The 57,671-nt window shown below is 61.1% G+C and carries 52 protein-coding genes, 1 tRNA gene and 1 riboswitch (2 of these 54 running past the window's edge); of the genes, 23 read left to right on the top strand and 30 right to left on the bottom strand.

All coding sequences use genetic code 11. The features are described from left to right. On the bottom strand, positions 1–623 hold the start of the coding sequence (locus BM267_RS10750) for an NADPH-dependent 2,4-dienoyl-CoA reductase (protein WP_074779951.1). The gene continues 1,408 nt to the left of window position 1, outside the view; the window shows 623 of its 2,031 coding nt (coding positions 1–623); the start codon lies at positions 621–623; its stop codon lies off the left edge, out of view. 157 nt (positions 624–780) lie between these two features. Between BM267_RS10750 and BM267_RS10755 the strand changes: the two genes are divergently transcribed. Continuing rightward, positions 781–1,809, top strand: coding sequence for an AraC family transcriptional regulator (locus BM267_RS10755; RefSeq protein ID WP_074779953.1), 1,029 nt, complete (start codon positions 781–783; stop codon positions 1,807–1,809). 327 nt (positions 1,810–2,136) lie between these two features. On the opposite strand, the gene BM267_RS10760 is transcribed toward BM267_RS10755, so the two are convergent. From BM267_RS10760 to btuB, 12 genes are read right to left on the bottom strand one after another with little or no spacing between them, the layout of a single operon-like run. Continuing rightward, positions 2,137–2,862, bottom strand: a complete 726-nt coding sequence (locus tag BM267_RS10760) for an adenosylcobinamide-GDP ribazoletransferase (protein WP_074779955.1) — start codon at positions 2,860–2,862, stop codon at positions 2,137–2,139. Continuing rightward, positions 2,850–3,425 (bottom strand): alpha-ribazole phosphatase family protein, encoded by a 576-nt coding sequence (gene cobC / locus BM267_RS10765; RefSeq protein ID WP_407920276.1) that lies wholly within the window; start codon positions 3,423–3,425, stop codon positions 2,850–2,852. The genes BM267_RS10760 and cobC overlap by 13 nt, the downstream gene beginning before the upstream one ends. Further along, positions 3,422–4,477, bottom strand: coding sequence for a nicotinate-nucleotide--dimethylbenzimidazole phosphoribosyltransferase (cobT, locus tag BM267_RS10770; protein ID WP_074780129.1), 1,056 nt, complete (start codon positions 4,475–4,477; stop codon positions 3,422–3,424). Before cobT ends, cobC begins: the two co-directional genes overlap by 4 nt. 18 nt (positions 4,478–4,495) lie before the next feature. After that, positions 4,496–5,011 carry a bifunctional adenosylcobinamide kinase/adenosylcobinamide-phosphate guanylyltransferase gene (gene cobU / locus BM267_RS10775; RefSeq protein ID WP_074779957.1) on the bottom strand — a complete coding sequence of 172 codons (516 nt, stop codon included), beginning with the start codon at positions 5,009–5,011 and terminating at the stop codon, positions 4,496–4,498. Then, the gene (locus tag BM267_RS10780) at positions 5,008–6,465 is read right to left on the bottom strand and encodes a cobyric acid synthase (RefSeq protein ID WP_074779960.1); all 1,458 of its coding nucleotides are present in this window, start codon (positions 6,463–6,465) and stop codon (positions 5,008–5,010) included. The genes cobU and BM267_RS10780 overlap by 4 nt, the downstream gene beginning before the upstream one ends. After that, positions 6,462–7,484 (bottom strand): threonine-phosphate decarboxylase CobD, encoded by a 1,023-nt coding sequence (gene cobD / locus BM267_RS10785; RefSeq protein ID WP_074779962.1) that lies wholly within the window; start codon positions 7,482–7,484, stop codon positions 6,462–6,464. The genes BM267_RS10780 and cobD overlap by 4 nt, the downstream gene beginning before the upstream one ends. After that, positions 7,477–8,385, bottom strand: a complete 909-nt coding sequence (gene cbiB, locus BM267_RS10790; RefSeq protein WP_074779964.1) for an adenosylcobinamide-phosphate synthase CbiB — start codon at positions 8,383–8,385, stop codon at positions 7,477–7,479. The genes cobD and cbiB overlap by 8 nt, the downstream gene beginning before the upstream one ends. Positions 8,386–8,406: 21 nt before the next feature. Further along, a complete protein-coding gene (bluB, locus tag BM267_RS10795; RefSeq protein ID WP_036992425.1) occupies positions 8,407–9,060 on the bottom strand; it encodes a 5,6-dimethylbenzimidazole synthase in 654 nt (217 codons plus the stop codon). Next, the gene (locus BM267_RS10800; protein WP_036992426.1) at positions 9,057–10,349 is read right to left on the bottom strand and encodes a cobyrinate a,c-diamide synthase; all 1,293 of its coding nucleotides are present in this window, start codon (positions 10,347–10,349) and stop codon (positions 9,057–9,059) included. The genes bluB and BM267_RS10800 overlap by 4 nt, the downstream gene beginning before the upstream one ends. Further along, positions 10,346–10,957, bottom strand: a complete 612-nt coding sequence (gene cobO, locus BM267_RS10805) for a cob(I)yrinic acid a,c-diamide adenosyltransferase (RefSeq protein WP_074779966.1) — start codon at positions 10,955–10,957, stop codon at positions 10,346–10,348. The genes BM267_RS10800 and cobO overlap by 4 nt, the downstream gene beginning before the upstream one ends. Further along, positions 10,954–11,529: a hypothetical protein gene (locus tag BM267_RS10810; RefSeq protein WP_074779968.1), complete on the bottom strand. Its 576-nt coding sequence runs from the start codon at positions 11,527–11,529 to the stop codon at positions 10,954–10,956. The genes cobO and BM267_RS10810 overlap by 4 nt, the downstream gene beginning before the upstream one ends. A 31-nt stretch (positions 11,530–11,560) precedes the next feature. Next, on the bottom strand, positions 11,561–13,375 hold the full coding sequence (gene btuB / locus BM267_RS10815) for a TonB-dependent vitamin B12 receptor (RefSeq protein ID WP_036992429.1): 1,815 nt from the start codon (positions 13,373–13,375) through the stop codon (positions 11,561–11,563). Positions 13,376–13,494: 119 nt separating this feature from the next. Continuing rightward, a riboswitch (cobalamin riboswitch) is annotated at positions 13,495–13,734 on the bottom strand. 215 nt (positions 13,735–13,949) lie between these two features. Here btuB and BM267_RS10820 point away from each other — a divergent pair. Together BM267_RS10820 and BM267_RS10825 are read left to right on the top strand one after the other, a co-directional pair. Next, positions 13,950–14,195, top strand: a complete 246-nt coding sequence (locus BM267_RS10820; protein ID WP_074779970.1) for a heavy-metal-associated domain-containing protein — start codon at positions 13,950–13,952, stop codon at positions 14,193–14,195. Between the two features lie 30 nt (positions 14,196–14,225). Next, positions 14,226–14,672 carry a DUF411 domain-containing protein gene (locus tag BM267_RS10825; protein ID WP_036992431.1) on the top strand — a complete coding sequence of 149 codons (447 nt, stop codon included), beginning with the start codon at positions 14,226–14,228 and terminating at the stop codon, positions 14,670–14,672. Positions 14,673–14,745: 73 nt separating this feature from the next. On the opposite strand, the gene BM267_RS10830 is transcribed toward BM267_RS10825, so the two are convergent. Continuing rightward, positions 14,746–14,822, bottom strand: a tRNA-Asp gene (locus BM267_RS10830). Positions 14,823–14,988: 166 nt separating this feature from the next. On the opposite strand from BM267_RS10830, the gene BM267_RS10835 reads away from it, so the two are divergent. Genes BM267_RS10835 through chrA form a run of 3 tightly spaced genes read left to right on the top strand, consistent with a single transcriptional unit; the run spans position 14,989 to position 16,987 of the window. After that, on the top strand, positions 14,989–15,165 hold the full coding sequence (locus BM267_RS10835) for a DUF2897 family protein (RefSeq protein WP_074779972.1): 177 nt from the start codon (positions 14,989–14,991) through the stop codon (positions 15,163–15,165). 52 nt (positions 15,166–15,217) lie between these two features. Beyond that, entirely contained in the window at positions 15,218–15,748 is a 531-nt protein-coding gene (locus BM267_RS10840; protein WP_036992435.1) for a DUF2058 domain-containing protein, read from the top strand. A 30-nt stretch (positions 15,749–15,778) separates the two neighbouring features. Next, entirely contained in the window at positions 15,779–16,987 is a 1,209-nt protein-coding gene (gene chrA / locus BM267_RS10845) for a chromate efflux transporter (protein ID WP_074779974.1), read from the top strand. A gap of 14 nt (positions 16,988–17,001) precedes the next feature. Here chrA and rloA3 read toward each other — a convergent pair whose 3' ends face one another. Next, the gene (rloA3, locus tag BM267_RS10850) at positions 17,002–17,694 is read right to left on the bottom strand and encodes a retropepsin-like aspartic peptidase RloA3 (protein ID WP_074779976.1); all 693 of its coding nucleotides are present in this window, start codon (positions 17,692–17,694) and stop codon (positions 17,002–17,004) included. A gap of 328 nt (positions 17,695–18,022) precedes the next feature. On the opposite strand from rloA3, the gene BM267_RS10855 reads away from it, so the two are divergent. Both BM267_RS10855 and BM267_RS10860 read left to right on the top strand, forming a co-directional pair. After that, positions 18,023–19,633: a methyl-accepting chemotaxis protein gene (locus BM267_RS10855; RefSeq protein ID WP_051611300.1), complete on the top strand. Its 1,611-nt coding sequence runs from the start codon at positions 18,023–18,025 to the stop codon at positions 19,631–19,633. A gap of 163 nt (positions 19,634–19,796) precedes the next feature. Further along, positions 19,797–21,116 carry a Na+/H+ antiporter family protein gene (locus tag BM267_RS10860; protein ID WP_074779978.1) on the top strand — a complete coding sequence of 440 codons (1,320 nt, stop codon included), beginning with the start codon at positions 19,797–19,799 and terminating at the stop codon, positions 21,114–21,116. Positions 21,117–21,275: 159 nt separating this feature from the next. On the opposite strand, the gene BM267_RS10865 is transcribed toward BM267_RS10860, so the two are convergent. From BM267_RS10865 to BM267_RS10880, 4 genes are read right to left on the bottom strand one after another with little or no spacing between them, the layout of a single operon-like run. Continuing rightward, positions 21,276–22,583 carry a sensor histidine kinase gene (locus BM267_RS10865; protein WP_074779980.1) on the bottom strand — a complete coding sequence of 436 codons (1,308 nt, stop codon included), beginning with the start codon at positions 22,581–22,583 and terminating at the stop codon, positions 21,276–21,278. After that, positions 22,580–23,251: a response regulator transcription factor gene (locus BM267_RS10870; RefSeq protein WP_036992444.1), complete on the bottom strand. Its 672-nt coding sequence runs from the start codon at positions 23,249–23,251 to the stop codon at positions 22,580–22,582. The genes BM267_RS10865 and BM267_RS10870 overlap by 4 nt, the downstream gene beginning before the upstream one ends. Then, a complete protein-coding gene (locus BM267_RS10875; RefSeq protein ID WP_074779982.1) occupies positions 23,251–23,583 on the bottom strand; it encodes a PepSY domain-containing protein in 333 nt (110 codons plus the stop codon). The genes BM267_RS10870 and BM267_RS10875 overlap by 1 nt, the downstream gene beginning before the upstream one ends. After that, on the bottom strand, positions 23,576–23,884 hold the full coding sequence (locus BM267_RS10880; protein ID WP_036992445.1) for a PepSY domain-containing protein: 309 nt from the start codon (positions 23,882–23,884) through the stop codon (positions 23,576–23,578). The genes BM267_RS10875 and BM267_RS10880 overlap by 8 nt, the downstream gene beginning before the upstream one ends. A 102-nt stretch (positions 23,885–23,986) precedes the next feature. On the opposite strand from BM267_RS10880, the gene BM267_RS10885 reads away from it, so the two are divergent. Continuing rightward, complete coding sequence (locus tag BM267_RS10885; protein WP_074779984.1) at positions 23,987–25,066, top strand: patatin-like phospholipase domain-containing protein; 1,080 nt, start codon at positions 23,987–23,989, stop codon at positions 25,064–25,066. 101 nt (positions 25,067–25,167) lie between these two features. Here BM267_RS10885 and BM267_RS10890 read toward each other — a convergent pair whose 3' ends face one another. The 5 genes from BM267_RS10890 to BM267_RS10910 all read right to left on the bottom strand — a co-directional run bounded on the left by BM267_RS10890 (position 25,168) and on the right by BM267_RS10910 (position 28,791). Next, positions 25,168–25,668 (bottom strand): C40 family peptidase, encoded by a 501-nt coding sequence (locus tag BM267_RS10890; RefSeq protein WP_036992447.1) that lies wholly within the window; start codon positions 25,666–25,668, stop codon positions 25,168–25,170. A gap of 91 nt (positions 25,669–25,759) precedes the next feature. Next, positions 25,760–26,434, bottom strand: a complete 675-nt coding sequence (locus BM267_RS10895) for a DNA-3-methyladenine glycosylase I (RefSeq protein ID WP_074779986.1) — start codon at positions 26,432–26,434, stop codon at positions 25,760–25,762. 12 nt (positions 26,435–26,446) lie between these two features. Next, positions 26,447–27,271: a tRNA 2-thiocytidine(32) synthetase TtcA gene (ttcA, locus tag BM267_RS10900; RefSeq protein WP_074779988.1), complete on the bottom strand. Its 825-nt coding sequence runs from the start codon at positions 27,269–27,271 to the stop codon at positions 26,447–26,449. Between the two features lie 155 nt (positions 27,272–27,426). Then, positions 27,427–28,026: a Yip1 family protein gene (locus BM267_RS10905; protein ID WP_036992452.1), complete on the bottom strand. Its 600-nt coding sequence runs from the start codon at positions 28,024–28,026 to the stop codon at positions 27,427–27,429. 141 nt (positions 28,027–28,167) lie between these two features. Beyond that, positions 28,168–28,791, bottom strand: a complete 624-nt coding sequence (locus tag BM267_RS10910; RefSeq protein ID WP_074779990.1) for a DNA-J related domain-containing protein — start codon at positions 28,789–28,791, stop codon at positions 28,168–28,170. A gap of 109 nt (positions 28,792–28,900) precedes the next feature. On the opposite strand from BM267_RS10910, the gene BM267_RS10915 reads away from it, so the two are divergent. Continuing rightward, complete coding sequence (locus BM267_RS10915) at positions 28,901–30,802, top strand: choice-of-anchor I family protein (RefSeq protein WP_036992455.1); 1,902 nt, start codon at positions 28,901–28,903, stop codon at positions 30,800–30,802. Between the two features lie 6 nt (positions 30,803–30,808). On the opposite strand, the gene BM267_RS10920 is transcribed toward BM267_RS10915, so the two are convergent. Next, complete coding sequence (locus tag BM267_RS10920; protein WP_063608031.1) at positions 30,809–32,089, bottom strand: MFS transporter; 1,281 nt, start codon at positions 32,087–32,089, stop codon at positions 30,809–30,811. A gap of 136 nt (positions 32,090–32,225) precedes the next feature. Here BM267_RS10920 and BM267_RS10925 point away from each other — a divergent pair, with 136 nt between their 5' ends. Next, the gene (locus tag BM267_RS10925) at positions 32,226–32,693 is read left to right on the top strand and encodes a flavodoxin family protein (RefSeq protein WP_036992457.1); all 468 of its coding nucleotides are present in this window, start codon (positions 32,226–32,228) and stop codon (positions 32,691–32,693) included. A gap of 3 nt (positions 32,694–32,696) precedes the next feature. Then, the gene (locus BM267_RS10930; protein WP_036992458.1) at positions 32,697–33,188 is read left to right on the top strand and encodes a SprT family zinc-dependent metalloprotease; all 492 of its coding nucleotides are present in this window, start codon (positions 32,697–32,699) and stop codon (positions 33,186–33,188) included. A 6-nt stretch (positions 33,189–33,194) separates the two neighbouring features. Here the strand turns inward: BM267_RS10930 and BM267_RS10935 are convergent, their stop codons facing one another. Next, entirely contained in the window at positions 33,195–33,986 is a 792-nt protein-coding gene (locus BM267_RS10935; RefSeq protein ID WP_235818271.1) for a spermidine synthase, read from the bottom strand. A 214-nt stretch (positions 33,987–34,200) separates the two neighbouring features. Here BM267_RS10935 and BM267_RS10940 point away from each other — a divergent pair, with 214 nt between their 5' ends. After that, positions 34,201–36,033, top strand: coding sequence for an ABC transporter ATP-binding protein (locus BM267_RS10940; protein ID WP_036992459.1), 1,833 nt, complete (start codon positions 34,201–34,203; stop codon positions 36,031–36,033). Between the two features lie 188 nt (positions 36,034–36,221). Here the strand turns inward: BM267_RS10940 and acnA are convergent, their stop codons facing one another. Beyond that, positions 36,222–38,963, bottom strand: coding sequence for an aconitate hydratase AcnA (acnA, locus tag BM267_RS10945; RefSeq protein ID WP_036992461.1), 2,742 nt, complete (start codon positions 38,961–38,963; stop codon positions 36,222–36,224). 181 nt (positions 38,964–39,144) lie between these two features. On the opposite strand from acnA, the gene glmS reads away from it, so the two are divergent. Next, on the top strand, positions 39,145–40,971 hold the full coding sequence (gene glmS, locus BM267_RS10950; RefSeq protein WP_036992462.1) for a glutamine--fructose-6-phosphate transaminase (isomerizing): 1,827 nt from the start codon (positions 39,145–39,147) through the stop codon (positions 40,969–40,971). A 61-nt stretch (positions 40,972–41,032) separates the two neighbouring features. Here the strand turns inward: glmS and BM267_RS10955 are convergent, their stop codons facing one another. Continuing rightward, a complete protein-coding gene (locus BM267_RS10955; RefSeq protein WP_074779992.1) occupies positions 41,033–43,216 on the bottom strand; it encodes a heavy metal translocating P-type ATPase in 2,184 nt (727 codons plus the stop codon). Positions 43,217–43,297: 81 nt separating this feature from the next. On the opposite strand from BM267_RS10955, the gene cadR reads away from it, so the two are divergent. Continuing rightward, positions 43,298–43,702: a Cd(II)/Pb(II)-responsive transcriptional regulator gene (gene cadR / locus BM267_RS10960; protein ID WP_456236213.1), complete on the top strand. Its 405-nt coding sequence runs from the start codon at positions 43,298–43,300 to the stop codon at positions 43,700–43,702. Between the two features lie 6 nt (positions 43,703–43,708). Here cadR and BM267_RS10965 read toward each other — a convergent pair whose 3' ends face one another. After that, positions 43,709–45,763: an acyltransferase family protein gene (locus BM267_RS10965; RefSeq protein WP_074779994.1), complete on the bottom strand. Its 2,055-nt coding sequence runs from the start codon at positions 45,761–45,763 to the stop codon at positions 43,709–43,711. 3 nt (positions 45,764–45,766) lie between these two features. After that, positions 45,767–46,753 carry an ATP-grasp fold amidoligase family protein gene (locus tag BM267_RS10970; RefSeq protein WP_074779996.1) on the bottom strand — a complete coding sequence of 329 codons (987 nt, stop codon included), beginning with the start codon at positions 46,751–46,753 and terminating at the stop codon, positions 45,767–45,769. A gap of 225 nt (positions 46,754–46,978) precedes the next feature. Here BM267_RS10970 and BM267_RS16805 point away from each other — a divergent pair, with 225 nt between their 5' ends. From BM267_RS16805 to BM267_RS11010, 8 genes are all read left to right on the top strand, one after another. Beyond that, on the top strand, positions 46,979–48,091 hold the full coding sequence (locus BM267_RS16805) for a protein kinase domain-containing protein (RefSeq protein WP_074779998.1): 1,113 nt from the start codon (positions 46,979–46,981) through the stop codon (positions 48,089–48,091). Between the two features lie 212 nt (positions 48,092–48,303). Continuing rightward, positions 48,304–50,529 carry a polysaccharide biosynthesis tyrosine autokinase gene (locus BM267_RS10980; RefSeq protein ID WP_074780001.1) on the top strand — a complete coding sequence of 742 codons (2,226 nt, stop codon included), beginning with the start codon at positions 48,304–48,306 and terminating at the stop codon, positions 50,527–50,529. 55 nt (positions 50,530–50,584) lie between these two features. Continuing rightward, positions 50,585–51,907, top strand: coding sequence for a UDP-glucose dehydrogenase family protein (locus BM267_RS10985; RefSeq protein WP_074780003.1), 1,323 nt, complete (start codon positions 50,585–50,587; stop codon positions 51,905–51,907). 1 nt (position 51,908) lies between these two features. Then, positions 51,909–53,120: a glycosyltransferase family 4 protein gene (locus BM267_RS10990; protein ID WP_074780005.1), complete on the top strand. Its 1,212-nt coding sequence runs from the start codon at positions 51,909–51,911 to the stop codon at positions 53,118–53,120. Between the two features lie 55 nt (positions 53,121–53,175). Then, positions 53,176–54,486, top strand: coding sequence for an O-antigen ligase family protein (locus BM267_RS10995; RefSeq protein ID WP_074780007.1), 1,311 nt, complete (start codon positions 53,176–53,178; stop codon positions 54,484–54,486). Then, the gene (locus tag BM267_RS11000) at positions 54,461–55,462 is read left to right on the top strand and encodes a glycosyltransferase family 4 protein (RefSeq protein WP_036992474.1); all 1,002 of its coding nucleotides are present in this window, start codon (positions 54,461–54,463) and stop codon (positions 55,460–55,462) included. Before BM267_RS10995 ends, BM267_RS11000 begins: the two co-directional genes overlap by 26 nt. Positions 55,463–55,499: 37 nt before the next feature. Continuing rightward, entirely contained in the window at positions 55,500–56,645 is a 1,146-nt protein-coding gene (locus tag BM267_RS11005) for a glycosyltransferase family 4 protein (protein ID WP_074780009.1), read from the top strand. A 2-nt stretch (positions 56,646–56,647) separates the two neighbouring features. Next, positions 56,648–57,671, top strand: the 5' portion of a protein-coding gene (locus BM267_RS11010) for a mannose-1-phosphate guanylyltransferase/mannose-6-phosphate isomerase (RefSeq protein ID WP_074780011.1). 428 nt of this gene lie beyond the right edge of the window; only the first 1,024 of its 1,452 coding nucleotides appear in the window; its start codon is at positions 56,648–56,650; the stop codon falls past the right edge of the window.

Genomic DNA, 57,671 nt, shown 5'->3' on the forward strand with positions numbered 1-57,671 from the left:
TCCCTCACCCGGCGGACGATTTCCAGCGGCAGGCGCATGCGGTTCTCGTAGCTGCCGCCCCAGCGGTCGGTACGCTGATTGACCCGCTCCACCAGGAACTGGTTGATGAAGTAGCCTTCCGAGCCCATGATCTCCACGCCGTCATAACCGGCAACCTGCGCCAGCGCAGCGCAGTTGACGAAATCGCTGATCTGCTTCTCGATGCCCGCCTCATCCAGCTCCTGCGGGGTGAAGGGGTTGATCGGGGAACGCACCGCACTGGCCGAGACCTGCTCCGGGGTAAAGGCGTAACGCCCGGCGTGCAGAATCTGCAAGCAGATCTTGCCGCCCGCCTCGTGTACCGCCTGGGTCACCACCTTGTGCTGCTCGGCTTCCTCGGGCGTGGTCAGCTTGGCTGCGCCCTTGCCGACACTGCCTTCGGTGTTGGGGCCGAAGCCGCCGGTGACGATCAACCCAACACCGCCGCGGGCTCGCTCGGCGAAGAAGGCCGCCATGCGCTCGAAGCCCTGGGGGCGCTCTTCCAGTCCAGTGTGCATGGAGCCCATCAGTACCCGGTTGCGCAAGGTAGTAAAGCCCAGGTCCAGCGGGGCCAGCATATGGGGATAAAGAGTCTGTGCGGTCATGCTCGTGCTCCAAAGATCATCATCAGGCTGCCGGTTCGTCGTCCGGCTTTGGTATGGCGCTGACAATAGGCCGGGTGTCGCTAGCGCTCAATCACCTCAAATGACATTTTCATAACCCTGGGTTACATTCTGCTCTTTCTTGCAAAATGACACAGCCATGAAACTTGGTGATCTCTCGGTCGGATATCTGTACAGCCTGCAGGCTGCCCTGCGCAGTCTCGGGCATGATCCCGAACCACTGCTGCAACGCTACCGCATCGGCCCAGCGCAGCTGGCTCAGGCTGGCGTGCGGATCAGCATTCCCCGGTTCATGCGCCTGGGGCATGCCGCCATCGCTCTCAGCGGCCGGGCCGATTTCGGCCTGCTGATGGGCTTGCACAGTCAACCCAGCCACCTCGGCCTGCCGGGGGTTACCGCCCAATGCGCACCGACGCTGGGCCAGGCATTCGATATCCTGGTTCGTTTCGAGCGACTGGTCAGCCAGAACTACCGAGGGCATTCAAGCTTCCAGCCGCCGGCCACGCGCTTTTATTCGATCAGTCCCTATAACGCCTTCAACCTGTTCGTGGTGGACTCGGCGCTGGCCTCACGTCTGCAACTGGCGCGGCAACTGACCGCCGGCGCCGCCCGGCTGCGCGAAGTGCATATAGAGTTTCCCGCCCCGGACTACGCCGAGCGGTACGAGGCGCTGTTCGGCTGCCCGGTGCTGTTCGAACAGCATCACAACCAGTTGCTGTGGGAGCCGGCCAGCCTGGAACTGCAGCCGGTGCAACATGCAGCGACGACCCATGAACAGTTACTGACACTATGCGATCAGCAGCTGCGGGAGCTGACGCGGCACCGCCGCTTGCGGGAACGAGTAGAAGAAATAGTATCGCCGCAGCTGCACAGTCGCCTGCCCACCCTGGATGAAGTGGCTGGGCTGCTTGGGCTGCCCGGCTGGACATTACGCCGCCGGCTACGGATCGAGGACAATACGCGGTTTCAGGACATCATCGATGACATCAGACGGGATCTGGCGCTCAGCTATATCCGTGATACGGAAACAGCACTGGGAGAAGTGTCATTCCTGTTGGGGTTTTCATCACCCGCGGCATTCCAGCGGGCGTTCAAGCGTTGGACCGGTGTGGCCCCGGGGCAGTATCGCCGGCAAAGCCGGGATGTGGTGATCAGGCAGAGTAATTAAGCCGGGCCTGGGTTGAGTAGTACTGGGTCTTGAGCGGGTTTTGTGGGAGCGGGGCTTTCCCGCGAAGGGGATGCCGCTTGGTGAAATGCTTGCAGGCTGATAGCAAGCCTTCGCGGCCAGGGCCGCTCCCACAGTTTGCGCTCAGGCTGCCTACATTTCCTCGGCGTCTTCCACGTCGTGGTCCCAATCCTGCGCACGTTGTTCCAGCAGTTCTTCTTCGTATTCGTTCATCTTGTTATTCCTCCGTTTCCCTGTTGCAGGGGGTGAAATCACATAATCACCTTATGGCTCCTGCATTACAGTCAGATGAACGCTGCCGGAAAAAGTTCAGAGTACGGCGCAACTCACCAGCACCGCGGTTTCCACCAGCTCGACCAGAGCACCGGCGGTATCGCCGGTGGTGCCACCAAGACGTTCACACAGATAATGACGCACCACCAGCAATACCAGCAGCGCCACTGCCAGCGCCAGCAGTCCCGGCCAGCCGAACAGCAGCATCGCCAGGGCGTGTACACCGAGCATCAGCGGCAGGCTCTGGCGCGGCATATGCCGCGCCAGCACGTCACCCAGCCCACCCGCCCGCGCATAGGGCGTGCTGAACAGCAGCAATGGCAATATCCAGCGCCCCAACCAGGGCGCCAGCAACAGCACGCCCCAGTGACCGGCTTCCAGTAGCGCCACCAGCGCGGTGAGCTTGAGCAACAATACCAGCACCAGGCTGATCACGCCGATGGGGCCGCAGGTCGGGTCTTTCATGATGGCCAGGGTGCGCTCGCGATCACCATAGCCGCCGACCCAGGCGTCGGCCGTATCGGCCAGGCCATCCAGGTGCAGCCCGCCGCTGAGCCAGACCCAAAGGGTCAGCAGCAGCGCCGCCTGCAGCCCCGTCGACACACCGTTCAACAGCCCGTGGCCCAGCAGCAGCACCGCCCCGATCAGCAGTCCCACCCATGGATACCAGAGCAGCGAGCGACCGCTTTCCTCAGCCGTGGGCATGCGCGGCAAGCGAACCGGTAGCCGGGTCAGGAACTGCAGCGCAATCAGCAAGGGCATTCGTGCAGTTCCCCGGCTTCTCTGACCTGCAGGCGTAACCGCTGGCCATGTCCGACCTCGACCTGCAACAACCCTTCCCGCGCCAGACCGCGGGCCCTGGCTGCCAGCAGGCGCATCACTCCACCGTGGGTCACCAGCAGCAGATGCTCCCCGGCGCGACGCTGATACAGCTCGCCGATAGCGTTCAATACCCGCTGCTCGAAACTTGCCAGTTGTTCGCCTCCCGGCGGGGTGAACTGATAGGGATCGGTCCAGAAGCGCCCCAGATCGTCGGCATGTTCGACCATCAGCTCACTGGCGTGGCGCCCCTCCCAGTCGCCGAAGTGCAGCTCGCGCAAGTCCTCCAGCAACACCAGCGGCGCGCGGCATTGCTGCGCCAGCTCGAAGGCAAAGTCGGCGCAGCGACGCAGTGGTGAGCTGATGATTGCATCCCAGGGTGCCGGCTGCGCCGTGGCATCCCGCATCTGTTGCCAGCCAACCGGCGTCAGCAAGTCGTCCAGGCTGCCGCGAAAGCCGCCGCCAAGCTCGGTCTCACCATGGCGCAGCAGGTCCAGGGTCATCATGCCGCAGGCTCCGCAGCCACCGCCGCCTCCGCAAAGGTAGCCATGTCACTGTGCAGGGCGCAGGCCACGCGCAGCAGCGACACGCTGGCCGCCGCACCGGTGCCTTCGCCCAGCCGCATACCCAGGTCCAGCAGGGGTTCCGCCTGCAGCGCCGCCAGCACAGCGGCGTGCCCCGGCTCTGCACTGCGATGGCCAAACAGCATCCAGTCGCGGCACGCCGGATTGAGACGGGTCGCGCATAGCGCCGCGGTGGAACAGATATAACCGTCCACCAGCATGGGAATGCCCTGCTGGGCGGCGGCCAGGTAAGCGCCGGCAATGGCAGCGATTTCCAGGCCGCCAAGCCGCTCCAGCACATCCAGCGCGGTATGACATTGCGGCCCATGCAGACCCACGGCTTGCTCGATGACCGCCGTCTTGTGCCGGAGCCCTTCGGCATCCAGACCGGTGCCGGGGCCAACCAGCAGCGCGACCGGTTGATCCAGCAGCAGGCTGGCCATGGCGCAGGCCGGGGTGGTGTTGCCGATACCCATTTCCCCGGCGATGAACAGTTGTGCGCCCTGCCCGGCCGCGTCAAGCACCGCCTGGCGCCCGGCAAGCAACGCCTGCCGGCATAGCGCACCGGTCATTGCCGGCTCCCGCAGCAGGTTGGCACTGCCGGGTGCCAGATTCAGATGATGCACGCCGGGCAAGGGATCCAGAGGTACGGCCAACCCCAGGTCCCGCAGATCCAGGGTGGCGCCGAGTTGCCGGGCCATGACATTGATCGCCGCGCCACCGTTGGCGAAATTGCGCAACATCTGGCCGGTCACCGCCTGCGGCACCGTCGATACGCCTTCCACCGCTACGCCATGATCGCCGGCAAACACGCTGATCCACACCCGCTCCAGCTGCGGGCGAGCATTACCCTGCCAACCGGCCAGGCGAATGGCCAACTGCTCCAGGCGGCCGAGGGCGCCCTGCGGTTTGGTCAGTTGTGTCTGGCGCTGCTGCGCCTGCTCCAGCGCCAGGCGGTCGGCCTGCGCCACTGCGTCCTGCCACCACTCTGTCATGTAGTCCTCGTTCAATTTCTACGCTCCCTTGAGCAGCAGCGGCAGCCCAGCCACGCAGAACTGCACCCGGTCACTGCGACTGGCCAAGGCCTGGTGCAGCCAGCCGGCCTCATCCACATAACGGCGGCTCAGCTCGCCCATGGGCACCACACCAAGGCCGGTTTCGTTGCTGACCAGAATGATACGCCCCGGCAGATCATCAAGTACGTCCAGCAGCGCCTGCCGCTCCCGCTCCAGGCACTGTGCATCTTCGTGCAGCAGCAGGTTGGTCAGCCACAAGGTCAGGCAGTCCACCAGCAGACAACGGTCCGCAGCGGCCTGCTCTCCCAGCACCCTGGCCAGGGCCAGGGGTTCCTCGATCAGTTGCCAGTCGGCTGGCCGTCGTGCGCGATGGTGGGCGATGCGCAGGCGCATCTCATCGTCCAGCGGCTGGCTGGTAGCGATGTAGGTCACCGCCAGGCCGGCGTCCTGGGCCAGTTGCTCGGCCAGCCGACTTTTGCCGGACCTGGCACCACCAAGTATCAGTTCAATCAATTAGTTATCCCACATAGCGCAAGTAATTTATCAGTATCAAGGTGCGCATTGATCAGGTCGGCAAGGCGGTCGATATCCCGTTCGCGCAGCGCCACATAATCCAGCTCGCGGACTCCGGTCATGCCCGCCCAGCCAAGCAGTGCGGCGCTCGCTTCCGGCGCTTCGAACAATCCATGCAGGTAAGTCCCGGCGATCTGCCCATCGGCACTCAGCACGCCCTCCAGACTACCATCATCCAGCTGGATCAACGGCGCGTCCAAGGCCGGCCCAGTACTGACCCCAGCATGAATCTCATAGCCCCGCACCCGCGCGCCGCTTGCCAGCAGTTGGCCCTCGACCCGGGTCAGGCGTTTTTCATTGGTCAGCCGGGTCGCGAAATCCAGCAAGCCCAGCCCATCACTGCGACCAGCCGGCCCCTCCAGCCCGAGCGGATCACTGATCTCCCGACCGAGCATCTGCAAGCCGCCACAGATGCCCAGCAGCTTGCCGCCATAGCGCAGATGCCGGTGGATTGTCGCATCCCAGCCCTGGGCACGCACGTATGCCAGATCGGCGCGTACGCTTTTCGAGCCAGGCAGGATAATCAGATCCGCCGGCGGCAATGGCTGGCCCGGCGCAGCGAAACGCAGATCGACTTGCGGATGCAGGCGCAGCGGATCGAAATCGGTGTGGTTGCTGATGCGTGGCAGCACCGGTATCACTACCCGCAATTGCTCCGCTGCGCTATCCACCTGGCGCGAATCCAGGCCATCCTCCGCCTCCAGATGCAGGTCATGCAAATAGGGCAGCACACCCAGCACCGGTACGCCGGTGCGCTGCTCCAGCCATTCCAGTCCCGGCTGCAGCAAGGCCAGGTCCCCCCGAAAGCGGTTGATGACGAATCCCTTTACCCGCGCCCGCTCGCTGGCAGACAGCAACTCCAGGGTGCCAACCAGATGGGCGAATACGCCGCCACGGTCGATATCGGCGATCAGCAGCACCGGGCAATCCACCGCCTCGGCAAAACCCATGTTGGCAATATCGCCCTGGCGCAGGTTGATTTCCGCCGGCGAGCCGGCGCCCTCTACCATCACCACCTGAAAGTCGCGACTCAAACGCGTGTGGGAATTCATTACCGCCTGCATGGCGGTCGGCTTGTAGGCGTGGTAGGTGACGGCATTCATGTTGCCTACGGGGTGACCATGGATGATCACCTGCGAACCGGTATCGGTATTGGGTTTGAGCAGCACTGGATTCATGTCGGTATGCGGCTCGAGACCAGCAGCGGCTGCCTGCACCGCCTGGGCACGACCGATCTCACCACCATCAACGGTCACTGCTGCATTCAGCGCCATGTTCTGCGGCTTGAAGGGGGCGACCCGCACACCCCGGCGCCGCAACCAGCGACACAATGCGGTGACCAGCGTGCTTTTGCCGGCATCGGAGGTGGTGCCCTGAATCATCAAGGTGCTCATGCTCTGTTGCTCCCCATCGTTCGCATCACGTCATTGAATGCCTGCTCCAGCCGCTGCCATTGCGCTGCATTGGCGGGCAGGCCGATGCGCAGCCCGGCAGGTTGCCGATACCAGCGCAGCAGTATGCCGCGCTCGGCCATCTGTCGGTACACCCCGGCCACATCGGCATCGGTCACCCACTGGAACAACTCGCAGCCCCCCGTCGGGGGCAATCCGCAGCGGGTCAACAGTTCCTGCAAGCGCACCGCGTCATCCTGCAAGCGCAGCCGCCAGGCCTGCTGCAGTGAATGATCCGCCAGGACCGAACGTCCCACAGCCCGCGCGGGCCCGCTTACAGCCCAAGGCCCTAACAACGCCCCTAGCGCGGACAACAGTGACGGCTCAGCCAGCACAAAGCCAAGGCGGATTCCCGCCAGGCCAAAGAACTTGCCCACCGAACGCAACACGATCAACCCCGCCCTGTCGGCACAATCCGCCAGGCTGCAGGTGGGTTGCGCATCGGCAAAGGCTTCGTCAACCACCAACCAGCCTCCCCTTGCTGCCAGCCGGGCGTGCCAGTCGAGCAGCGTGGACCGGTCCAGCACGCGGCCGGTAGGGTTGTCCGGGTTGACCAGCACCACCACATTGAATGTCGGCGCGGCCGGGTAATCTTCCAGCAGCACAGACAACTGCTGCGCGGTCAGCGACTGCACCTGATGACCCTGGCTCTGCCAGGCATGCTGGTGCTCGGCATAACAGGGACCGATGATCGCTACCCGACAGGGTGCCCGCAGCCGGGGCAAGGCCTGGATCGCGGCCTGGGAGCCGGCTACCGGCAGTACCGCCGATGCACCGTAGCAATCACTGGCGGCAGCTTCCAAGCCATCATCCGGCTCGGGCAGGCGCATCCAGGCGCTGGCCGGAATGGCGGGCAGCGGCCACGGCCAGGGAGCCAGCCCGGTTGACAGGTCCAGCCACTGCTGCGGCGGAATGCCGAACCGGGTGGCGGCTTCCAGCAAACGGCCGCCGTGCTCAAGCATGCCACGCCGCCCCGAAGGCCAAGGCCACCACCAGCCACAACCAGACGCCCCCTCGCACCAGGCGCAGTGCACGGTCAATATCGTCTGCGACTGCTGGCCGACCGGCGCCCAACAGCGGACGCTCATGCAGCTCGCCGTGATAGATCGCCGCCCCGCCCAACCGCACATTCAGCGCGCCCGCCCCAGCCGCCATGACCGGACCGGCGTTTGGGCTATCCCACTGCGGCGCCTGCCGACGCCAGCAGGACCAGGCCTGGCGCGTGTTGCCCAAGAGCGCATAGGTCAAGGCCACCAGGCGCGCCGGCAGCCAGTTGAGCAGGTCATCGAGGCGCGCGGCGGCCCAGCCAAATCGATGGAAGCGGTCATTGCGGTACCCCCACATGGCATCCAGGGTATTGGCCAGGCGATACAGCACCACACCCGGTGCGCCCAGTACCGCGAACCAGAACAGCGCGGCGAATACCGCATCGCTGCCATTCTCCAGTACCGATTCGGTGGTGGCAGCAGCGACAGCAGTGGCATCCAGCTCGGCCGTCTGCCGGCTGACCATATAGCTCACCCGATGGCGCGCCTGCGGCAGATCGCCTACCCGCAATGCCTGGGCCACGGGCTGGGCATGCTCGCCGAGACTGCGCAGACCGATGGCCAGATACAGCAGCAGCACCGAGAACAGCCAGCCAATCTGCGGCAGGCTGGCCAACGCCCAGGCCAACAGCGTCAGCGGCGCTACCATCAGCAGCCAGGCGAGCAGCCCGCGCCATTGACGCCGCTCGCCACGGTTCATCTCCCGCTCGAGCGCATCAGCTATTCGCCCGAAGGCCATCAGCGGATGCGCTCGTCGCGGCTCACCCAGCAACCGATCCAGCAGCACCGCCAGCGCCATCAACAGTCCTGTCACCATCGCGGCCTATGGCACTGCTGTTCACCCATCCTGCTGCCCCCAGCCATCGGTGAACAGCAATTGCGCCAGCGGCTGTTCCTCGCCCCAACCCTGCTCAACCAGCATCGGGCGCGGATAGAACTCGGCCACCGGACCAAGACAGAGAATGGCCACAGGGCGTGCCCCTTGCGGCAGTTGCAGCAACTCGCCCAGCGCCTGTGGGTCGAATAATGATACCCAGCCCATGCCCAGCCCCTCGGCGCGGGCTGCCAGCCAGAGGTTCTGGATGGCGCAGGCAACCGATGCCAGATCCATTTCCGGCAGCGTACGGCGGCCAAACACATGCCGCTCGCGCCCGTCCGGCAGCGCCGCCACCAACAGCTCGGCGCAATCGAGGATACCTTCGACCTTGAGCTGCATGAACTCGTCGCCACGCTCACCCAGCGCCTCGGCGGTGAGCAGCCGTTCCTGCTCCACCAGTTGCGCGATGTCCCGGCGCAGCGCCGGCCGGGTAATCCGGATGAACCGCCAGGGCTGCATCAGCCCGACGCTCGGCGCCTGATGGGCGGCCTGCAGCAAGCGACCGAGCAGTTCCGGGGCCACCTCACCACCGGTGAAATGGCGCATGTCCCGGCGCTCGCGGATGGCGCGGTACACTCCGGCCCGCTCCTCATCGGAAAAATCATGCCCGCTCATGGACGAAACAGCTCTGCGGCGGCCACCGGATTGCCCGGCAGGTAGAAATGGATATAGGAGGCCGTCAGCCGGCCGATACGCCATACCCGTTCGGCGGTGCGCCGGTAGTTCGGGCACTCACCCTGGGTCAGCGGTTCCAGCTCGCACTCCAGCACAGAGCGATGGTAGGTATGGCCACGCAGGGTGCCTTCGGGTAAAGCAATCTCCTGCAATGCCAGGGCAGCGAGCCGACCTTGCATCTGCGCCGTGGCGGGTAGCAACCCCAGCAACTCGCCACGCGCACCTTCGGCATCCGCCAGTGAATTGCATAGATAGAGCATGCCGCCGCACTCGGCGTGAATCGGTTTGCCCGCATCATGGTGAGCGCGGATGGCGGCCAGCATCGACTGGTTACCCGACAAGGCCTCCAGGTGCAGTTCCGGATAGCCTCCCGGCAGATACAGGCTGTCCACCTCCGGCAGTTGGCTGTCAGTCAATGGCGAGAAGAACGTCAGCTCTGCACCCAGACTGCGCAACAGATCCAGGTTGGCCTGATAGATGAAAGCAAAAGCCGTATCCCGGGCCACGCCGATCCGCACCCCGGCCAGCAGCGGCGCGACCGGCGGCTGCAATGCAGCAGCGAAGCTCACGGGTTCTGGCAGGCGAGTGTCGGCGCTCTGCTCCAGCGCATCGGCGGCTGCGTCCAGTCGCGCATCGAGATCCGCCAGCTCTTGCGCCTGCACCAGCCCCAGATGTCGGCTCGGCAACTCCACGGCGGCATCCCTGGGCAACGCGCCGAACCAGCCCATCCCCTCGCCCAGACTGTCACGCAGGATCTCACCATGCCGGGCGCTGCCAATGCGGTTGGCCAGCACCCCGGCAAATGGCAGGTCCGGCTGGAATGTCGCCAACCCATGGGCCAGCGCGCCGAAGGTCTGGGCCATAGCCGCCCCGTCGATCACCGCCATGATCGGCACGCCGAAGCGGCGCGACAGATCCGCCGCCGAGGGCGTGCCATCGAACAGCCCCATGACACCCTCGATCAGGATCAGGTCTGATTCCTGCGCCGCCTGCCATAACAGCCGGCGGCTCTCCTCTTCCCCGACCATCCACAGGTCCAGTTGATACACCGGTCGGCCGCTCGCCCGCTGCAGGATCATCGGATCGAGAAAGTCCGGCCCGCACTTGAATACCCTGACCCGCTTACCATTGCGGCTGTGCAGCCGCGCCAGAGCGGCAGTGACCGTCGTCTTGCCCTGCCCCGAGGCAGGCGCGGCGATCAGCAATGCCGGACATTGTGCACTCATCAGAACTCCACTCCCTTCTGTGCCTTGATACCCGCCTTGAAGGCGTGCTTGACCACACCCATCTCGGTCACGGTATCGGCTGCCTCGATCAGTCCAGGCGGTGCACCACGCCCCGTCACCACCACATGCTGGTGGCTCGGGCGGGCGGCGATATCGGCCAGCACCTGATCCAGCTGCACATAGCCGTATTTGAGCGCGATATTCAGTTCATCGAGAACCACCAGCGCCACACTCTCATCGCGCATCAGTTCCACCGCTACCGCCCAGGCCGCCTGCGCCTTGACGATATCGTCCTGGCGATCCTGGGTTTCCCAGGTGAAACCGGCACCCATCACGTGATAACGCACCTGCTCCGGGAAACGCCGGAAGAAATGCTCCTCTCCGGTACTGGCAGCACCCTTGATGAACTGGACGATGCCTATCTGCATGTCATGGCCCAGGGCGCGCGCCGCCATGCCGAAGGCAGAACTGCTCTTGCCCTTGCCGTTGCCGGTCAGCACCAGCAGCAGCCCACGCTCCTCGCGGGCCTGGGCAATCTTCTCATCGACCACCGCCTTCTTGCGCTGCATGCGCTGGCGGTGGCGCTCATCCCGTTCGCTGGATTCGCTCATGCCTTGCGGCCCTCGGCGACCCGCTGGCGGGCCAACAGCTGCCAGCCAATGTAGAGCACCGCAGCGATGGCCACATAGAAGGCCAGCGAGCCGAGGTACTTGGGATAGTAGTTCGCCAGACGCTCGACGGTGCCGAGCAGAGTCGGGTCGGGATAACGCCCCGAGAACCAGTAGAAGCCGCCACTGGAGAAGGTCTGGCAGACCAGCGCACTGGCAGCCATGACTCCGGCCAGCACCAGCAGACTGATCGGCTGCTCACGATGCCAGCCAGCGTACAGCCGACCGCCCAGCCACAGCGAGCCATAGGCAGGCAGCAGCATCCAGTAGGCCAGCGTCATGCAGTGATGCCCTGCGCTGTTCCAGCCGACGGTCATCACATCCATGAACACCGCCTGCAGAAACAGCAACGGAAAGGCCCAGCGCGGACGCAACAGCACACCGGCCAGGAAGAACGCCGCCCAGGATGCGCCGGGCAGATTGACCGTGCTGAAATGGCTGCCCCGGGTGATGGCCATCAACAGCACCAGAACAATACCCACGGCCAACTGACCGCGCTTGGATAGTGCCAACATATGTCATTCTCCTGTGGATGTGGTCTTACTGTTACAAGGGTTGATAACGCACCGTCAGATAGCCGGCGCGCCCCGGCTGCTGATAGCTCGCAGCGGTCTCGTAGTCGGTATCGAACAGATTGCTGATGCGCGCCTGCAGCCGCCAGGCATGGCTGAACCAGTACTCGGCGCGCAGATCGACGGTGTTGTAGCCGTGCAGCTCGTTGCTGTTGGCGGCGTTATCCCAGCGTCGGCCTTCGGCATGCAGACCGGCGCCGACGCCAATGCGGCCGAAACGGCGGTCGATATCCAGGTTGAACATCTGCTCGGCCCGGCGGGCCAGCAGATCGCCCTGCCCCGGGCGAGAGCTGCGGTTGGCGGGGTCCTGCAAGGTCAGGTTGCTGCTCCAGTCCCAGCCCAGCCAGTGGCTGGCAATCTCGAACTCCACTCCCTTGATCACCGCCTTGTCTATGTTCTCCGACAGATAGATGCCACCACCGAGACTCACGCTGGAAATCAGATCTTCCACTTCATTGCGGAACAGGTTGACCGCCCAGTTACCCCAATCGTGCTCGCCCCGCAATCCGGTTTCGATATTGCGCGAGGTTTCTTCCTTGATATCCGGGTTACCGAAGCCGGGGTAGTACAGCTGGTTGAAAGTGGGGGCCTTGAATGCGGTGCCGTAACTGGCCACCCATTGCAGATTGTCAGTCAGGCTCAGGCCGTAGGCGATGCTGCCGGTGTTGTAGCGACCGAACTGTTCATTATCATCATGACGCAGGCTCAGCTGCCATTCATGCACACCACGCTGCCCCAGGTACTGGGCGTAGTAGCCCTTGTTGGTGCGGCGGTTCTCGCTGTAGTTCGTACTGCTGCTGACTTCATCGGTCAGGTGGTCGAAACCCAGGGTCAGCAGGTGGCCAGGCGCAAGATCGATATCGTTCTGCCAACCCAGGCTGTCGCGCCGGGTATCGAAACGGCTGTTGAAAGTGCTGCCATTGAAGGTGTCATTCTGGTCTTCGCTGCGCGCCGCCTGCAGTGTCACCCGCCAGGGTTCGAGCGGTGAGAAGCGGGCATTGAGCCCGTGGGTTTTCAGCTTCGAGTCGTTGTTGGCCTTGTAGCCCGAGTCGAAGTCGCTATGGGAATGGGATTCCAGCGCATGGCCTTCCAGCTCCAGGCCATTGTCGAAACGATAGCCGGCGCGCAGGTTGCCGGAGAGTTCGCGGTAACCATCGTTATCCGGATCACCACGGCCAGGCCGGGCATCGATGCCACGAGTGGACAGACTGGTCACCGCTGCGCTGTACCAGCCTTGTCCAATGCCGCCGGAGACACCGGCGCTGCCCCCATGGTGGTTCCGGCTGCCGGCAGTGAGCGACATCCAAGGTTTGGGATCACCACCGGTACCGCGCTTGGTAAAGACCTGGATCACGCCGCCGATGGCTTCGGAGCCATACAGGCTGGAACGCGGCCCACGCACGATCTCGATACGTTCGATCTGCTCGATGGGCAGATTGTGCAACGCGGCGCTCCCACTGGTAACCGAGCCAATACGCACCCCGTCGATCAGCACCAGCACGTGGTCACTGCTGCTGCCACGAATGCCAAAGGTACTGGACTTGCCCGCGCCGCCATTGTTGACGATGCTCAGCGCCGGAGTACGGCGCAGCAGATCCAGCATATCGGTCGGCTGCAGGCGCTGGATGGCGCGCTGGTCCAGTCGTGTTACCGCGCCCAGATTGGCACCCAGGGACTGCCCGGTGCGGGTGGCGGTAACGACCTGATTGTCCAGGGAAAGGGATTCGGCATGGGAAAAAGCGGCCGTGGCCATCAGGGCCATCGCCAGGGAGGTGCGTGCAAACTTCATCTGTGCTCCGTCGCCGTACTCACCCGTACGGCATGGCTGGTTATGCAGTCGGCGAACGGAGTTGGGGAGACGGTTTCAGACCCAGCATGAAAACGCTACACCCGCAGAGCCCGCCGCACTGCTGTGATATGCGACAGGCCGGTCTCCGGGCTCATGAGCGGATGAATATCCGATGATTCGACCTTCCCGTGCAGGCACAGTGGTCGTGCTGAATCATCTGTCAGATAGTACCTTGAGGTAATCCGACTCTCATTTACCGTTGCGGGGGCAGCGCCGGGATAGTCTGGAACAGACGCACCGGCTTCCCTGTTTAACCTGCCGGGCAATACCGGGCAGGAACCTGAAGCGGGTGGAAGACTAAGAGGTTTTCACAGGTAAGTAAAGGCGCCCCCGCCAGCGCCCGAATTCACGCGCCAGCGGGAGAGTCAACCGATGGGGCCGTGGAGATTCCACTCATTCGGTAGAAGGCAAAGCGTAGGCATTTTAGACGCTCAAAAAAAGTCGGGAGCCGGGTTGACCTTGCCATCGTGTCAGGGTTGAAAATTCGAGCATGTCACGCACAAGGAGCGCCATCATGAGTTCTCTTCAATTCAATGTTCAGCAAATGACCTGCAACAATTGTGTTAAACATGTCACCGAAGCGCTGATGGCTGTCGCCGGCGTGACTGACGTCCAGGTCAGCCTCGAGGATAGCAAGGTCACGGTTGCCGGAAGTGCCGACAGTGCAGCGCTGATCAGCGCATTGGACGCAGCCGGCTACCCTGCTGCGGCGGCTGGCGCGCATGCTGGCCACACCACCTGCTGCGGCGGCTGCAGCTGATCAACGATAAATACCAACGAGGAATATGGAATGCGCACCAGACTACGTCTCATAGCTCTTACTGCCCTGCTGATCGGCGGCTTTGCCCAGGCCGCCGACAGTCTGACCATTGACGTGCACCGTGACGCCAACTGCGGTTGCTGCAAGGACTGGATCAAACACATGGAAAGCAATGGCTTCAGCGTCAACGACCATGTCGAAGCCAACATGGCGACGGTGAAACAGGAACTGGGCGTACCACCGCAACTCGGCTCCTGCCATACCGCCGTGATCAATGGTCAGTTCATCGAAGGCCATGTGCCCGCTGCCCAGGTACTGGCGCTGAAGGAACGGCCCGATCTGCTGGGCATTGCCGTGCCCGGCATGCCGATGGGTTCGCCCGGCATGGAATACGGCGACCGCCAGGATCCTTATCAGGTGGTCGGACTGACCAAGGAAGGCGAACTCGAAGTCGTCGCCGAATACCCCGGCAACTGAGTCAGCCCCTGGCGGCTCCGGCCGCCAGAAACGAAAAAAGCCTTTGACCATCACTGATCAAAGGCTTTGTATATGGCGCAGCGGACGGGACTCGAACCCGCGACCCCCGGCGTGACAGGCCGGTATTCTAACCAACTGAACTACCGCTGCGCATCTGTCCGACACCGACACTCATGTGCCTGTCATCGAAGCAGGCGCGCATTCTAATATTTCGTCAGATTAAGTCAAGCCTCGCCTTCAACCATATCGCTTTTATTTGCCATACGCTCATCCATTAACCATCCTGAGAGCAGACCTTCCAACAAAGGAGCTCGACATGTCTGGCATCGGCTGGCTTTTCATTATCATCATTCTTGCTACTGTCATCGGCGGGCTGTATATGTTGCGCAAGACCGCCAACAAGATGCCGATCGGCGATGAGCAGATGAAGCGCATCAAAGCCCGGCAAGCTGAACTCGAAGCGCAAGAGAGGCGGGAGAAGCAACAGGACTGATGCTAGAATGCGTCACTCTCATTTTTAGCCGCGTAACAGGTAGTTCCACAGTATGGTCAATTCACTGCAAGCCCAGTTGCTCAAGGCCGGACTGGTCGACGAAAAGAAACTCAAGCAGGCCCAACGCGCCAAGAAGAAGGCCGCCAAGAACACTCCGGAAAAGGTACATGACACCGCAGCCGCGGTGGAGAAGGCACGTGCCGACAAGGCCGAGCGCGATCGCCAGCTGAACCTGCAACGCCAGGAGGAGACCGCCCGTCGCGAGCGCGAAGCCCAGGCCAAGCAATTGATCGAGCAGGCCAAACTGGACCGCAGCGGCGGGGAAACCGCGTACCAGTTCGTGGCCAAGAACAAGATCAAGAAGATCTACGTCACCGAGGAGCAGTTCGGCAAGCTCAGCCGCGGCAAGCTGGGTATCGTACGGCTCTCCGGGCATTTCGAAATCATCCCGCTGGACGTCGCGGAGAAAGTCGCCGAACGTGCGCCCCACTGGCCAGTAATCATTGCCAAGGTGGAAGCCGAACAGGCTGCAGAAGATGATCCCTATGCCGATTTCAAAGTACCTGACGATCTCATGTGGTAAGCCCTCCCAACCAGACCGGACAGAAATGGCATGACCCAGGCTGCGCCCGCACGCTCTTCCGACACTGATCGCAGCCCTTGGTCGGTATTTCTGATATTTCTGCGTCTGGGCCTGACCTCCTTCGGCGGCCCCGTGGCCCATCTGGGTTACTTTCGCGAGGAGTTCGTTGTACGCCGTCGCTGGCTTGCCGAACGCAGCTACGCCGACCTGGTCGCTCTCTGCCAGTTCCTACCCGGCCCGGCCAGCAGCCAGGTGGGCCTGGCGCTGGGCTTGTCCCGCGCCGGTTACCGCGGTGCGCTGGCGGCGTGGGCCGGCTTCACCCTGCCCTCGGCTCTGGTACTGATACTGTTTGCCAGTTCGCTGGCCTACCAGAACAGCCTGAATGCCGGCATGCTGGAGGGGCTGAAAGTCGTGGCCGTAGCGGTCGTCGCTCAAGCCGTCTGGGGCATGGCCCGCACTCTGTGCCCCGACCGCTTGCGCATCACGCTGATGGCCAGCAGCGCCATTGCGGCGCTCCTGCTGCCCTTCATCTGGAGCCAGCCGCTGATTCTATTGATTGCCGGTTTGCTCGGTCTCTTGCTCGTCAGCCCCGACACAGATGAACAGCAGGATGAATTGCCAGTCCATATCACGCGTCGAACCGGCTCGATGGCCTTGGCGCTGTTTTTCCTTCTCCTGCTTGGCTTGCCCCTGCTGGTCACACTGATCCCCAGCCAGATGCTGGCATTGGTGGACAGCTTCTATCGAGCAGGCTCACTGGTGTTCGGTGGTGGGCATGTAGTGTTGCCACTGCTGGAGGCGGAAACGGTGCAACCCGGCTGGGTGGATATCGATACCTTTCTGGCGGGCTATGGCGCAACCCAGGCCGTGCCCGGTCCGCTGTTTACCTTCTCCGCCTTCCTCGGCACGGCGATGGATTTCGGCCCGCCCGGCTGGGTCACTGGGCTGATCTGCCTGCTGGCGATCTTCCTGCCATCGTTTCTGCTGGTGATCGGTGCGCTGCCGTTCTGGGCGCAGCTGCGTCACAGCCCCCGCACCCGGGCGGCGCTGGCGGGTATCAATGCTGCGGTGGTGGGCCTGCTGCTGGCGGCGCTGTATCAGCCGGTGTGGACCAGCGCCATTACTACGCCGCAGAGCTTCGCCCTGGCGCTGGCTGCGCTCGTTGCATTGGTATTCTGGAAACTGCCGCCGTGGCTGGTAGTTCTCGCCACGGCGGTGCTGGGCTGGCTGTCAGCTTGAGATGGCCTGACGGCTCACTCACCGCCTTCCTGCTCGTCGTCTTCTTCTTCCGCTTCTGACGGCTGGTCGATCTGGCTGTCATCCACCAGATTGGCGTCTTCCTTCATCTGCTGCTGCCGGTCGCGCTCGTCTTCGCTGGCCGCATCCGGGCAGTCCAGTGGCAGCATGAAGGTATCGGATACGTCGATCAGACCGATGTGTTCGATGGTACGTCGACCAAGCAGAACCGGGTAGGTCATATCGCTGCGATCGCGCAAGGAGAACTGCTCCTCGTAGACCCGGTTACCAATGCACATGCGCATCTTCACCACCGGCCGATAGTCCTCGCCACCGGCGCCGCGCACGGTCATCTGTCTATATACCGGACGCTCGAAATGCAGGGTGACCTTGTTTCCAGTATCAGCATCCACCACCGGTACGTCGTAACGCACCCACCGCTTGCCCTTGCGGGTGAAGCGTTCCATGTTCACCGCATGCATGGACGAAGTCAGCGCGCCGGAATCCACTTTGACCTTGACGACGGCTTCCTCGGGCAGGATCAACCCCTTCTCGACCCAGCCGACCACTACTTTGCCGGCGATATCTTCGGTCAGAACGGCCTCTTCCGGCGGGTCGATGGCTTCTTTGGCATCCGCAATCACACCATTGGATACCACGGCTGTGCTCAATAGGGCTGCGAGGGACAAGCTCTTGATAGATAACTGCATAAAATATCCTTTGGGAAACAAACAGATAGACCGGGGCGTAGGCGAAAAGTGCCATCCCTGCCGAACAGCGGCGGCAATTTAGCACGCCGTAGCAACCACCGGAAGCTCCACAATGGCGCGGAGTTGCAGCTGGATCGCCGTACAGAGAGATTCAGCTGACGAATAGTGGCCTATCGACACTGGCCAGCAAGTGAAAAGTACTTCAGTATCCGCCAATCCGACCGATAAAGCAGAAGGTAGTCTGGCTCAGCCAGGCCGCAGTTACCAGAAAACAGATGCCGGAGAGGGAAGAATGGACCTGTTGCGCAGAATAAGAATTAACCAACGGATGTGGCTCATCCTGATTGTCTCGCTCGCCAGCTTGCTGGTGCTTACTTTCATTTCACTCGACCATCTGCGCAAGGAAATCCATTCCGCTCAGATCACCAAAGCCACCCACCTGGTGGAAACCGCACATGGGCTGCTGGCCCATTACCACGCCCGGGAACTCAGTGGCGAACTCACCGGCGAGCAGGCGCGGCAGCAGGCACTCGAAACCCTGCGCGGCTTGCGCTACGACGGCAACGAGTATTTCTGGGTCAATGGCATGGACTATGTCATGCGCATGCACCCCTTCGCACCGGAAACCGAAGGTGTCGACCTCAGCACCCTGGGTCGCGACGGCTCCGTCAGCGTCATCCAGGAGATGGTCAAGCTGGCACGCAATCAGGGTACCGGCTACTACGAATATGACTGGGTCAAACCGGGCGGCACCGTTGGCGAGGGTACGCCGGTCCGCCGCCTGGCCGCGTTCACCCATTTCAAGCCGTGGGATTACATGATCGGCACCGGCATCCTGCTGACCGAAATGGAGAGCCGGTTCCGTACCCAGGTCATCTGGGCGCTGTCGGTGGTAGCGGTGATCCTACTGATCATGATTGCCAGCCTGTATGTCATCGGCCGCAGCATCACCCGGCCGCTGGATCATGTGGTGCGAGCCATGAGTGAGATCGCCGATGGCGACGGTGACCTGACACGCACGCTGGACGCCAGAGGGCAGGATGAGCTGGCCCTGCTGGCCCGGCACTTCAATACCTTCACCGGCAATCTGCGCAAGCTGATTCAGCAACTGGGCGACGGCGCCAACCAGATGATCAGTGCCAGCCAGCAACTGGACCAGATCAGCCATGCCAGTCTCGCCGGCATGACCCGCCAATCCGAACGCATGGAACTCATGGCCACAGCGGTCAATGAGATTACCTACGGCGTACAGGACGTGGCGCAGAATGCCAACGCCGCCGCGCAGGAAGTGGAGAACGCCAACGAGGGCGCTGATTTCGGCCGGGGGCAGGTGGAGAAGACCATCGCGCAGATTCAGCACCTGTCTACCAGCGTGAATACCGCAGTGGACCACATGGCTACGCTGTCTGCCGATGCCCGGGAGATTGCCACGGTACTGGATGTGATCCGCGCCATTGCTGAGCAGACCAACCTGCTGGCGCTCAACGCCGCCATCGAGGCCGCCCGCGCCGGCGAAATGGGCCGCGGTTTCGCCGTGGTGGCGGATGAGGTGCGCAACCTGGCCCAGCGCACCCAGAAGTCCACCGAGGAAATCCACGGCATGATCACCCGCCTGCAGACCAATACCGAATCGGTGGTCAGCGTGATCAACGAAAGCAGCCGCTATTCCGAGCTCAGCGTCGAGCAGGTCAATGCCGCAGGACAGGCGCTGGAACAGATCGCCACCTCGATGCAGCATCTGGTCAGCCTGAATGCGTCCATTGCCAGCGCAACCACCCAGCAGTCCACTGTGGTGGAAGATGTGAACCGCAACGTGACCGAGGCAGCGGAGCTGGCTCGGGAAACCACCGACGGCGCCCAGCAGACGGCCCAGGCCAGTCAGCATCTGGCGCGCATCGGTCAGCAGATCAGCGGGTTGATCGGGCGCTTCAGAATCTGAGGCAACAGTGCCTAGTCGCAACGGCGTCCATGGACGCCGGTTTGCGGTGCACCGGCCAGGTATTGACCCGAAACAATTTCATCTGGAACTTTTGACAGCACCAGAACCATGCGGCAGAGTACGCGCCCTCCCTTGCAATTGATCTTTCGAACAGGACGTAACCATGAACGCAGTGGTCGTTGCGGTAGCAGTAATGCTCATCCTGAGTCTGTGCCGTGTACACGTAGTCGTGGCGCTGATTATCGGCGCCGTTACCGGTGGCCTGCTGGGCGGCTTGAGTCTGGATGCCACTCTGCAGGCATTTCAGAATGGCCTAGGTAAAGGTGCCAACGTAGCCCTGAGCTATGCCTTGCTCGGCGCCTTCGCCGTGGCGATCGCCAAATCCGGCACCGCACACGCTTTGGCGGACCGCGCCCTGCTCATGATCAACGGCCAGCGCGAAGGTGGTACCGGGAAACTGCGTATCATTCTCCTGTTCATGCTGCTGGTGGTAGCCCTGGCCTCGCAGAATATCCTGCCGATCCATATCGCCTTCATTCCTCTGCTGGTCCCGCCGCTGCTGTTCGTCATGAACAAGCTGAAACTGGATCGCCGCCTGGTCGCCTGCGTGCTCACCTTCGGCCTGATCACTCCCTATATGTTCCTGCCGGTGGGTTTTGGTGGAATCTTTCTGAACGACATCCTGCTGGCCAATGTCCGGGATGGCGGTCTGGACGTGGCCGGTATCAGTGTCATGCAGGCCATGGCCCTGCCCGCGCTGGGCATGCTGTGCGGTCTGGCCGTAGCTTTCTTCAGCTATCGCAAGCGCCGGGATTACGCCCCCGCAGCGATAGGTACCGGGGAAACACCGGAGAAGGTTAACTATACGCCCAAGACCCTGCTGGTGGCGCTGGTGGCAGTGATTGCCGCCTTCTCCATACAACTGTGGCTGGATTCGATGATCATGGGCGCGCTGGCCGGTTTCGTGGTGTTCTCCGCCTCCGGAGTGGTGCGCTGGCGCGAAGCTGATGACCTGTTCACCGAAGGCATGAAAATGATGGCCATGATCGGCTTCATCATGATTGCCGCCAACGGCTTTGCCTCGGTCATGCAGGCTACCGGCGATATCGAGGCCATGGTCACCAGTTCCGCCGCTGCCATCGGCGACAACAAACCGCTGGCGGCCCTGCTGATGCTGCTGGTCGGGTTGCTGATCACCCTGGGTATTGGCTCGTCGTTCTCCACCATCCCGATCATCGCCGCCATCTACGTGCCGCTGGCGCTGCAACTGGGCTTCAGCCCGCTGGCCATCGTCTCGCTGGTCGGTACCGCTGCCGCCCTGGGGGATGCCGGCTCGCCCGCCTCCGACTCCACACTCGGACCCACCGCCGGCCTAAACATGGACGGCCAGCACAATCACATCTGGGATACCGTGGTGCCGACCTTCCTGCATTACAACTTGCCGCTGATCGCCTTCGGCTGGGCCGCGGCGATGGTGCTCTGACCCGGCAAGATTCTCCCAGCCATACGCGGCCAAGGCCGCTCCCACCAAAAGCCGCTGCTTGCCACGCCGCTGCAGCGCGCAAACCTTGACCGCGGTGGCGGCGACTTGCAGGGCCGATGATGGCCCTGCCGGCCGGCATGGCATTCGCCTGCCGCCGGCTTACCTCCGTGGTCCCGGCAGGCTTACCTGCACGACCAGCCCACCCGACTCGCTGTCCAGCAGTTCCAGCTCACCGCCGTACACTTCCACCAGATCCCCGACGATCGCCAACCCCAGGCCATGGCCGGTGACGCTTTCATCCAGCCGGGTGCCCCGCCGCAATACCCGCTCCCGGTTCGCGGGATCGATACCCGGACCATCGTCCTCTACCCGCAGCAGCAATGCCTCGGCACTCAGCTCCCAATCCACACGCACCTGGCTACGGGCCCACTTGCAGGCGTTATCCAGCAGGTTACCCAACAGCTCCAACATGTCTTCGCGCTCGAAAGGCCATTCCGGTCCCGGATGCACGGGACTGTCGATGGTCACCCGCTCGCCATGGATCTGCCGCAACGAGTCAATCAACCAGGGCAGGTCCTGAGCAGGATGGAAGCGGGTACCGGCCTGGCTTTCCGGCGCCAGCCGCGAACGCTGCAGTGCGCGCTCCAGCTGCCGACGGATGTCCTCCAGCTGCGCGGTGATGGCCTGCTTGTTGTTGGCTGGCAGCTCCGCCTGACGCACCAGGCTCTCGGTAACCGCCAGCGGGGTCTTCAGTGCATGGCCGAGATCACCGACACCCTTGCGTGAACGCTGGATGATCTGATCTACCTGGGCACCCAGATGATTGATTTCGTGGACCAGCGGCAACAGCTCCTGAGGTACATCATCGCTGAGTTCCAGACGCTGGCCAGTGCGCCACTCTGCCAGTTCCCGGCGGGCGCGAAGCAGCGGTAGCAGCGCCCGGCGCAGCAGGCCCTGCTGAATCAGCAGGGCGATTACCACTGCCAGCCCACCGAGACCCCAGATCCACCACCTGGCCCGGCTGAAGGCTTCCAGCAGCGGCTCGTAATCCATGGCCACACTGATGGTCACTGTCTCACCGAGCTTGTTGAAACGCCCCGAGTGCACCAGCAACTGCTGGCCTGCCGGCCCGGGGACCAGGGTATTCTGCAACCCCTCTGCGTCCAGCGGCAAACGCTGGTCCCACAGCGAGCGGGAGCGCCAGCGCTCCGTGGTCTGCAATACGAAATAGCGACCCGAGAATGGCCGCTGGTAATCCGGACTGACTCGCTGCAAGTCGAGATACAAGCCGCTCGGTCCCGGAGTAAGTGCTGCCAGCAGCGCATCGGTTTCCCGCTGCAGGTCAGTACTGAGGTAATCACGCAGAGCGCGGTCGAACAACCACACGCTGCCCTGCCCCACCAGCATCACCGTGAGCAACAGGACCAGCAGCAAGCCACCGCCCAGCTGACGGCCGATGGACCTCAAACCTGTCGCCCCACCAGTACATACCCCTGACCGCGGCGGGTCTCGATGGTCTGCTTGCCCAACTTGCGACGCAGGTGATTGATCAGCACTTCGATCACATTGGAGTCCCGCTCGGCTTCATAATCGTACAGGTGCTCGGCCAACCGCGCCTTGGATACCAGCTGACCGGCGTGCAGCATGAAACAGCGCAGCAAGCGGAATTCACTGGCCGACAGCTGCACGGCTTCCAGGCCGGGGCCGGAGACCTGCTGGGTGGTTTCATCCAGACTCAGGCCGGCCGCGTGCAACTGGTTCTGGGGCTCACGCCCATGGCTACGCCGCAACAATCCCTGGATGCGCAGCAGCAGCTCTTCCGGATGGAAAGGTTTGGTCAGGTAATCATCAGCACCAGCACGCAGCCCCTCGACCCGCTCGGTCCAGCTACCCCGGGCGGTGAGCACCAGCACCGGCAAGCTCAGCCCCTGACCGCGCCAGGCCTGCAGTACCTCCAGACCACCGCGGCCGGGCAGGCCCAGGTCGAGAATGCACAGGTCGTAGGGCTCCTGTTCACCGAGCAGCTGCACATCCCGACCATCGGCTCGCCAATCGACCGCATAACCGGCTTGGCGCAGGCTGGTACAGAGCGTGTCGGCCAGCGCCACATTGTCTTCAGCCAGCAACAGCCGCATCAATCATCCTCGTCCACATCGAGCAGCACACCGGTCACGGCGTCGTACTCCAATTCCAGCACCCGGCGATCCCGGGTGACTATTTCCATCTCGTAGATGTAACGCCCATCATCATGCTCGAGTTCAGCCTCGAGAAAACGCCCCGGATAGCGCTCCAGGGCGTCGGCGATCAAGGTCTGCAATGGCAGTATCACCCCACGCTCGGCCAGGTCCAACGCTTCATCATGATCGATATCATCGGCTGCGGCCGGCGAGGTCCATCCGAGCAGCAGACCAAAACACAGCCAGCCGCACAAGGCGGCCGGCTTCAGTGCCAGAAATCGATCAGTCATCTTGTTCGGTTTTGAGGACTTCACCGGTGCTGGCGTCAATATCGATGTCCCAGTCGGTGCCGTCATCGGCGCGGATATCCAGCTTGTAGATATAGCGGCCATATTCATGTTCCAGGTCACGGTCGGTAATCTGACCGGCCTTGACGGACAGAGCCTTTTCTTCCAGGCTGTCCAGCGCTTTGATTTTGCCTTCCTCTACCAGTTTCGCTGCTTCGGCCGAACTCACATCATCATCGGCGAATACCGCAGCCGAACCCAGGCCCAGAAAAGCTGCGCAAGACAGTGCAATAAGTTTTTTCATATCATGTCGCTCCGTTGTTTGAACACAATTGAATAGTAGACCGACAAACTGAACTGAACCTTAAAAATGGCCGAGTCGCACTCGGCCAATGCAGGGATTCGCATGACCGCCATTCATATTTCCGCGCCAGCCCTCACCCTGCGAGCCGGTGAACGAGCGTTGCAGCATATTCGTAACAATGGCCTGCAGCCAACTGACGTGCATTTGATTCCCGGCGCAGCGGGGGGCCCCAAAGCGCTGGGCATTCAGGGTCTGGACATGGCCATCTTCGGCGATTGGCTGCCCCGGACACCGCAGCCACGCAGCCTGGTTGGTGCTTCCATCGGCAGTTGGCGATTCGCCAGCGTATGCCTTCCTGACCCGGTCGCCGGCCTGCGCCGCCTGGGCGAGCTGTACACGGCCCAGCGCTTCCCCAAGGGCATCACCGTGGCCGAGATCAGCCGTCGCTGCGCGCACATGCTGGACCAGTTGCTGGACGATCAGGACCAGAGCATTCTCGACAATCCCCATTACCACCTGAATATCGTCGCCGTGAAAAGCCTGCGGCTCCTGCAGCATGATCACCCGTCACGCCTGGGGCTGGGGCTGGGCGGCGTCATTGGCGCCAACCTGCTCGGCCGTCGCCATCTGCGACGCTGGTTCGAGCGCGTCATCCTGCACGACCAACGCCTGCACCCGCCGCTGCCCGAGCTGCAGGACTTCATTACCAGTTACGTATCACTCAACTGCGATAATCTGCGCCCCGCCCTGCTCGCCTCCGGCTCGATCCCCATGGTCATGGAGGCCGTGCGCGATATTCCCGGCGCCAGCCAGGGTGTCTACCGTGACGGCGGCTTGCTGGATTACCACCTGGACCTGCCCTGGCGCGCGCCAGGCGTGGTGCTGTATCCCCATTTTCTGGATCGGGTGGTACCGGGCTGGTTCGACAAGGCGCTGCCCTGGCGGCGAGCCAATGCCGAGCAGATCGGTGACGTACTGCTGGTAGCCCCATCGCCCACCTACCTGGCCCGCCTACCCTATGGCAAACTCCCGGACCGCCGGGACTATCGCCGCTTCGTAGGTGATGACGCAGGACGCGAAAACTACTGGCGCCAGGCAATGGCCAACAGCCAGCGCCTGGGCGATGAGTTTCTCGAACTGGTGGAAAAGGACCGGCTTATCGAGCGAATCCAGCCGCTGTAACGGTTGCTGTCACCATGAGGGCGAAAGGTTGGTTCTGGCTATCGACATCCGAGGCCGGAGCGGGCAGCCCTCCCGCAGACTTCAGGGATATACCTCTCGCCTCAATCCAGCACCCGACGGGCACTGGCATAGGCACGCTGCCAATAGCTGGCATCCAGCTCATCCACCCGCACCCGGCCACCGGTGCTGGGCGCATGCAGAAAACGGCCATCACCGACATAGATACCGGCGTGATCGACTCGCTTGCCACCCGTGGAGAACAGCACCAGATCGCCCGGCCGGAGGGATTTGACCGAGGTGGTGCCGGGCAAGGCGCTCAGCCCAGCGGTGGTACGCGGTAGCGTCAGGCCCGCAGACTCACGATAGACATAGTTGATCAGACCGCTGCAATCGAACCCCGACTCCGGCGAGCTACCACCGTAGCGATAAGGTGTACCCACCAGGCTGAAGGCATGGAACAGCAATTGATCATGGCTGACGGCAGCCGGCGGGGCTGGCGGTGCGCTCGGCACTGCAGCAGAAGGCGCTGGTGTTTGCGGCGCACTGGCGCACCCGGCCAGGACAGCCAATGACAATACCAGCAGCAGATGAATAGCACGCATTACCCGACCTCGCCCGGAACACCGGATAACCTTGCACTGACAAGGACTTGAGGTCAAGTCGCGAGATCCAGGATCAGACTTCGCTTGTAACTCAATGATTCACCGTAAAAGCCAACATCGCCGACAGCTGCCCCGAGGGACGGCCGCTTTCACGGCCCAACTGGTTGAATGCATCCTGCACCAGGGCCAGGTCCCGCTGACTCGTAGCCTTGGCCTGATCCAGCACCCCCATGCCTTTCAACGCAGCCAATACGTCGTCGGTAGTGACAAAGGTATCCTTGCCGACCATCCGCAGAAAGCGCGGCACCGACAACCCGCCAAGCTGGTTGCCGCGCTTGGCCAGCAACCGCCACAGGCCGACGATATCCTCGCTCGGCCAATCGGCGATCAGGTTGCCCATGCTGCCGTATTCCCGGCTCAGATCCAGCACCATCTGGGCATTGCGCGGCACGCTGCGCAGCTTGGCGAGATGGCGGATGATGCGCGTGTCCTGCATCAGGCGTTCGATATGCTCGGCGCTCATCAACACCACCTTGTGCGGATCGAAGCCGAAGAATACCTCCTCAAAGGCCGGCCAGCGCGCATCCACCACGCTGTGCTTGAGACCGGCACGGAATACCCGCAGAGCCATCGCCGAGAGGTAACGGTCATCGCTCAACGCCCGCAGCTCATCAGCAGAACGAGGTGTCGGCAGCCGTGCTTCCAACGCCGCACGGGAACCGAAGCGGTTCAGGCAATATTCTTCAAGCCAGCGGTAATCGCGCATTGGGTATCCCGGTCAGAGGTTCATCAGATCGACGAAACGCGGCGCGGCGCTGGCATCGATCTTCAGGCTGGCGAAATCGAACAGCTTGGCATCGGCCAGTTGCGACGGCTGCACATGCCGCAGCGCACGGAAGATATTCTCCACCCGACCGGGTGTTTCCCGGTCCCAGCTCTGCAACATATCCTTGACCACCTGACGCTGCAGATTCTCCTGCGAGCCGCAGAGGTTGCAGGGAATGATCGGAAACTCGCGCAGCTGGGCATACACTTCGATGTCCTTCTCGTTGCAATAAGCCAGCGGACGAATAACCACATTGCGGCCATCATCGGACCGCAGTTTCGGCGGCATAGCCTTGAGATTGCCGCCATAGAACATGTTCAGAAAGAAGGTTTCGACGATATCGTCACGGTGATGCCCGAGCGCCATCTTGGTCGCGCCGATTTCATCCGCGAAGGTATAGAGGTTGCCCCGGCGCAGGCGCGAACACAGCGAGCAGGTGGTCTTGCCCTCCGGCACCTTTTCCTTGACCACCGAATAGGTGTCACGCTCGAGGATATGGTAGGGAATGCCCAGCTCGTCCAGATACGCCGGCAGTACCTCTTCGGGGAAACCAGGCTGTTTCTGGTCCAGGTTCACCGCGACAATTTCGAACTTGATCGGCGCCACCTTCTGCAGATGCAGCAGCATGTCCAGCAGCGTGTAACTGTCCTTGCCGCCCGACAGGCACACCATGATCTTGTCGCCATCCTCGATCATGTTGTAATCGGTGACTGCTTCGGCAGTCAGGCGCCGCAGGCGTTTCTGCAGCTTGTTCTGGTTGACACTCAGACTGGACATGGCGGGAACCCGGATATCAAAACCCGGCATTTTACCCCGAAACGGGGGGCAGGCAACGGCGCAGGGGGTGGATCAGGGAAATTCCGATGGGAAGTCTGTCAAGCTGAAGCCCTGGCCGCGAGGCGTCTGCAGGACGCCGGCGCGGCCTCACTCACTTATCGAAGATAGATCGGTCCGATCCCCAGCCCCCAGAAGATCACTGCGGTAGCCATCATGCCTACCAGCACCACCAGACCTACCGCCAGGATCGAGCTGGAGAATAGAAAGCCCTCATCCTGCGGAATATCCATGAAGATGGGGATACCCTGATAGAGCAGATATACCGTATAACAGATAGCCGCCGTGCCGACGAACATGGCCAACCACAGGTTCGGGTAGAGCGCCGCGAGACCGGCAAGGAACAGCGGGGTGGCGGTGTAGGCAGCAAAGACCACGCAATCGCTCAAGGTAGGGTTGGAATCATAGGTACGGGACATCCAATGAATGAAGGCCCCCATGACAGCCACCCCGGCGAGCATCGCCAGCCAGGTGAGAAAGGTCATCTGCAGAGCGCTGGCCTGAGTGAGTCTGACCGGCTCAAGAGTACCGATGGTCCAACCGACCTGCGTGGTGCCGATATAAGCGGAAACGGCGGGGATAGCCGCAAGCACCAACACGTGAACCAGGTAGAGCGGTCCGATAACGGTTTCCTCACCCTTGATGGTTCGCCAGGCACGGTCGGGGTTGGTGAAGAGTCCCACTACGTTTTGGATCATGGTCTGACCTCCTGATTATTATTGTCCCGCAGCGCCAGTTTTCTCAGCCCTTGCGGCAGATCGCTGCGACATCCTGTCGCAGCAACCATGCCTTGACTATAGTCAAATCCGCTGGAATTTGAACCCACCGCATTAGAGTGATTAGCGACTTCCCGCTTCGCGGTAATAGCGATTCAGAATTAAGTAAGCCTCGTTGATCTCGCTGCCCCGCTCGACATTGCCGCCCCGGTCGGGATGATGCTGCATCATCAGCCGACGATAACGCTGCTTGATCACGGCTACCCCGTCGTCCCTGGCCACGCCCAATATCTCCCGCGCCCAGTCCAGCTGACACTGCGTTACCGGCTCGCGCTGGCCCCGCCAAAAGTCATCCAGCAGACGGGTCACATCTTCGGCGCTGGTCTCCAGCCATTGGTTCCAATCGAGGTAGTAGCTGCGCAGCGGATCGTTGACCTGTACTCCCGGCCCCCTTACCTGCCGCGGTTGCAAACTGATGCATAGCGCTTCGATCGATAACTCGCGCCGGGAGTCGACCAGCGCGTCGGATAACCGATACAAGCCGTGGAACAGCAGGAAATGCAGCTGGAACAGCTGCAATGGATCGCGCATCGCTCCCGGTACGGCGAACACCGAGTGGGGAAATGCCGTGGCCAGGTGCCGGAGCAATGCGAACTCACCGATACCCTGGGGATTTTCTTCGAGCAGCCAGAGCACCTGCTCATCAAAGTCGGGCGGCAACAGGTCTTGAGCGGTTGGCTTGTTCATGCCATCAGTTTAGCCATCATCGGGCCATAAAACAGCCATCTGCCCGCCATGAAAATGCAACAGGGAATGCGTATGACTATCTGGCCAATTCACTTCACGAGAACGAATAATGAACAGATGGAGCTTGACTGCGATAGCGACAGCCGTGGCCGTCAGCCTTACCGGCTGCCTGGGTAGCGACAGTGACAGTGACCGGGGGGCCGGCGACACCACCCCCAGGATCAGTATCGAACTGAGCAAGCTGGGCAGCTATGCAACCGGTGAGTATGGCCAGAGCGCGGCGGAAATTCCTGCCTTCGACCCGGTCAACCAACGTATATTCATGGTCAACGCCCTATCCGGTGCGGTGGATGTGCTGGATGCCGCCGACCCGGCCAACCCAGCGTATGTCACCTCGCTGGTCGCTCAAACCGAGAACGCCACCGTCAACAGCGTAGCCTGGCACGATGGCTTGCTCGCCGTGGCTGTCGAGGCGGCCATCAAGACCGACCCGGGCACCATCGAACTGTACGATGCCACGACCTTGCAGCTGCTGGACAGCCGGTCGGTCGGCGCCCTGCCCGACATGCTTACCTTTACGCCCGATGGCAAGTACGTGTTGGTCGCCAATGAAGGCGAGCCGAATGATGATTACTCGGTCGACCCCGAAGGCTCGATCAGCATCGTTGAGGTGCTCGCAGAGAGCAACCGCTTCGGCAGCGTTCGCACCGCCGGCTTCGAGAGCTTCAATGAACAGCGGCAAGCCCTGCTTGACGCCGGTGTGCGGATCTATGGTCCGGCTGACAATACCCAGGCTTATGGCCATAACAACCTGGCGAGCGTTGCCCGTGACCTGGAGCCGGAGTACATCACCGTTTCCGCCGATAGCAGCACCGCCTGGGTCGCTCTGCAGGAAAACAACGCTTTTGCCAAGCTGGACATCGCCAGCGCCACCGTCACGGACATCCTGCCCCTGGGCTTCAAGGATTATGGCGCGCAAGGCAACGGCATCGATGCCAGCGATGAGGAAGACGGGCTCATTCGCATCGAACCTCGTCCCGGTGTGGTTGGTATGTATCACCCCGACGCAATCAGCAGCTACAGCGTGGACGGCAAGACCTATATCGTTTCGGCTAACGAAGGCGATGCCCGCGCCTGGGGTGAGGACACCGATGAATACTGGGCAGGTGATGCCAGCCTGGGCTTCGTTGAGGAGTTCCGCGTCAAGCATCTGGTGCACAGCGACGGTTTCCGCCGCCGGGCCAATGACGATCTGCCGCCGCAGCTGGCTGCCCTGGCTGACGGTGCCCTGCTCAACCCGGACACCTTCGCCTACTGTGGCGCCACCGCAGCCGCGCCCGGCGCTTGCCGCGCGGATGATGAGCTGGGCCGCCTGAATATCAGTTGGGTGAATGGCTATCGCAAAAATGCCGACGGCAGCCCGATGCTGTTCGATGCCAGCGGCGCAGCAAACCCCGCCGGCAATCTACTGATGTACGATGAGCTGTACTCCTATGGCGCCCGTTCCTTCTCCATCTGGGATGAAAATGGCGAACAGGTGTGGGATTCCGGCGACTTTTTCGAGCAGTTCCTGGCCAACCAGACCGAACATGACTGCCAACTGCGAGCGGCCCGCGATATTCCCTGCGATCTGTACTTCAATACCGGTCACGATGAAGTCGGCACACTCGACAGCCGCAGCGATGCCAAAGGCCCCGAGCCGGAAGGCATTACCGTCGGTCGTATCAACGAGCAGAGCTTCGCTTTCATTGGCCTGGAGCGCATGGGTGGAGTGATGGTGTTCGATATCACCGATCCTACCGCGCCGCAATTTCAGGATTACCTGAATACCCGTGAAGACTGGGAAGCCGATCTGGAAGAATCGCCTGAACTCCTGGCCCAGACCGGCGACCTGGGTCCCGAAGGGCTGGTGTTCGTTACCGCCGAGGACTCGCCCAATGGCGAACCCCTGTTGATTGTCGGCAACGAAGTCAGCGGCACCACGGCGATCTACCAGATCAACCGCCGGTAGGCACGATCAGCGGGCGATGCCATCATCGCCCGCCTCGGTACGCACCGGGCCGGCGGCTTCGTCCGGTTTCTGCTCATCCACCACCATTTCCAGCGCCTCAGGCGAAGTAGTTACCATGCTGACATGGTGGGCGGGCTCCTCGACAATGCGATCGCTGGTGTCACGCCAGCGCAACAGACTGAACAGCGCACTGGCGGCAAACATCACAGCGAAGTACAGCGGCAACATCAGCGTCGAGGTAACACCCATCAGCCAGCCGGCCAAGGCCGGTCCAATCGCCGAACCGACACCCTGCAGCATCAGCAGCCCGGCATTGCCGGACAGCACCTCCTCCTTGTGCAAATGGTCAATCAGGTGTGCGACCACAGTGGGGTAAACCGAGAACGAACCGGCGCCGAAGATTACCGCACCGACCAGCAGCCAGGTGGTGGAACCGCTCAACAACGCCATCAGCAGCCCCCCGACGGCAGCGATACCCGCCACGATCACCAATGCCAGACGCCGGTCGATACGATCCGAGAGCACTCCCATCGGCCACTGAAACAATGCCCCGGCGACGATCACCAGCGACATGAAGGTGGCAATCTGACCGGTATCCATACCGACCCGCCCCGCATAGAGCGCTCCCAACCCCCAGAAGCCCCCCATCGCCAGACCCGATAGTACAGCGCCAGCACAGGCCACCGGGGCTGCCCGCCATAACGCCTTGAGTGACAACGTCGTGGTCTCAAGGATTTCCGGCTGCGGCAGCCGGGTTGCTACTACCGGCATGATCGCGACAATGACGAATAAGGCCGCTATCCCGAACATCAGGTTAGCCAGCGGGTTTTCCATCTGCAACAGTTGCTGGGACAGCGCCAGCGCCCCGAGGTTGACCGCCATATAGACCGCGAATACCCGTCCCCGCCGCTCCTTGGGCGCGCCGGTATTCAGCCAACTCTCGATGGAGGTATACACGCCCACCAGCACCATCCCGGTGATCAGGCGCAGCAGCAGCCAGAACAGCATATCGACATGGATTACATGCAGAATGATGCAAGCCGCTGCTGCCGAGGCGAAGAAGGCGAAGGCGCGGATATGTCCCATGCGGCGGATCAACTTGGGGCATACCCAGGTACCCAGCATGAAGCCGGCGAAATAGGCCGAACCGAACAAACCCAACGCTTGATCTGAAAACCCCTCGGTAGCACCGCGCAGGGGTACCAGGGTATTGAGCAAGCCGGAGCCCATCAGCAACAGGGCAATACCGGCCAGCAGCGCACTGATGGTTGTCACAATCCGCAGCATGCAAGCCTCTGATCTGGTTGGAGTTCATTGAGTCTCCTATCCAACCTATATCAGGATCGGGTATCTCGCCAATCAATGGCCTAAACGTCTACACTGGGCCCCGCATCCAGCCTTACCCTCCGGAAGGAGAAAAATCATGCCCAAAAAATGCCTGCTGGTGGTCGCCCATGCACCATCGGATAACACCCGCAAGCTGGTGGAGGCCGTGCTGCGCGGGGCCGCCAGCCCCGACATCGAAAATGTCGCGACCCGCTGGGTGGCGCCGTTGCTGGCCAGCCCCGAGGATGTGATGCAGGCCGATGCCATCATCCTCGGTACGACGGAAAACCTCGGTTACATGAGCGGCGCCCTGAAAGACTTCTTTGATCGCTGCTACTACCCGGTACTGGAAGAGAAGCAAGGGCTGCCCTGCGCACTGTACATCCGCGCCGGCATGGACGGCACCGGCACCCGCCGCGCGGTGGAGAGCATCGTCACCGGCCTGCGCTGGAACTGGGCCCGCGACCCGCTGGTGCTGCGCGGCGAGTGGCAAGACAGCTTTGTCGAGGAGGCCGAAGAGTTGGGCCTGTATATGGCCGCGGGCTTGGATAGCGGGATCTTCTAGCATATGGATCAGATACTGCACCGCCTGGAACACTGCTATCAGTTGGCTGAACAGCGCTTCTCCCGACCCTTCGAACGTCCCAGCGTCAGCCTCGATCTACGCGGGCAGAAGGCCGGCGTTGCCTACCTGAACCGCAACCTGCTGCGGTTCAACGCGCAGATGTACCGGGAGAACCGTGATGACTTTCTGCTGCAGACCGTTCCCCATGAAGTCGCGCATCTGATCGCCCATGCGCTGTTTGGCGGCGAGATTCGCGCCCATGGCCGGGAGTGGCAAACCTTGATGACCGACCTGTATGGTTTGCCTGCCCGGCGCTGTCATGATTACGCCGTTGCGCAGCGACGCAGCACACGTTATCTCTACCGCTGTGGCTGCCCAGAGGGCATTCCGTTCACGCCCCAGCGCCATGCCTTGGTGCGTCGGGGCCGGCGCTATCAATGCCGACGCTGCGGCGACCTGCTGCACTTTACCGGGCAACAGCGCACGGAAGGCTGAGCTGGCTCAGTGATCCCCGGCGCGGGAAAGGTCCCGGATATAGGGAGCAAGCGAGTAACCCAACTGTGGCTCCAGCCCCGCCGCCCAAGCGCCCAATGCCGACCGATCCAGCGCCAGCGGCGGATCGCCCGCCGCCGGGACGAATAGAATGATGTTGCCCTCCTCGACCTGCACCTGCAGATAACTGTCGCCGAACAGATCCCGCAGCATCGCGGCGGCATAAGGCAAGCCGGTTTCGCCCATCTGCCATTGATTGATCACCAGCACGCCGCCGGGCCGCAATGCCCGCTGACAGGCGGCGAAAAAGTCCGCCTGCAATTGCAGACGCGATAGGCCGCCCTCCATGTACAGGTCAACGCACAGCAGATCGCAACTGGTCGGCGCGGCGGCAATATGCTTCTCGGCACAGCCGATGCTGACCTCCAATCGCGGGTCGGCTGAAAGCCCCAGCCACTCCCGCGCCAACGCCAGCACCTCCCCACGCAGCTCGACCACCCGCACCCCGGCGGGGGCAAAATGCCGTACCAAACAATTGGCCAGGGCCCCACCGCCCAACCCCAACAGCGTCATCTGCGGGTTAGATTTGCACCAGAAGGTCCCCAGCAACATTGCCCGGGTATAGTCATATTCCAGCCACGCGGGATCGGCCAGGAAGATGCAACTCTGTTCGGTCTGCTCGCCGAAATAGAGGAAGCGATAACCTTCCCGGTTCTCGGTGATGCGCAGCGTACCGTAATCGTCGCGGCGCTTTTCCAGCAGGGTCTCCTGATCGGTCATCAACAGCATTCCCAAAAACATGTTCCACCAGGACATGGATCACCTATGGCCTGAATCATTCCGGCCATTGTGGGGCACGGCACAACAAAAGTCTTGCCGTCGGGCAAGCCCGCTCCCGCAAGGTACGTTTCTCCCGTAGTCGTCAGCATTGACACTCGGCCCTTCCATCACTTGAGCCATGCTCCCCTCTGCGCGCATAATGCCCAGCCTTTGCTGTTTTCAACAGGCTGCTTCCATGTTCCGCTGGTTTGAACAACGTCTCGATCCCTTCCCTGCCGAAGAACCGATCCAACCCCCGCGCCAGCTACTGGCTTTTTGTCTGCACTACACCCGCGGCTCTTGGCCATTCCTGATCATTGCCGCCTTGCTCATGGCGAGCATTGCCATCACCGAAGTCTGGCTGTTCAGCTTCCTCGGCAATATCGTCGACTGGCTATCGAATCAGGACCGCAGCACCTTTCTGCAGAACGAGGGGCTCAAGCTCACCGGCATGTTCCTGGTGGTCATGGCCCTGCTGCCATTGCTGATCCTGGTCAACTCGCTGTTCAGCTATCAGACGCTGATGGGCAATTACCCGATGCGCATCCGCTGGCTGGTGCATCGTTATCTTCTCAGACAGTCGATGGCCTTCTACCAGGACGAATTTGCCGGCCGTATCGCCACCAAGATGATGCAGACGGCGCTGGCGGTACGCGAATGCGTGATCAAGCTGATCGACGTGCTCAACTACGTGGTGGTGTATTTCCTCGGCACCCTGCTGGTGGTCGGGCTGGCCGACTGGCGGCTGATCATCCCCATGCTGGCGTGGCTGGCCGGCTATGCATTGATGATGCGCTACTTCATCCCGCGACTCGGCAAAGTCGCCGAGGCCCAGGCCGATGCACGCTCGGTGATGACCGGCAGCGTGGTCGACAGCTACACCAATATCCAGACGGTGAAGCTGTTCTCCCATGCCCGCCGCGAAGCCACCCACGCCCGCGAAGGCATGACCGGTTTCATGGAAACCGTCTATCGCCAGATGCGGCTGGTTACCCTGGTCAACGTCTCGCTCTACCTGCTCAACGGCATGCTGCTGGCGGGCGTGACCGGACTGGCGCTCTGGCTATGGCTGCAGGGCGGCATCAGCGTCGGCGCCGTGGCGGTGGCCGTGGGTTTGGTGTTGCGTCTGTGGGGCATGTCGCAGTGGATCATGTGGGAGATCTCCGCCCTGTTCGAGAACGTCGGTACCGTGCAGGACGGCATCAACTCCATCTCCCGTCCGCAACTGATCACCGATCAGCCGGATGCCAAGCGCCTGGAAGTCAGCCGGGGCGAGATCCAGTTCGAGCATGTACGGTTTCATTACGGCAAGGGTCACGGGGTGATGGATGACCTGCATTTGCACATCCGTCCCGGCGAGCGGATCGGCCTGGTGGGCCGCTCCGGGGCCGGCAAGTCGACCCTGGTGAATCTGCTGCTGCGCTTCTACGACGCGGAGGGCGGGCGCATTCTCATCGATGGGCAGAATATTGCCGAGGTCAGCCAGGACTCCCTGCGCGAGCATATCGGCATGGTCACCCAGGACACCTCGCTGCTGCACCGTTCGGTACGGGACAACATTCTCTATGGCCGCCCCGACGCCACCGAGGAGATGATGCTGCAGGCCGCGCGCAATGCCCATTCTGACGGCTTCATCCCCGGTTTGAGCGATGCCCGGGGCCGTCGCGGCTATGATGCCCATGTCGGCGAGCGCGGGGTGAAGCTTTCCGGCGGCCAGCGCCAGCGCATCGCCATTGCCCGCGTCATGCTCAAGGATGCGCCCATCCTGATTCTCGACGAAGCCACCTCGGCGCTGGATTCGGAAGTCGAAGCCGCGATCCAGGAAAATCTCAATCAACTGATGCAGGGCAAAACCGTGATCGCCATCGCCCACCGACTATCGACCATCGCCGAAATGGACCGGCTGATTGTCATGGATCAGGGGCGTATCGTCGAAGACGGCAGTCATGCCGAGCTGATCAGCCAGGGCGGGTTGTATGCCCAGTTATGGGCACGGCAGTCGGGCGGGTTTCTGGGGGAGGATCTGTAGTCACCAGCCTTCCATAGTCCGCTGGATGCCTGGGAGGTTCGAGCACCAGCTCGTACCGGAATTGGCCGGCAACACCTGCGTTACCGGCTGACTCCGCCATCGAGTCCGATCGCGCCCCGCGGGCTCGTCGTTTCCAGGGCTTTTAACGCCCCCCCGGACGGCTCAACGTCCGCGGGGGCATCGCCGACTTACCCTTTACCCTCCGCCAACAGGTCCCGCAGCACATAATGCAGGATCCCACCGGCCTTGAAGTAATCCACCTCATTGCCGGTATCGATCCGGCACAGCACCTCGAACTCGATCTGGCGCCCGCTCGGATGATGCGCCGTGACCTTGAGCATCTGCCCGGGGCGCAGGTTGTCGTCGATGCCGGGGATATCCAGCACCTCGTGCCCATCCAGCTGCAGCGTCGGGGCATTCTGCCCATTGATGAACTGCAGGGGTAATACGCCCATGCCAACCAGGTTAGAGCGGTGGATACGCTCGAAACTCTCAGCAATGACGGCTTTCACACCCAGCAGGTTGGTGCCCTTGGCTGCCCAGTCGCGGCTGGAGCCAGTGCCATACTCCTTGCCCGCCAGTACCACCAGGGGCGTGCCTTCGGCCTGATACCGCATAGCCGCATCGTAGATGGACATCCGCTCACCGCTGGGAGTATGGATAGTCAGGCCACCCTCCTCGCCACCGAGCATGCGGTTGCGGATGCGAATATTGGCAAAGGTCCCGCGCATCATTACTTCGTGGTTGCCGCGCCGCGAGCCATAGGAGTTGAAGTCTTCCGGCTTCACACCCAGCCGTTGCAGATATTCCCCCGCCGGTGAGCTGGACTTGATAGTCCCCGCCGGCGAGATATGATCCGTGGTGATCGAGTCACCGAACACCGCCAGTACCCGGGCCTGATGGATCGGCTGCAGCGGCTCCAGTGGCTGATCAATGCGTTCGAAATAGGGAGGGTTCTGTACATAGGTCGACTGACTGTCCCAGGTGTAGGTATCCCCACCGCTCACGCTGATTGACTGCCAATGTTCATCGCCGGTGAATACATCAGCGTAACGGCGACGGAACATGTTGTCTTCCACCAGTGCCACCGCCTCGGCAATTTCGGCATTGCTCGGCCACAGATCACGCAGGAATACCGGCTTGTTGTCACGGTCCAACCCCAACGGCTCTTCCTGCAGATTCAGACGGCTATCGCCAGCCAGTGCATAAGCCACCACTAAAGGCGGCGACGCCAGCCAGTTGGCCTTGACCTGCTGATGCACCCGCCCCTCGAAGTTGCGGTTGCCGGACAGTACCGCCGATACCACCAGATCATGCTCACTGACCGCATGGCTGATCGGCTCCGGCAGCGGGCCGGAGTTGCCGATACAAGTGGTGCAGCCATAGCCGACCAGGTTGAAACCGAGCTGGTCCAGATAATCGATCAACCCGGCCCGCTCCAGATAGTCGGTTACCACCTTGGACCCCGGCGCCAATGACGACTTGACCCACGGCTTGCGCTGAATGCCACGCTCGACCGCCTTCTTGGCCAGCAACCCCGCCGCCATCATGACGCTGGGGTTGGAGGTGTTGGTACAGGAGGTGATGGCGGCGATCACCACCGCGCCGTTTTTCAGGACGTGCTCTTCGCCATCGATGGTCACACAGACTTCACCGCGCGGGCCACCCACCGCCGTACCGCCACCACCTTCGTCTTCCAACCGCTCGACATCAGTGGCAATGGTCGCCGTCTGCAGCGCCAGCAACTCCTCGAACGCCTTGGGTACCTGGCCTAGGGGCACCCGATCCTGGGGGCGGCGCGGCCCGGCCAGGCTCGGCTCGACCTCGTTCATATCCAGATGCAGGGTATCGGTGAACACCGGCTCATGACCCGGCTCACGCCACAGCCCCTGCGCCTTGGCGTAGGCTTCAACCCGCTCGACGACCTCTTGGGGGCGGCCGGTCAGACGCAGGTATCCTAGGGTAATATCATCAATGGGAAAGAAGCCGCAGGTGGCGCCGTACTCCGGCGCCATATTGGCGATGGTGGCGCGATCGGCCAATGGCAGGTCTGCCAGACCGTCGCCGTAGAACTCGACGAATTTACCCACTACCCCGTGCTGGCGCAGCATCTGGGTCACCGTCAGCACCAGATCGGTGGCGGTCATGCCCTCACGCAATTTGCCGGTCAGCTTGAAGCCCACCACCTCGGGGATCAGCATGGACACCGGCTGGCCGAGCATGGCCGCCTCGGCCTCGATTCCGCCGACGCCCCAGCCCAGCACGCCCAGGCCATTGACCATGGTGGTGTGCGAATCCGTGCCCACCAGGGTGTCCGGATAGGCCCACCACTGCCCATCGCTCTCTGCCGCCCAGACACTCTGCGCCAGATACTCCAGGTTTACCTGATGGCAGATGCCGGTACCCGGCGGCACTACCCGGAAATTGTTGAAGGCCTTCTGGCCCCAGCGCAGGAAGGCATACCGTTCACCGTTACGCTGCATCTCCATCTCGACATTGCCTTGGAAGGCCGCATCGTTGCCGAAGTGGTCCACCATCACCGAGTGGTCGATGACCAGGTCCACCGGTGACAGCGGATTGATCCGCTGCGGGTCGGCACCGGCCCGCGCCACGGCATCGCGCATCGCGGCCAGATCCACCACCGCCGGCACCCCGGTGAAGTCCTGCATCAACACCCGCGCGGGCCGGTATTGGATCTCCCGGTCCGAATGCCGCTTGACCAGCCAGTCAGCCATCGCCTGGATATCCTCGCGGGTCACCGTTTCACCATCCTCGTGACGCAGCAGGTTCTCCAGCAGCACTTTCAGCGACATCGGCAACCTGTTGATCTCGCCCAGCAGTTCACCGGCCTTGGGCAGGGAGTGATACTGATAGGTCCTGTCACCCACTTGCAGGCTGCTCAGGGTTTGCAAACTGTCAATCGACATCAGGCGCCTCCTCTTGGTAGTACGTTGACCGGCAGGTCACTCTCGAACCCTGTACGCCGGCCGATAGCTTTCAGAATAGTCCAGATAACAGAACAATTCAGAACATGGCCGAAGCGCAATATCGTGCACCCGGCCTACCGGTGATAAACTGCGGTCTTTGCAGCTAGCAAACAAGGAATATCCCATGTGCGGAATCGTCGGCGCCGTCGCCCAGCGTAATATCACTCCCATCCTGCTCGAAGGCCTGCGCCGGCTGGAATACCGCGGTTATGATTCGGCCGGGGTTGCCGTATTCGACGCCGACAGCGGCATCCAGCGGGTACGCGCCACCGGCAAGGTAATCGAGCTTGAGAACGCACTCGCTGCCACTCCCGCCATCGGTAACCTGGGCATCGCCCACACCCGCTGGGCAACCCATGGCAAACCGGCCGAGCATAATGCCCATCCACATGTATCCCAGGGACTGGCGATCGTGCACAACGGCATCATCGAGAATCACTCGGCGCTGCGCCACAGGCTGATCGATCTGGGCTATGTGTTCACCTCCGAGACCGATACCGAAGTGGTCGCGCATCTGATTGCCTGGCATTACAGCCAGACGCGCAATCTGCTGCAGGCCTTCCGCAACGCCCTGGGCGAACTGCATGGTGCCTACGCCCTGGCATTGATCCATGAGGATGAACCGCAGAACCTGTATTGCGCCCGTATGGGCAGTCCGCTGGTCATTGGCGAAGGCAGTGGCGAATCCTATATCGCCTCCGATCCGCTGGCGCTGCTGCAGGTGACCGACCGCTTCCGTTATCTGGATGAAGGTGACCATGCCCGCCTGACCATCGATGGTTGCGAGATCTGGGATCGTGAACACGCCAACGTCGAGCGCCCGGTCAAACGCTACGAGCATGCGGCGCATAGCCTGGACAAGGGTGAATACCGTCATTACATGCTCAAGGAAATCTTCGAGCAGCCCGAGGCCATCAGCAATACCCTCAGCGGCACCCTCGGCGATGACCACGTGCTGACAGCCATCCTCGGTCCAGATGCCGAAAGCCGTCTGGCGCAGGTGCAGAACATTCATATCGTCGCCTGTGGCACCAGTTATCATGCTGGCCTGGTTGCACGCTACTGGATCGAATCCCAGGCCGGCTTGCCCTGCCAGGTCGAGGTTGCCAGCGAATACCGCTATCGCACTGTGGTGGTGCCGGCCAATACATTGCTGATCACCATTTCCCAGTCAGGTGAAACCGCCGACACCCTGGCCGCCCTGCGCTTCGCCAAGGACCAGGGTTATCTCGCATCGCTGGCCATCTGCAACGTGGCCGGCAGCTCTCTGGTCCGTGAAGCCGACTGGCGACTGCTGACCCAGGCCGGCCCGGAGATCGGCGTGGCCTCGACCAAGGCCTTCACCACCCAGCTGGTGGCGCTGCTATGGCTGACTACCGCGCTGGTGCAGGTGCGCGGCCTGTCGCCCAACCAGGTGGCCGCGAACGTCGCCGCCCTGCGCCAACTGCCGCCGTTGATTGAGGCGGTACTGACATTGGAGCCAGCCATCACCACCCTGGCCGAGCGCTTCGCCAACAAGCACCACGCCTTGTTCCTCGGTCGCGGCCCGCACTACCCTATCGCCATGGAAGGTGCGCTCAAGCTGAAGGAGATCTCCTATATTCACGCTGAAGCCTACGCCGCCGGCGAGCTAAAGCATGGCCCATTGGCGCTGGTCGATGAAGACATGCCCGTGGTCAGCGTCGCGCCCAGCGACAGCCTGCTGGAAAAACTCAAATCCAACCTGGAAGAAGTGCGCGCACGGGGCGGACAGCTGATCACCTTCGCCTGTGAAACCATCGAACAACCCGGTGATGACAGTGACACCATCAGCTTGCCGCAGGTCGATGACATCATCTCGCCAATTCTCTACACGATCCCCCTGCAGTTGCTCAGCTACCACGTGGCGCTGGTCAAAGGCACCGATGTGGATAAACCCCGCAATCTGGCCAAATCGGTGACGGTGGAGTAGGCGTAGGCCCTCTCCCCTCGCGGGAGAGGGCTGGGGCCGCCCAGCTCCATGTCAAATCACCTCATCCACGCAGCAACCGCAACCCATTCGCCACCACCAGCAAACTCGCCCCCATATCGGCAAAGACCGCCATCCACATGGTCGCATCCCCGGTAAAGGTCAGCACCAGAAACACCGCCTTTATTCCCAGAGCCAACACAATGTTCTGCATCAATACCCGCGAGGTCGCCCGAGACAGGCGTACGAATGCCGGTATCTTGCGCAGATCATCACTCATCAGTGCGACATCGGCAGTCTCGATGGCGATGTCGGTGCCCGCCGCGCCCATGGCAAAACCGATATCCGCCCGCGCCAACGCCGGGGCGTCGTTGATACCGTCACCCACCATGCCCACCTTTCCTTCATCAGCCAGGCGTTCGATTGCCCGCGCCTTATCTTCAGGCAACAGGTTACCCTCGGCGCGGTCGATGCCGGCTTGATTGGCGATTGCTCGCGCAGCATGGGGATTGTCACCGCTGAGCATCAGCGTCTGGATGCCCAGGTCATGCAACTCGGCCAGCGCCTCGCGGCTACTGTCCCGGATCGTGTCGGCGACGGCAAACAGGCTCTGCACCTTGCCCTCAACCACCAGCAACACCACGCTTTTGCCCTGCGCTTCCAGATCGGCGACTGGTAGCCCTTCTGCCACCCTACTTAGCCCCAGTTCTTCCAGCAGCCGCTGATTGCCTAGGTGACACAGCCTGCCGCCGATCACACCACGTGCTCCCCGGCCCGGCAGCGCTTCGAACTCCATCACCTCATGCAGCGCCAGCCCAGCCGCCAACGCCGCATCGGTGATGGCCCGGGACACCGGATGGTCGGATCGCCGTGCCAGACTGGCCGCCAGCGTGCGACTGTCAGCCGGATCATGTCCTGCCAGGGGAATGAAATCAGTCTGGACCGGCTTACCGTGGGTAATGGTTCCGGTCTTGTCCAACGCCAACCACCGCAGCTTGTGGCCTTCTTCAAGGTAGGCCCCACCCTTGATCAGGATGCCTTGCCGGGCGGCCGCCGCCAGTCCACTGACGATGCTGACTGGCGTGGAAATAACCAGTGCACAAGGGCACGCGACTACCAGCAGCACCAGGGCCCGGTAGATCCAATCCAGCCAACCGCCGGCCATGAACAGCGGCGGCAATACCGCCACCGCTACCGCCAGGGCGAATATGGCAGGCGTGTACCAGCGGGCAAAGCGGTCAACGAAACGCTGGGTGGGCGCACGACTGGCCTGCGCCGCCTCTACCGCATGGATGATGCGTGCCAGCGTGGATTGGTCGGCTGGCGCAGTGACACCCAGTTCGAAAGACCCGGACTCGTTGATGGTACCGGCGAACACCACGTCCCCCGGCGCCTTCTCGACCGGCAGACTCTCGCCGGTGATGGGTGCCTGGTTCACGGTCGAGCGGCCTTCCAGTACTTCGCCATCCAGGGCGATACGCTCACCGGGGCGTACCCGTACCCGACTGCCGACCGTAACCTGCCCGGCCTCGACTTCCAGCCAGCTACCATCAGGTTGCTGCACCGTAGCTCGCTCCGGCGCCAGATCCAGCAGTTTGCGGATGGCATTGCGGGCGCGGTCCAGAGACCTGGCCTCGATGACCTCCGCCAGGGCAAAAAGCACCATTACCATTGCCGCTTCCGGCCAGTGGCCGATCAGCATGGCCCCGGTGACAGCGATGGACATCAGCGCGTTGATGTTGAGGTTGCCATGCCTGAGAGCGATCCAGCCCTTGCGGTAAGTGGAAAGACCACCAGTGAAAATGGCGCCCAATGCCAACAGCGTCACCAGCCAGTGATTCCCGCCCTGAACCCAATACACGACTTCCGCCGCACCAGCGGCAACCAACGCGACAACCAAGGTCCACCAGCGAGTATTGCTCTGCGCCGGAGGCGGCGCTGCGCCCCGATCATCATGCTGCACCGCCCGCATACCGATGGCCGCCAGGGCGCGCTCCACCGGTTCCAGCGAAGCCAGATGGTGATGCACAGTCAGTTTGCGCTGGAGCAAGTTGAAGTCCAATCCCACGATACCGGGCAGACCGGCGAGCTTATTGCGGATCAGCGCCTCTTCCGTGGGGCAGTCCATATTCTCCACGTGATATCGGGCAACCGCCGCAGCTGTCCCTGCCGGCTGGGTCATCTCCGGGATGACAGTGGCGGCATGGACGCTGTCGCAGCCGCATTCTCTGGTTGGCACTTCGCTCATGGCATTTCCTTGACTTGTCGTTCGGTATTGGGATTAGAATCCCTATAGCCACTATAGAGTCAAGCGGGAGCAAACATGGATATCAGAATCGGCGAACTGGCCCGACGTACCGGCTGCGAGGTCGTGACCATTCGTTACTATGAAAAAGAGCGACTGCTGCCGGAACCAGCGCGCAGCGAGGGGAATTACCGGCTCTACAACGAAGCCCACCTCGAGCGGCTGCAGTTCATTCGCCATTGCCGCTCGCTGGACATGTCGCTCGGGGAGATTCGGGCTCTGCTGAGTCTGCGGGAGAACCCTACCCTGGATTGCAGTGAAGTGAATGCCATGCTGGACACGCACATCCAGCAGGTGGAAGACCAGATTGAAGCGCTGGGTCAACTCAAGCAGCACCTGATAATATTGCGCGAAAAATGCGCCGGCGTCCGCCCGATGGAAGCCTGCGGAATACTGCAGGGCCTGACGGACAGTTCATGTCATACATAGAAGCCGTCAGCGCTCAACAAGATGGCGCTCGGCATGCTCTTGCATCGCTTGCTCGATTTCTTGTCCCAGATAGCTGCTCAGGGATTTCATGTAGACGGTCGAAATATGACTCTTGTCCTTGTAGACCAAAACGTTTCCCACGACCGCCGGACAGGTATCACGAGTACAGAAATAATCGCTCATATCGATGAAATGCGTAGCTGTACCCGCAACGTTCAATTGCTCCAGCACCAAGGTCTCCGTCAAGGCAGCGTTGCGCGGCCGGGAACATTGGGGTGAGTTTGCCCCGTTCATATCTACGCAGGTCGGTACATGAAAACCCATGAAAGGAGTATCGCGCACCGCGAGTATCTTGAAGCCCAGTGCCTGCAGCTTCTGCCACTGCTGCACGTAACCTTCAGGCACATGCTCGGGCTGATCGACTGTCATCGCTACCGTGGCTGTGGTGAAGACGAAATCCGGTTCGAGTTCGGCAATAGCCGCGAGTACATTGTCGTTCCATTGGGCACAGGAGTTCTGCCGATTCTCCGGTGACTCCTCAGCCAGCGCGGTAAAGCGGCAACCATTCTTGGTATAGCTCACCAGTCGCCAGTTGCGCTGCTGGGCGATGACATCCAGGGCGGGCACCCAGTGCGTGGCGTGCGAACTGCCGGCCACCGCGATAGTCATCTCCCCGTCGGCGCTCCCGTAATGGCAAGGCGTGGCCTCGGTACCATACAGGCCCTGGTGGCAACCTTCCCGGTAGGGTCTGGGAACATCCTTGCTGGCCATAAAGGGTTCCGGAACAATGGCAGCATGGGTGATGCCTCCGGAGGGGCTTCCATCGGCCAGCACCCGGGCACCAGGATAGAGAGTGGCGTCGACTACTTCAGGCACCCGGTATTCCTCGGTCAGGTCCTTCACCTCGTTGCGCCACAGCAGGATTGCCAGCACCAGCGGGGCCACTGCCGCCAACCCGGCCGCGTAGGCGAAACCAGGAGACCGTCGCCCGAGGTGTTTGCGTAGCGGTTTTTCGACCAACCGGGTAGTGAGCCAGGCCAGGATCAACGACAGCAGCATGATCACCACTCCGCCATACCAGGTGGTGGCCGGTTCACCGAAACTCGCCCGCAAGAAAATCATCACCGGCCAGTGCCACAGATAGAAGGCATAACTGATCCCGCCCAGCCAGACCAATGGCCGGATCGACAGCAAGTTCCGTGCGCTCAACGGCAGCATGCCCGCACCGGCACCAAGCACCAGCGCCGCGCCCAGCGAGGGCCACAACGCGGCATAACCCGGGAAGCTCAGCGACACATCCAGCAGAAACCCGCAGCTGACGATGGCGGCCAGCCCTATCCAGCCCAGCGGCCGGCGCAAACTACCATTGACCGTTATCCATGGCGTGATGGCGACAAGCCCCCCGAGTGCGAACTGCCAGACCCGGGCAAAGGTGTTGAAATAGGCAAAAGTCTGATTCGCCGCAGTATGGATGATGGAAAACCCGAGCGAGAGCATGAACACACTAACGAAGGTCAGCAAGAGCCCCCGTCGTTGGCTCAGTGCCAAACGTGAACTCAGATACAGCGCCAGCATGACCACGAATGGCCAGAGCGCATAGAATTGCCCCTGCGCCGACAGCGCCCAGTAATGTTGCACCGGGCTCGGCAGATTATCTCGCGCCAGATAATCCACCGAGTTCAACGCCAGCAGCCAGTTCTCCATATAGAACATCGCCGCCAGGCTTTCCTTCATTGCGGACATCCACAGCGAACGGGGTAACAGCAGCCAGGTCCCCAGCAATACTGCCGCGATCACCAACAGAGCGGCCGGCAATAGCCGCCGCGCCAACCCCGCCCAGAACACCAGCGGTCGCACCCGCCCCTGCTGGTCGTATTGCCTGAGCAGTGAGAGCGTGATCAGGTAGCCAGACACCACGAAGAATACATCCACCCCGCCGGAGACTTTGTTCATCCAGATGTGGAAGATGGCGACCAGCAACGCCGCCAGCGCTCTCAGACCTTCGATATCTCCGCGGAATGCCCCGGTATCCGAAACACCGGTAGTTACAGGCTTGCCCATGATTCACCCCAACTCGTTGACCGCATCATGAAAATGGCGGCCGCGTCCAATCGCTTCGAGGGTAATAGCCGACAGCGGCAGCTCCGGCCAACGAAACAATGCCCCCAGTTTCAGGTCCCACTCCGCGGGGTACAGCTTGAAAGCCCCGGCTCCAGGGGTGAAAGTGATTTCCCCCACGTAGATCCGCCCCTCGAACACGTACATGTCCACCCGGCAATAGCCAAAAGGTTGCGCCAGCCGCCGGGCAACATCGAGCATCTCGGCCAGCTCGGCAGGAGCGCGGGTAATGCCGGTATCGATACTGGGAGGCAACGTCTCGCCAAGACGGAACGGCAATTCCTGCCAATCTGCGGAGAACAGATTCTGGGTCATACGGCCGAACCGCCCGTTAATCACCTGGATAAACAGGTAGCTATCCCCTTCCACGGGGTTGAATACATGAATCTTGTAATCCGCCGGCGGCCCATTGGCTGTCAGTAATGCCTGTTCGAACAGCACCTGAGGGCGGATGGCCTTGTAATGCCGTTCGCCCCGACGTCGGGAAAAGTCGTCTCGCAACCAGGCATTACTCAACGCTGCAAGTTGCTCCATGTCTTCCCGAGACTTGTCGGAAACAATCTTGACCGCACCGCTGCTGTTATTCGTTTTCATGACAAAACTATCAGGCAAACATTCAAACTGTGACGCAGTTACCACTTCCATGGCGGCATACAAGGGAACATTGAATCTGTCTCCTACAGTGTCTCGAATATAATCACGAACCAACACCTTATCGGCCAGGCGTGAAAAATGTGGCAAGGGATAGCGCATTCGATGATGCAACTTTTCGGACAACCTTTGCGGGTCGCGGAAATTGCACAGTTTCCTGTGCCGTTTCAGGTATCTGAGTTGGTACTCAGCCCACTCCGGGAGCATATCAACGACCGACAAGGTAAACGAAGATTTCACCATCCTGGCCAGCTTTTCGGAGAACTTATCATCAACATCCATATAAACACCCCAACAAGTGAGGAAACCCCTGACCCGGCGCGGCAATATACGACTGCCCATGCCAATTTCAAAACATTCAGGCACGAAACCGAGCGGTGCGCCTTCACGAATCAGTAACGACTACAGCGTAATAACCGATCTATAACCAATTGCTAACGAACAAAACTTAATCTTGAATTATCTGCCTTAATATCCGGCGTGACCCATGCAGAGAGGGAGATAGCAATGGATTTACTGCACAAGCGACCTGCCAGGCTGTATCGATATTTTTTCGGTACAGCGGAGTTTAACGAAGCGCGCTTCGAACTTAGAATCGATGGATCACCGGTAGCAATCGAACGCAGGCCCTTGGTGTTGCTGGCAAAAATTCTCGAGCACGCCGACGAGGTAGTAACCAAGGGAGAGTTATTGCATACCGTCTGGGGCGGGCGGATTACCGTGGAAAACGTACTCGCCAACGCCATGGCCAAACTACGTAAGGCGCTGGGCGTCAATGCGCTGCTGTTGGTCACCATCCCCCGGGTCGGCTACCGGATCAAAGGACCGGTGAAGAAAATGGAGGCTCAGGCCGATTGCGATATCATTCCGACACAGCCATACGTCGGCGCAGGCGCAGCCATTGGCGACCCCCTGTTCACCAGCGCCCGGATAGCGCCGCCCGCCCCCTCGTTCCACCATCTGGATGTAATTCCCCTGAACCCCGCCGGATTCGATCGGGCTGGAATGATTCTGGATGCGGGCACCGCAATGAATACAACGCATGCGGGAGCACGCGCCTTCCACCATACAGGTGGCGCTACCTTGGAAGCCTGGGCCGGACAGCGTCACCTGGACATCATGCCAATCGAACAACGGCTCAACCTGTTCATGAGCTTGGCGAGGGAAGTGTCCGAGCAACACTCCAGAGGCACTGTCCATGCGTTCTTGCAACCGGACAATCTCATCGTTGCGGATAACGGCCGCATTCGGATTACCGCACCGGAAAAGTCCCTGGCGAATCCCGGGCAGCCCCATAAAACAAGCTGCTGCTGCTTTTACCGGGCGCCGGAAACCTACCGCAACGACGATGTAACCCCGCGCAGTGATATCTACTCGCTGGGGATTCTGCTGTATCAGTTACTAACATCGGATTTTTCCCGACCGCTGCTTCCCGACTGGCGACAGGACATTACCAACAGATCGCTCCAGCACATCATCGAAGCAGCCACGCACTCCTGCCCTTCATTGCGCCCGGAGTCCGTGGAAGAATTTATAAAACCGTTGTACACCCATCGTATCGGACATCACCAGAAGCCTGAGATCTGGACGGCGACCTCAGCCAGCATGCTCCGGCAGTAACGAACTTTTTATTACCAACTGCCTTTCTCAAACGTGCAGTAGCCGTTGTGGCTGCCGTATGCCCGCCTGAGAAGTTCAACCATACATAGCGACAACAGTCTTCAGGATCCGACTGCAAATCCTGGGGCGGTAGCGTGCCTGAAGCCTCACCCCAACCCAGTTGGAACCGACGCTTCAAGACCACTTCATCATGCGCATGCGCAAGGGAAATCATGCAAAACATCACCTCCCCCTATCGAAACCAGAGCAGTACCGACGAAATCGACTTGGCGGTGCTCTTCGGCGCGTTGATCGATGGCAAATGGATCATCGCCGGATTGACCCTGGGGTTCGCTCTACTTGGCATGACCTACGCCATTCTGACCACCCCGATATACCAGGCCAACGCTCTGATCCAGATTGAAGAAAAGAGTGGTGGCCTGGCAGGTATGTCGGAGCTGTCGGATGTATTTGGCGGCCCCTCCAAGGCCGTTACCGAGATCGAGCTGATCAAGTCCAGAGCGGTGATCGGTCAGGCGGTTACCAACCTCAAGCTGGATACGGTAGCGGCACCCAATTACTTTCCGGTTTTCGGCGAATGGGCCGCGCGGCGCTTCCAGCCCGAGTTCGCTGGTGAGCTGGCCCTGCCCTGGTTTGGCCTGGTCGAATACGCCTGGGGCGGTGAAGAGCTGGAAATATTCCAGCTACATGTACCTACCGCTTACCTGGACACACCGCTTACCCTGGTCGCCGGCGCCCATGACTACTTCAGTCTATATGACGGCAATGATGAGCAACTGCTGACCGGCCAGGTCGGTCAACAGGTCGAGCAGAACGGATTCAGGGTGCAAATCGCCAGGCTCCAGGCCCGTCCCGGCACCCGCTTCACAGTAGCCCGAAACCGCCTGCTGAACACCATCATGTATTTCCAAAGCGAGCTAGACGCCAGCGAGCGCGCCAAGGATTCCGGTATCATCAGCCTGTCCCTGCAACACGCCGATCACCAGTATGCGATCCGGGTTCTGGACGAAGTCAGTCGACTCTATGTGCGCCAGAACGTCGAACGTAACTCGGCGGAGGCCGCGCAAAGCCTGCAGTTTCTGCGTGAACAGCTGCCCCAGGTACGCTCCGAGCTGGAGCGCTATGAACAGGCACTGAATGACTTCCAGATGAGCAGCAGGTCCGTGGACATCTCCATCGAGACCCAGTCAGTGCTGAACCAGATCATCGAGCTGGATACCTTGATCTCCGAACAGGAACTCAAGCGTACCGAGCTGCAGCGCCGCTTTACTGGTGAGCACCCGTCCTATCAGATTCTGCTGGAGCAGACCCAGCAACTGCAGCGCCAGCGCAACGAATTGAGCAAGAAGGTCGATGAACTGCCCGAGACTCAACAGGAGCTGCTGCGGTTGTCACGTGATGTTGCGGTAACCACCGAGGTATATACCGCAATGCTCAACCGCTCGCAGGAACTGGACGTCCTGCGCGCCGGCACCGTCGGGAACGTGCGTATCATCGATGCAGCCGACGCCAGCGTGTCGCGTCCCGTCAAGCCGCGCAAGACTATTGTCACCATCCTGGCCACGCTGTTCGGCGGGTTCCTCGGCGTCGCCCTGGTCCTGCTGCGCCAGATGCACAATCGCGGAGTGGAAAATCCCGAACTCATCGAACAGCTCGGCCTGCCGGTCTATGCTGCCATTCCCTTCAGCAAAGATCAGGAACATCTGGAGAAGCAGATGCGCAGTAATAGCCGCGCCGCGCAACGTGACAGTCTGATCCTGGCGCTGAAGAACCCCGCCGACCTCGCGGTGGAGTCCTTGCGGCGCCTGCGTACCAGCCTGCATTTCGCCCATGCCGAGGCGATGAACAATGTCTTGATGATCTCGGGACCCAGCCCCTCCGTGGGCAAGTCCTTCGTCGCCGTGAACCTGGCCGCCAGCATGGCTCAGACCGGACAGAAAATCCTGTTGATCGACGCGGATATGCGTAAGGGCTACCTCAACAAGGTATTTCGGCTACCGGCAAGGGATGGTCTGTCCGATCTGCTGACTGCCCGCATCGATATCGACACCGCCATCCAGCGCACCGAGATGGACAACCTGCACTTGATGGCACGAGGCCGCATTCCACCCAACCCATCCGAACTCCTGATGCATGAGAACTTTCGCCGTTTCCTCAGGGAGATCGACAACCGATACGATCTCATCATCATTGATACCCCACCGGTACTGGCAGTCACCGATGCCTCCATCGTCGGCCGTGAAGCCGGTATCAGTCTGCTGGTCACGCGTTTCGGACAGAATTCGGCCAAGGAGATCGAAGCCGCCAAACGCTGCTTCGAACAGGACGATATTCAGCTCAAAGGGGCCATCTTCAATGCCGTAATCAAAAAGTCATCCGCCTATGGATACAGTCAGTACGGCCATTACTTCTACGAATACAAATCGGAAAAAGCATAGGCCCCTCACTCACCCGACTGCCATAGAAGCGCGCTGGATTCTCTGAGGAATTATCATGAAAGTAACCGTATTTGGTACCGGCTATGTAGGATTGGTGCAGGGCGCCGTGCTGGCAGAAGTCGGCCATCACGTTATCTGTGTGGATGTGGATCCGGGCAAGATCGAGCGTCTGCAACAAGGTCAGATTCCGATCTACGAACCCGGCCTGGAAAACCTGGTGCGCGACAACCACGCCGCTGGCCGGCTGCAGTTCACCACCGACGCCCCTGTCGGGGTCCGTCATGGCACAGTGCAATTCATCGCGGTCGGCACGCCGCCGGATGAAGATGGTTCCGCCGACCTGCAGTATGTCCTGGCCGTCGCCGCCACCATTGCCGAACACATGGATGGGCACCGCATCATCATCAACAAGTCCACGGTGCCGGTGGGGACCGCGCGTCAGGTCTGCGAAACGGTCAACGGCGTGCTGGCCAGGCGCGACGACCCGGCGCTCACCTTTGATGTCGTGTCCAATCCCGAGTTTCTCAAGGAAGGTTCAGCGGTGGCCGACTGCATGCGCCCGGACCGGATCATCATAGGGACCGACAGCAGCGACGCCGAGGAAGTGATGCGCGAGTTGTATGCGCCCTTCAATCGCAACCATGAAAAGATCATCGTCATGGATGTGCAGAGCGCCGAACTGACCAAGTACGCAGCCAATTGCATGCTGGCGACCAAGATCAGTTTCATGAACGAAATGGCCAATCTGGCCGAGTTACTCGGCGCGGATATCGAGATGGTACGCCAGGGTATCGGCTCGGACCCGCGCATCGGCTACCACTTCATCTACCCCGGTGCCGGCTATGGCGGTTCCTGTTTCCCCAAGGACATCCAGGCGCTGATACGAACCGCCGAAATCGTCGATTTCGATGCCCGGCTGCTACGAGCTGTGGAGTCACGCAACCAAGAGCAGAAGACCATGCTGTTTCGCAAGATTTCCCGACACTTTCAGGGGGACCTCCACGGCAAGACCTTCGCCATCTGGGGGTTGGCCTTCAAACCCAATACCAATGATATGCGCGAAGCACCCAGCCGGGTGTTGATGGAAGCGCTCTGGAAAGCCGGCGCACGGGTCCGCGCCTACGATCCCGAAGCCATGGAAGAAACTCAGCGCCTTTATCTGGATTGCGATGAGCTGCAGCTGTGCGGTACCAAGGAGTCGGCACTCAAGGGGGCCGATGCCCTGGTCGTGGTGACCGATTGGCAGGCTTTCAAAGCGCCGGATTTCGAGCTGATTCGCAACTACCTCAACAAGCCGGTGGTCTTCGACGGCCGTAACCTCTATGACCCCAGACGCATGGCGAAGAACGGCTTTCAATACTACGCCACCGGACGCTGAGATGAAGATCGCCATTCTCAATACGCTGTATTACCCCTACCGGATCGGCGGAGCCGAGGTCTCGGTGCAGTTGCTGGCCGAAGCCATGGCGGACCAGGGGCATGAGGTCAGCGTGATCAGTCTGCACGACGCTCCGGACAGCCGCGTCGATCAGTTGCACGGCGTTACGCTGTATCGACTGCCTCTGCGCAATCTGTATTGGCCCTTTACCGGCTCCCCTGCGCGACCGCTGCGGTTGTTGTGGCATTTGCTGGATATCTACAACCCGCTCGCCCGGCTCGATGTCTCCCGTTTGCTAAGACAGATACAGCCGGACCTGCTGCACACCAATAATCTGGCCGGTTTCTCGGTCGCGGTATGGGACGCGGCGCATGCACTTGGCATCCCGGTAGTGCATACCACGCGGGACTATTATCTGATCCATCCCAACTGCACGCTCTATGACGGCAACCGCAACCAGGATCCAGGCTCGCTGAGCTGTCGGCTATTTTCCCTGATCAAGAAGTGGCGGTCCCGGCGCGTTCAGCAATACGTAGCAATCAGCAACCACGTTCGTGCTTTGCATCTGCGGCTGGGCTACTTCCGTGCGGCACCTGCCAAGGTGATCTACAACTCGGTAGCCCAACCGCTACCCTCCTCACGTTCGTTCCCAGCCAACGGCGGCCTGACGCTCGGCTATTTAGGCCGAATAGAGCCGGCCAAGGGTGTGGAAACGGCGCTACAGGTATGCCGTCGGCTCGGTCCCGGATACCGGCTATGCCTCGCCGGCCGGGGTGACAGCGCCTACGTGGCCAGGCTGCAATCAACCTATGCCGGCCTGGATCTGGCCTGGCTGGGGCACGTATCACCGGATGAATTCTTTCCAGACATCGACATCCTGCTGGTGCCGTCGCAGTGGGCCGAGCCCTTGGGTCGCGTGGTATTGGAGGCCAATGCCCATGGTGTACCGGTGGTCGCCTCGGATGCCGGGGGCATCCCCGAGATCATCAATGCCGGCGAGACTGGCTATGCTTGCCCCGCCGGTGACATCAATGCCTTTGTCACCGCAGTCCAGCGATTGGCAGCTACCAACCGGCAACAGCTGCGTGAACAATGCCTGGCCTGGGCCACGCAGTTTTCCGGCGACCGCATCACGGCTCGGTATATCGACGTTTATCAGACACTGCGAACCGATCAGACCGAACCACTTTCACCGACCCAGACCATTACCTGAACCCCGGCAGCCTACCTGCCGCTACATCGCGCCGCGCTCAGCCGCCCGAGACCCCATGAAAACCCAGTATCTTCGACTCAATGCCGCCTTTCTGGCGCTGGTATGTCTATTTGTCGTGTTCGGCAATCTGCCACGCTTTGTGCCAATTGCTGGTTCCTTCGGCAACGTCAATGCCAGCGAGCTGGTGATCTACTTATGCGCCGCGCCCATCCTGATCAAGAACTTCAAGCGGTTGATCACCTCCCGAGCGGTACTCTTTCTGCTCGCGGTCAACGCCTTTTCTCTGGGTGTCGGCATCTACCATTATGGCTTGGCGCTGGACTCGATGTTCTACAACATCCGGCTCAGCGCGATGATCCTCTCGGGCTTCGCCGCTGGCGTGGCGCTGCACTGGATTTTCCGTGATGACATTACCCGTCTGACCAAGGCCTACGTTGTCACCTATGGCGCCGCAGCTCTGTTCAGTTTCGTGCTGCTGGTTATTTATCCCGACTCCACAGTGCTATGGCTCAAATTGGAACAGATGGGTATCAGTTTTACCGGCGACCCCCATCAATTCCGCCTGGTCTCGACCTACCTGGACCCAAACTTCTTCGGCACTATCATCGTATTGCCAATCCTCATGGGCACCTTGCTGATACAGCGCAGCAGCTATTTTGCGATCTTCCTGCTGATGGTGATCGCCCTGCTGTTCAGCTTCTCCCGTTCAGGCATTTCCCTGGCGCTGCTGGCATTCGCTTGCGTATTCGGCCTGCGCATCCTGAGCATGGTCACCCAGTATCAGAGCAAGCACATCGGCGTGCGACCGGCCCATGTTTACTTCCTGTTGCTTTCACCTTTTCTCGTTTTGGCGCTGATATATGTTTTCGACAGCCAGGTGGAGCGAGTGGTCGAACGCTTCACCACGACTCGTGATGACGGCTCGGCGCTGTCACGGCTGCGGGCGTTCGATACCGGCACGGAACTGATCGCCCAGCACCCGCTGCTCGGCCACGGTTACAACTTCGCCATCCGCTATTTGTTCAAAGATGGCACCAAGGTCGACTCCAGCCTGCAGATGGTGATCATGAGCTACGGATTCATCGGCACTTTGGTGACCTTGGTGGCAGGCAGCCTATGGGCCTGGGTCATCAGCGGCAAGTTACGCCAGCTCCCTTCGCCCCTGCCCTATCTGCTGTTTCGCAAGTTATTGATTTACACCGCGCTCACCCTGCTCTGGGCCGGGCATTTCAATCAGATTGTGTTTTACCCCTTCTGGCTGCTGCCAGTGCTGGCTCTGTTTTTCTACTTCGACCAGCTCTGCGTAAGCCTGAAGTCCCCCCATCCTTTTCGGAGCCCGCATGGAACATTCGCACATAGCTTTTGATTCCAGGTGGATTGGCCAGCACGGCATCGGTCGATTTGCCACGGAGTTGCAGGACCGTCTCAACTTTACCTGTCTGTTTGACGACCCGAGCCCTCCCGCTTCCTTTTCCTCGTCAGTCCGGCTCGGTCGCTGGCTTGCCGGTAGCGGTGCGAAGGCGTTGTACAGCCCCGGTTACATACCCCCGTCGGGAAGCCGGCTGCCTTTCGTCTTCACCATCCATGACCTCAACCATATCGATGTCGAACACAACAGCTCCACCCTGAAGCGACTCTATTATCAGCTCATCATCCGCCCGGCGATCCATCGCGCCGAGCAGGTACTGACCGTGTCGGAGTTCTCCCGTGGGCGGATCGTCGAATGGGCCGGTTGCGATCCCGAGCGGGTGACGGTAGTCGGCAATGGGGTCAGCGATATATTCCATGCCGAGGTCTCCCCCATGCAGCCCGGTTACGCCTATTTCTTCTGCTGCAGCAACCGCAAGGGCCACAAAAATGAAAAGCGTCTGATAGAGGCGTTCAAGCTCAGCGGCCTGCACCGCGACTGCAAATTGGTATTCACCGGCAAGGCCAATAATGCCTTGCAGCAACTGATTTCCCGTGAGGGTCTGCAGCAGCAAGTGCTGTTCACCGGTCATCTCTGCGAAACCGAGCTGGCGAGCTGGTACCGCGGTGCTATCGCCACGGTCTTCCCCTCACTCTATGAAGGTTTCGGCCTCCCCGTGGCTGAAAGCATGGCCTGCGGCACACCGGTCATCACTTCGGAACTAACTTCAATGCCAGAAGTGGGAGGCAATGCCGCGCTCTATATCGATCCCCATGACAGCGACAGCATATCCCTGGCGATGATTGCGGTGGCCGAAAATGCCGAATTGAGCAGCCGACTCTGCAACAGAGGGTTGACGCAGTCTCGGAACTTCACCTGGGACAGAACCGCGAGCCTGGTCAGAGATGTTCTGACGCAGCTGCAAGCCCAATGATCAGCCTGTCCCGCCTCATCTCAACAAGGAACTCACCATGAAAGTTGCCATTGTCGTCGACTGGCTTACCGTTTACTCCGGTGCAGAACGCGTGGTCGAGCAGATTTTGCGGCTCTACCCCGAGGCTGACCTGTATTCCCTGATCGACTTTCTAGAGGACGATCAGCGGGCATTTCTCAATGGTAAACAGGCAACCACCTCCTTTCTCCAGCGCATGCCTTTCGCCCGAACGCGTTACCGCAGCTATCTGCCGCTCATGCCGCTGGCTATTGAACAGTTCGATCTGAGCAACTATGACCTGATCATTTCCAGTTCCCACGCGGTCGCCAAGGGGGTACTGACCGGGCCGGACCAACTGCATATCTGCTATATCCATTCTCCAGTGCGTTATGCCTGGGACCTGCAACACCAGTATCTATTGCAGTCGGGGCTGAGCAGAGGTCTGAAGAACTGGATCGCGCGCTGGTCGCTGCATTACATCCGCAACTTCGATGCGCGGTCCTCGCTGGGTGTCAACGCCTTCATCGCCAACTCCGAATTCATTGCCCGGCGGGTGCAGAAGTGCTATCGGCGGCCAGCCGAGGTGGTGTATCCGCCAGTAAACATCACCGACTTCAATCTTGAGCGGGACAAGCAGAACTTCTATGTCGCGGCATCGCGCATGGTGCCCTATAAGCGCATGGACCTTATCGCCCAGGCCTTTCGGCAGATGCCCAACCAGCAGCTGGTGATCATCGGTGACGGGCCGGACCTCGACAAGGTCCGTGCGGTCGCCGCCGGCAGCGCCAACATAAGGGTCACCGGCTTCCTGCCCTTCCCACAGATGCGCCACTACATGCAACGAGCCAAGGCATTCGTGTTCGCCGCCGAGGAGGATTTTGGCATCACGCCGGTCGAGGCAATGGCTTGCGGCACACCGGTCATTGCCTACGGCAAGGGCGGCGCACTGGAAACCGTGATCGACGGCAGGACCGGCCTGTTCTTTCCCCAGCAGACCACCGAATCACTGATCCAGGCGGTCGAGCGGTTCGAAACCATTGGCCATGGTATCCGTCCCGAAAACTGCCGCGAACAAGCGGAAAACTTTTCCATTGAGCTGTTCCACGAACGGTTCTCCCAGACCGTGGATGCAGCCATCCAGGAGTTCCAACCGAACTCCACCTTAACCCTTGCAGGAGTATGACCATGTTGCAGCCCGTCATAATGGCCGGCGGTTCCGGCTCCCGACTCTGGCCTCTGTCACGCCAGCTCAACCCCAAGCAGTTTCTACCCTTGACCGAGCCGCAGTTGACCATGCTGCAGGCGACCATCAAACGACTTGATGGCCTGGCCTGCTCGCAGCCTTTGCTCATCTGCAATGAACAGCATCGTTTTCTCGCGGCAACCCAGCTGAAGCAACTGGGCATGGATGACACCCGCATCATCCTGGAACCCTGCGGGCGCAATACCGCACCCGCCATCGCCCTGGCAGCGATCAAACTGCACACCATCGGCCAGGACCCGTTGCTGCTGATCCTGCCGGCCGACCATCAGATTGCCGATACCAACGCATTCCATGCCAGCCTGGAAGCTGCCATTCCCCTGGCCGAAGCCGGCAAGCTGGTCACTTTCGGTATAGTGCCCACTGCGGCAGAAACCGGCTATGGATATATTCAGCTGGGCGAACGAATGGGCGACAGAGCGTTTGCCGTCAATCGCTTCGTGGAAAAGCCCGACGCTGCTACCGCCAGTGATTATGTGAGCTCGGGGCAGTATCTCTGGAACAGCGGAATGTTTCTGTTCCGCTCCTCGCGTTATCTTGAAGAACTTGCCGAGCACCGCCCGGATATCCTTACCGCCTGCCAGCAGGCCGCATTGGCCAATGCCTATGACCTGTTGTTCACCCGGGTAGATGCCGACGCCTTCGCTGGGTGTCCCGATGAATCCATCGATTACGCCGTGATGGAAAACACCGCTGATGCGGTGGTGGTAAGCCTGGAAGCTGGCTGGAGCGATATTGGTTCCTGGTCGGCATTATGGGAGACCAGTACCAAGGACGCGAATGGCAATGCCACCCAGGGGGATACCCTGGCACATGACTCGCATAATACCTTGGTCCGGGCCGAGCATCGTCTAGTCGCTACGCTGGGGGTCGATGATCTGATCATTATCGAAACCAAGGATGCAGTGCTGGTCGCCCATAAGGACCGGAGCCAGGATGTGAAGGCCC

The organism is Halopseudomonas bauzanensis (assembly GCF_900114735.1).
GTDB lineage: Bacteria > Pseudomonadota > Gammaproteobacteria > Pseudomonadales > Pseudomonadaceae > Halopseudomonas > Halopseudomonas bauzanensis.

Coding starts and splice junctions, on each gene's coding strand:
- BM267_RS10935 (WP_235818271.1), bottom strand. CDS start 33,986: ATGTTTTTGGGAATGCTGTTGATGACCGATCAGGAGACCCTGCTGGAA.
- BM267_RS10870 (WP_036992444.1), bottom strand. CDS start 23,251: ATGCGGCTGTTGCTGGCTGAAGACAATGTGGCGCTGGCCGACACGCTC.
- BM267_RS10860 (WP_074779978.1), top strand. CDS start 19,797: ATGAACGCAGTGGTCGTTGCGGTAGCAGTAATGCTCATCCTGAGTCTG.
- BM267_RS10760 (WP_074779955.1), bottom strand. CDS start 2,862: ATGCCCTTGCTGATTGCGCTGCAGTTCCTGACCCGGCTACCGGTTCGC.
- rloA3 (WP_074779976.1), bottom strand. CDS start 17,694: ATGCAGTTATCTATCAAGAGCTTGTCCCTCGCAGCCCTATTGAGCACA.
- BM267_RS10780 (WP_074779960.1), bottom strand. CDS start 6,465: ATGAGCACCTTGATGATTCAGGGCACCACCTCCGATGCCGGCAAAAGC.
- chrA (WP_074779974.1), top strand. CDS start 15,779: ATGACCCAGGCTGCGCCCGCACGCTCTTCCGACACTGATCGCAGCCCT.
- BM267_RS10895 (WP_074779986.1), bottom strand. CDS start 26,434: ATGCGCGATTACCGCTGGCTTGAAGAATATTGCCTGAACCGCTTCGGT.
- BM267_RS10955 (WP_074779992.1), bottom strand. CDS start 43,216: ATGAGCGAAGTGCCAACCAGAGAATGCGGCTGCGACAGCGTCCATGCC.
- BM267_RS10990 (WP_074780005.1), top strand. CDS start 51,909: ATGAAGATCGCCATTCTCAATACGCTGTATTACCCCTACCGGATCGGC.
- BM267_RS10980 (WP_074780001.1), top strand. CDS start 48,304: ATGCAAAACATCACCTCCCCCTATCGAAACCAGAGCAGTACCGACGAA.
- BM267_RS10825 (WP_036992431.1), top strand. CDS start 14,226: ATGCGCACCAGACTACGTCTCATAGCTCTTACTGCCCTGCTGATCGGC.
- btuB (WP_036992429.1), bottom strand. CDS start 13,375: ATGAAGTTTGCACGCACCTCCCTGGCGATGGCCCTGATGGCCACGGCC.
- BM267_RS10915 (WP_036992455.1), top strand. CDS start 28,901: ATGAACAGATGGAGCTTGACTGCGATAGCGACAGCCGTGGCCGTCAGC.
- cobO (WP_074779966.1), bottom strand. CDS start 10,957: ATGAGCGAATCCAGCGAACGGGATGAGCGCCACCGCCAGCGCATGCAG.
- BM267_RS11005 (WP_074780009.1), top strand. CDS start 55,500: ATGAAAGTTGCCATTGTCGTCGACTGGCTTACCGTTTACTCCGGTGCA.
- cobD (WP_074779962.1), bottom strand. CDS start 7,484: ATGCTTGAGCACGGCGGCCGTTTGCTGGAAGCCGCCACCCGGTTCGGC.
- BM267_RS10855 (WP_051611300.1), top strand. CDS start 18,023: ATGTGGCTCATCCTGATTGTCTCGCTCGCCAGCTTGCTGGTGCTTACT.
- BM267_RS10810 (WP_074779968.1), bottom strand. CDS start 11,529: ATGTTGGCACTATCCAAGCGCGGTCAGTTGGCCGTGGGTATTGTTCTG.
- BM267_RS10925 (WP_036992457.1), top strand. CDS start 32,226: ATGCCCAAAAAATGCCTGCTGGTGGTCGCCCATGCACCATCGGATAAC.
- BM267_RS10970 (WP_074779996.1), bottom strand. CDS start 46,753: ATGGATGTTGATGATAAGTTCTCCGAAAAGCTGGCCAGGATGGTGAAA.
- cbiB (WP_074779964.1), bottom strand. CDS start 8,385: ATGGTGACAGGACTGTTGATGGCGCTGGCGGTGCTGCTGGATCGGTTG.
- BM267_RS10820 (WP_074779970.1), top strand. CDS start 13,950: ATGAGTTCTCTTCAATTCAATGTTCAGCAAATGACCTGCAACAATTGT.
- BM267_RS10910 (WP_074779990.1), bottom strand. CDS start 28,791: ATGAACAAGCCAACCGCTCAAGACCTGTTGCCGCCCGACTTTGATGAG.
- BM267_RS10995 (WP_074780007.1), top strand. CDS start 53,176: ATGAAAACCCAGTATCTTCGACTCAATGCCGCCTTTCTGGCGCTGGTA.
- BM267_RS10885 (WP_074779984.1), top strand. CDS start 23,987: ATGACCGCCATTCATATTTCCGCGCCAGCCCTCACCCTGCGAGCCGGT.
- bluB (WP_036992425.1), bottom strand. CDS start 9,060: ATGAGCGGGCATGATTTTTCCGATGAGGAGCGGGCCGGAGTGTACCGC.
- ttcA (WP_074779988.1), bottom strand. CDS start 27,271: ATGTCCAGTCTGAGTGTCAACCAGAACAAGCTGCAGAAACGCCTGCGG.
- BM267_RS10920 (WP_063608031.1), bottom strand. CDS start 32,089: ATGCTGCGGATTGTGACAACCATCAGTGCGCTGCTGGCCGGTATTGCC.
- BM267_RS10940 (WP_036992459.1), top strand. CDS start 34,201: ATGTTCCGCTGGTTTGAACAACGTCTCGATCCCTTCCCTGCCGAAGAA.
- BM267_RS10985 (WP_074780003.1), top strand. CDS start 50,585: ATGAAAGTAACCGTATTTGGTACCGGCTATGTAGGATTGGTGCAGGGC.
- BM267_RS10835 (WP_074779972.1), top strand. CDS start 14,989: ATGTCTGGCATCGGCTGGCTTTTCATTATCATCATTCTTGCTACTGTC.
- glmS (WP_036992462.1), top strand. CDS start 39,145: ATGTGCGGAATCGTCGGCGCCGTCGCCCAGCGTAATATCACTCCCATC.
- BM267_RS10840 (WP_036992435.1), top strand. CDS start 15,218: ATGGTCAATTCACTGCAAGCCCAGTTGCTCAAGGCCGGACTGGTCGAC.
- BM267_RS10890 (WP_036992447.1), bottom strand. CDS start 25,668: ATGCGTGCTATTCATCTGCTGCTGGTATTGTCATTGGCTGTCCTGGCC.
- BM267_RS10930 (WP_036992458.1), top strand. CDS start 32,697: ATGGATCAGATACTGCACCGCCTGGAACACTGCTATCAGTTGGCTGAA.
- cobC (WP_407920276.1), bottom strand. CDS start 3,425: ATGATGACCCTGGACCTGCTGCGCCATGGTGAGACCGAGCTTGGCGGC.
- BM267_RS11000 (WP_036992474.1), top strand. CDS start 54,461: ATGGAACATTCGCACATAGCTTTTGATTCCAGGTGGATTGGCCAGCAC.
- BM267_RS10875 (WP_074779982.1), bottom strand. CDS start 23,583: ATGACTGATCGATTTCTGGCACTGAAGCCGGCCGCCTTGTGCGGCTGG.
- cobT (WP_074780129.1), bottom strand. CDS start 4,477: ATGACAGAGTGGTGGCAGGACGCAGTGGCGCAGGCCGACCGCCTGGCG.
- BM267_RS10905 (WP_036992452.1), bottom strand. CDS start 28,026: ATGATCCAAAACGTAGTGGGACTCTTCACCAACCCCGACCGTGCCTGG.
- BM267_RS10965 (WP_074779994.1), bottom strand. CDS start 45,763: ATGGGCAAGCCTGTAACTACCGGTGTTTCGGATACCGGGGCATTCCGC.
- BM267_RS10755 (WP_074779953.1), top strand. CDS start 781: ATGAAACTTGGTGATCTCTCGGTCGGATATCTGTACAGCCTGCAGGCT.
- BM267_RS10880 (WP_036992445.1), bottom strand. CDS start 23,884: ATGAAAAAACTTATTGCACTGTCTTGCGCAGCTTTTCTGGGCCTGGGT.
- BM267_RS16805 (WP_074779998.1), top strand. CDS start 46,979: ATGGATTTACTGCACAAGCGACCTGCCAGGCTGTATCGATATTTTTTC.